General features: G+C 63.2%; 54 protein-coding genes and 1 tRNA gene (1 of these 55 running past the window's edge). 25 read left to right on the top strand and 30 right to left on the bottom strand.

What is annotated here, in order from left to right; genetic code table 11:
• Positions 1-213: 213 nt before the first annotated feature.
• The gene (locus tag F2P45_RS21510) at positions 214-3,009 is read right to left on the bottom strand and encodes a hypothetical protein (protein ID WP_166879804.1); all 2,796 of its coding nucleotides are present in this window, start codon (positions 3,007-3,009) and stop codon (positions 214-216) included.
• 322 nt (positions 3,010-3,331) lie between these two features.
• Between F2P45_RS21510 and F2P45_RS21515 the strand changes: the two genes are divergently transcribed.
• The gene (locus F2P45_RS21515; RefSeq protein WP_166879807.1) at positions 3,332-3,733 is read left to right on the top strand and encodes a hypothetical protein; all 402 of its coding nucleotides are present in this window, start codon (positions 3,332-3,334) and stop codon (positions 3,731-3,733) included.
• Between the two features lie 25 nt (positions 3,734-3,758).
• Positions 3,759-4,148, top strand: a complete 390-nt coding sequence (locus tag F2P45_RS21520; protein WP_166879810.1) for a hypothetical protein — start codon at positions 3,759-3,761, stop codon at positions 4,146-4,148.
• A 104-nt stretch (positions 4,149-4,252) separates the two neighbouring features.
• Here the strand turns inward: F2P45_RS21520 and F2P45_RS21525 are convergent, their stop codons facing one another.
• The 8 genes from F2P45_RS21525 to F2P45_RS21560 form a co-directional block, all read right to left on the bottom strand.
• The gene (locus tag F2P45_RS21525; protein WP_166879813.1) at positions 4,253-4,978 is read right to left on the bottom strand and encodes an ABC transporter ATP-binding protein; all 726 of its coding nucleotides are present in this window, start codon (positions 4,976-4,978) and stop codon (positions 4,253-4,255) included.
• Positions 4,975-5,748, bottom strand: coding sequence for an ABC transporter ATP-binding protein (locus F2P45_RS21530; RefSeq protein ID WP_166879816.1), 774 nt, complete (start codon positions 5,746-5,748; stop codon positions 4,975-4,977). Before F2P45_RS21530 ends, F2P45_RS21525 begins: the two co-directional genes overlap by 4 nt.
• A 21-nt stretch (positions 5,749-5,769) precedes the next feature.
• Complete coding sequence (locus F2P45_RS21535; RefSeq protein WP_166879820.1) at positions 5,770-6,978, bottom strand: ABC transporter permease subunit; 1,209 nt, start codon at positions 6,976-6,978, stop codon at positions 5,770-5,772.
• A gap of 18 nt (positions 6,979-6,996) precedes the next feature.
• Positions 6,997-7,926: a branched-chain amino acid ABC transporter permease gene (locus tag F2P45_RS21540; RefSeq protein ID WP_166879823.1), complete on the bottom strand. Its 930-nt coding sequence runs from the start codon at positions 7,924-7,926 to the stop codon at positions 6,997-6,999.
• Positions 7,927-8,199: 273 nt separating this feature from the next.
• Positions 8,200-9,147, bottom strand: a complete 948-nt coding sequence (ispH, locus tag F2P45_RS21545) for a 4-hydroxy-3-methylbut-2-enyl diphosphate reductase (RefSeq protein WP_187367206.1) — start codon at positions 9,145-9,147, stop codon at positions 8,200-8,202.
• Between the two features lie 187 nt (positions 9,148-9,334).
• On the bottom strand, positions 9,335-9,790 hold the full coding sequence (locus tag F2P45_RS21550; RefSeq protein WP_166879826.1) for an FKBP-type peptidyl-prolyl cis-trans isomerase: 456 nt from the start codon (positions 9,788-9,790) through the stop codon (positions 9,335-9,337).
• A gap of 103 nt (positions 9,791-9,893) precedes the next feature.
• Entirely contained in the window at positions 9,894-11,363 is a 1,470-nt protein-coding gene (locus F2P45_RS21555) for a hypothetical protein (protein WP_166879828.1), read from the bottom strand.
• 114 nt (positions 11,364-11,477) lie between these two features.
• Positions 11,478-12,893: an SH3 domain-containing protein gene (locus F2P45_RS21560; protein ID WP_166879831.1), complete on the bottom strand. Its 1,416-nt coding sequence runs from the start codon at positions 12,891-12,893 to the stop codon at positions 11,478-11,480.
• Positions 12,894-13,092: 199 nt separating this feature from the next.
• Here F2P45_RS21560 and radC point away from each other — a divergent pair, with 199 nt between their 5' ends.
• The 3 genes from radC (at position 13,093) to rpmG (ending at position 14,344) form a co-directional block, all read left to right on the top strand.
• Entirely contained in the window at positions 13,093-13,767 is a 675-nt protein-coding gene (gene radC / locus F2P45_RS21565) for a RadC family protein (RefSeq protein ID WP_166879834.1), read from the top strand.
• 159 nt (positions 13,768-13,926) lie between these two features.
• Positions 13,927-14,163, top strand: a complete 237-nt coding sequence (gene rpmB / locus F2P45_RS21570) for a 50S ribosomal protein L28 (protein ID WP_054264245.1) — start codon at positions 13,927-13,929, stop codon at positions 14,161-14,163.
• 10 nt (positions 14,164-14,173) lie between these two features.
• Positions 14,174-14,344 (top strand): 50S ribosomal protein L33, encoded by a 171-nt coding sequence (rpmG, locus tag F2P45_RS21575; protein ID WP_197422130.1) that lies wholly within the window; start codon positions 14,174-14,176, stop codon positions 14,342-14,344.
• Between the two features lie 95 nt (positions 14,345-14,439).
• Here rpmG and F2P45_RS21580 read toward each other — a convergent pair whose 3' ends face one another.
• From F2P45_RS21580 to F2P45_RS21605, 6 genes are all read right to left on the bottom strand, one after another.
• Positions 14,440-14,940: a low molecular weight protein-tyrosine-phosphatase gene (locus F2P45_RS21580; RefSeq protein WP_166879836.1), complete on the bottom strand. Its 501-nt coding sequence runs from the start codon at positions 14,938-14,940 to the stop codon at positions 14,440-14,442.
• Between the two features lie 83 nt (positions 14,941-15,023).
• Positions 15,024-16,235, bottom strand: coding sequence for a DesA family fatty acid desaturase (locus F2P45_RS21585; protein WP_166879839.1), 1,212 nt, complete (start codon positions 16,233-16,235; stop codon positions 15,024-15,026).
• Positions 16,236-16,346: 111 nt separating this feature from the next.
• Positions 16,347-17,663, bottom strand: coding sequence for a mechanosensitive ion channel family protein (locus tag F2P45_RS21590; protein ID WP_166879841.1), 1,317 nt, complete (start codon positions 17,661-17,663; stop codon positions 16,347-16,349).
• Positions 17,664-17,676: 13 nt separating this feature from the next.
• Positions 17,677-18,999 (bottom strand): RsmB/NOP family class I SAM-dependent RNA methyltransferase, encoded by a 1,323-nt coding sequence (locus F2P45_RS21595; protein ID WP_166879842.1) that lies wholly within the window; start codon positions 18,997-18,999, stop codon positions 17,677-17,679.
• Between the two features lie 12 nt (positions 19,000-19,011).
• Positions 19,012-19,629, bottom strand: a complete 618-nt coding sequence (purN, locus tag F2P45_RS21600) for a phosphoribosylglycinamide formyltransferase (RefSeq protein WP_166879844.1) — start codon at positions 19,627-19,629, stop codon at positions 19,012-19,014.
• A 113-nt stretch (positions 19,630-19,742) separates the two neighbouring features.
• Complete coding sequence (locus F2P45_RS21605) at positions 19,743-20,141, bottom strand: barstar family protein (RefSeq protein WP_166879845.1); 399 nt, start codon at positions 20,139-20,141, stop codon at positions 19,743-19,745.
• Positions 20,142-20,552: 411 nt separating this feature from the next.
• Here F2P45_RS21605 and F2P45_RS21610 point away from each other — a divergent pair, with 411 nt between their 5' ends.
• The 4 genes from F2P45_RS21610 to F2P45_RS21625 all read left to right on the top strand — a co-directional run bounded on the left by F2P45_RS21610 (position 20,553) and on the right by F2P45_RS21625 (position 24,072).
• Positions 20,553-21,086 carry a YMGG-like glycine zipper-containing protein gene (locus F2P45_RS21610; protein WP_166879847.1) on the top strand — a complete coding sequence of 178 codons (534 nt, stop codon included), beginning with the start codon at positions 20,553-20,555 and terminating at the stop codon, positions 21,084-21,086.
• A 212-nt stretch (positions 21,087-21,298) separates the two neighbouring features.
• A complete protein-coding gene (locus F2P45_RS21615; protein ID WP_166879849.1) occupies positions 21,299-22,081 on the top strand; it encodes a spermine/spermidine synthase domain-containing protein in 783 nt (260 codons plus the stop codon).
• A gap of 27 nt (positions 22,082-22,108) precedes the next feature.
• Positions 22,109-23,920 (top strand): type IV pilus assembly ATPase TfpB, encoded by a 1,812-nt coding sequence (gene tfpB / locus F2P45_RS21620; RefSeq protein ID WP_166879851.1) that lies wholly within the window; start codon positions 22,109-22,111, stop codon positions 23,918-23,920.
• Between the two features lie 76 nt (positions 23,921-23,996).
• Positions 23,997-24,072, top strand: a tRNA-Lys gene (locus F2P45_RS21625).
• Between the two features lie 325 nt (positions 24,073-24,397).
• Here F2P45_RS21625 and F2P45_RS21630 read toward each other — a convergent pair.
• The 3 genes from F2P45_RS21630 to F2P45_RS21640 all read right to left on the bottom strand — a co-directional run bounded on the left by F2P45_RS21630 (position 24,398) and on the right by F2P45_RS21640 (position 27,560).
• A complete protein-coding gene (locus tag F2P45_RS21630; RefSeq protein ID WP_166879853.1) occupies positions 24,398-24,751 on the bottom strand; it encodes a hypothetical protein in 354 nt (117 codons plus the stop codon).
• Positions 24,752-24,960: 209 nt separating this feature from the next.
• Entirely contained in the window at positions 24,961-26,577 is a 1,617-nt protein-coding gene (locus F2P45_RS21635) for an alanine/glycine:cation symporter family protein (RefSeq protein ID WP_229505214.1), read from the bottom strand.
• 119 nt (positions 26,578-26,696) lie between these two features.
• The gene (locus tag F2P45_RS21640) at positions 26,697-27,560 is read right to left on the bottom strand and encodes an MBL fold metallo-hydrolase (RefSeq protein WP_166879854.1); all 864 of its coding nucleotides are present in this window, start codon (positions 27,558-27,560) and stop codon (positions 26,697-26,699) included.
• Positions 27,561-27,663: 103 nt separating this feature from the next.
• Between F2P45_RS21640 and F2P45_RS21645 the strand changes: the two genes are divergently transcribed.
• Positions 27,664-28,551 (top strand): LysR family transcriptional regulator, encoded by an 888-nt coding sequence (locus F2P45_RS21645; protein ID WP_166879856.1) that lies wholly within the window; start codon positions 27,664-27,666, stop codon positions 28,549-28,551.
• 88 nt (positions 28,552-28,639) lie between these two features.
• On the opposite strand, the gene F2P45_RS21650 is transcribed toward F2P45_RS21645, so the two are convergent.
• On the bottom strand, positions 28,640-28,954 hold the full coding sequence (locus F2P45_RS21650) for a hypothetical protein (RefSeq protein WP_166879858.1): 315 nt from the start codon (positions 28,952-28,954) through the stop codon (positions 28,640-28,642).
• A 202-nt stretch (positions 28,955-29,156) separates the two neighbouring features.
• On the opposite strand from F2P45_RS21650, the gene F2P45_RS21655 reads away from it, so the two are divergent.
• A complete protein-coding gene (locus F2P45_RS21655; protein WP_166879860.1) occupies positions 29,157-31,466 on the top strand; it encodes a DUF1631 family protein in 2,310 nt (769 codons plus the stop codon).
• Positions 31,467-31,469: 3 nt separating this feature from the next.
• Here F2P45_RS21655 and ypfJ read toward each other — a convergent pair whose 3' ends face one another.
• A complete protein-coding gene (gene ypfJ, locus F2P45_RS21660) occupies positions 31,470-32,360 on the bottom strand; it encodes a KPN_02809 family neutral zinc metallopeptidase (protein WP_166879862.1) in 891 nt (296 codons plus the stop codon).
• Positions 32,361-32,481: 121 nt separating this feature from the next.
• Between ypfJ and F2P45_RS21665 the strand changes: the two genes are divergently transcribed.
• Both F2P45_RS21665 and F2P45_RS21670 read left to right on the top strand, forming a co-directional pair.
• Complete coding sequence (locus F2P45_RS21665; protein WP_166879863.1) at positions 32,482-32,913, top strand: hypothetical protein; 432 nt, start codon at positions 32,482-32,484, stop codon at positions 32,911-32,913.
• Positions 32,914-33,073: 160 nt separating this feature from the next.
• Positions 33,074-33,823 carry a YdcF family protein gene (locus F2P45_RS21670; protein WP_166879865.1) on the top strand — a complete coding sequence of 250 codons (750 nt, stop codon included), beginning with the start codon at positions 33,074-33,076 and terminating at the stop codon, positions 33,821-33,823.
• A gap of 102 nt (positions 33,824-33,925) precedes the next feature.
• Here F2P45_RS21670 and F2P45_RS21675 read toward each other — a convergent pair whose 3' ends face one another.
• From F2P45_RS21675 to F2P45_RS21710, 8 genes are all read right to left on the bottom strand, one after another.
• The gene (locus tag F2P45_RS21675; protein ID WP_166879867.1) at positions 33,926-34,714 is read right to left on the bottom strand and encodes a slipin family protein; all 789 of its coding nucleotides are present in this window, start codon (positions 34,712-34,714) and stop codon (positions 33,926-33,928) included.
• 2 nt (positions 34,715-34,716) lie between these two features.
• Positions 34,717-36,129 carry an NfeD family protein gene (locus F2P45_RS21680; protein WP_370663293.1) on the bottom strand — a complete coding sequence of 471 codons (1,413 nt, stop codon included), beginning with the start codon at positions 36,127-36,129 and terminating at the stop codon, positions 34,717-34,719.
• A 116-nt stretch (positions 36,130-36,245) separates the two neighbouring features.
• The gene (locus F2P45_RS21685; RefSeq protein ID WP_166879870.1) at positions 36,246-37,085 is read right to left on the bottom strand and encodes an HDOD domain-containing protein; all 840 of its coding nucleotides are present in this window, start codon (positions 37,083-37,085) and stop codon (positions 36,246-36,248) included.
• 169 nt (positions 37,086-37,254) lie between these two features.
• Entirely contained in the window at positions 37,255-38,256 is a 1,002-nt protein-coding gene (locus tag F2P45_RS36345; RefSeq protein WP_229505215.1) for a BON domain-containing protein, read from the bottom strand.
• 258 nt (positions 38,257-38,514) lie between these two features.
• The gene (locus tag F2P45_RS21695; protein ID WP_166879872.1) at positions 38,515-39,171 is read right to left on the bottom strand and encodes a hypothetical protein; all 657 of its coding nucleotides are present in this window, start codon (positions 39,169-39,171) and stop codon (positions 38,515-38,517) included.
• Positions 39,164-39,865 carry a hypothetical protein gene (locus F2P45_RS21700; protein WP_166879873.1) on the bottom strand — a complete coding sequence of 234 codons (702 nt, stop codon included), beginning with the start codon at positions 39,863-39,865 and terminating at the stop codon, positions 39,164-39,166. Before F2P45_RS21700 ends, F2P45_RS21695 begins: the two co-directional genes overlap by 8 nt.
• 132 nt (positions 39,866-39,997) lie before the next feature.
• Entirely contained in the window at positions 39,998-41,716 is a 1,719-nt protein-coding gene (locus F2P45_RS21705) for a methyl-accepting chemotaxis protein (RefSeq protein WP_229505216.1), read from the bottom strand.
• 203 nt (positions 41,717-41,919) lie between these two features.
• On the bottom strand, positions 41,920-43,626 hold the full coding sequence (locus tag F2P45_RS21710) for a DUF8614 domain-containing protein (protein ID WP_166879875.1): 1,707 nt from the start codon (positions 43,624-43,626) through the stop codon (positions 41,920-41,922).
• Positions 43,627-43,746: 120 nt separating this feature from the next.
• Between F2P45_RS21710 and F2P45_RS21715 the strand changes: the two genes are divergently transcribed.
• From F2P45_RS21715 to F2P45_RS21765, 11 genes are all read left to right on the top strand, one after another.
• Positions 43,747-43,995, top strand: a complete 249-nt coding sequence (locus F2P45_RS21715; RefSeq protein WP_166879877.1) for a DUF1427 family protein — start codon at positions 43,747-43,749, stop codon at positions 43,993-43,995.
• A complete protein-coding gene (locus tag F2P45_RS21720) occupies positions 43,992-45,839 on the top strand; it encodes an amidohydrolase (protein WP_166879879.1) in 1,848 nt (615 codons plus the stop codon). Before F2P45_RS21715 ends, F2P45_RS21720 begins: the two co-directional genes overlap by 4 nt.
• Positions 45,840-45,873: 34 nt before the next feature.
• The gene (locus F2P45_RS21725) at positions 45,874-46,557 is read left to right on the top strand and encodes a hydrolase (protein ID WP_166879881.1); all 684 of its coding nucleotides are present in this window, start codon (positions 45,874-45,876) and stop codon (positions 46,555-46,557) included.
• 66 nt (positions 46,558-46,623) lie between these two features.
• Entirely contained in the window at positions 46,624-47,586 is a 963-nt protein-coding gene (locus tag F2P45_RS21730; RefSeq protein ID WP_166879883.1) for an alpha/beta fold hydrolase, read from the top strand.
• Positions 47,583-48,269: a YoaK family protein gene (locus tag F2P45_RS21735; RefSeq protein ID WP_166879885.1), complete on the top strand. Its 687-nt coding sequence runs from the start codon at positions 47,583-47,585 to the stop codon at positions 48,267-48,269. The genes F2P45_RS21730 and F2P45_RS21735 overlap by 4 nt, the downstream gene beginning before the upstream one ends.
• Entirely contained in the window at positions 48,266-48,823 is a 558-nt protein-coding gene (locus F2P45_RS21740; protein ID WP_166879886.1) for a TMEM175 family protein, read from the top strand. Before F2P45_RS21735 ends, F2P45_RS21740 begins: the two co-directional genes overlap by 4 nt.
• Before the next feature lie 84 nt (positions 48,824-48,907).
• On the top strand, positions 48,908-51,961 hold the full coding sequence (locus tag F2P45_RS21745) for a sensor histidine kinase (protein ID WP_166879888.1): 3,054 nt from the start codon (positions 48,908-48,910) through the stop codon (positions 51,959-51,961).
• Complete coding sequence (locus F2P45_RS21750) at positions 51,958-52,590, top strand: response regulator (RefSeq protein ID WP_166879889.1); 633 nt, start codon at positions 51,958-51,960, stop codon at positions 52,588-52,590. The genes F2P45_RS21745 and F2P45_RS21750 overlap by 4 nt, the downstream gene beginning before the upstream one ends.
• Positions 52,591-52,703: 113 nt before the next feature.
• On the top strand, positions 52,704-53,129 hold the full coding sequence (locus tag F2P45_RS21755; RefSeq protein ID WP_166879891.1) for a hypothetical protein: 426 nt from the start codon (positions 52,704-52,706) through the stop codon (positions 53,127-53,129).
• Positions 53,130-53,217: 88 nt separating this feature from the next.
• Entirely contained in the window at positions 53,218-53,646 is a 429-nt protein-coding gene (locus F2P45_RS21760) for a helix-turn-helix domain-containing protein (RefSeq protein WP_166879892.1), read from the top strand.
• A gap of 125 nt (positions 53,647-53,771) precedes the next feature.
• On the top strand, positions 53,772-54,572 hold the full coding sequence (locus tag F2P45_RS21765) for a CPBP family intramembrane glutamic endopeptidase (protein ID WP_166879894.1): 801 nt from the start codon (positions 53,772-53,774) through the stop codon (positions 54,570-54,572).
• A gap of 334 nt (positions 54,573-54,906) precedes the next feature.
• On the opposite strand, the gene F2P45_RS21770 is transcribed toward F2P45_RS21765, so the two are convergent.
• Complete coding sequence (locus tag F2P45_RS21770; protein WP_166879895.1) at positions 54,907-55,506, bottom strand: short chain dehydrogenase; 600 nt, start codon at positions 55,504-55,506, stop codon at positions 54,907-54,909.
• 105 nt (positions 55,507-55,611) lie between these two features.
• Here F2P45_RS21770 and F2P45_RS21775 point away from each other — a divergent pair, with 105 nt between their 5' ends.
• Entirely contained in the window at positions 55,612-56,496 is an 885-nt protein-coding gene (locus F2P45_RS21775; RefSeq protein WP_166879897.1) for a LysR family transcriptional regulator, read from the top strand.
• A gap of 32 nt (positions 56,497-56,528) precedes the next feature.
• Here F2P45_RS21775 and F2P45_RS21780 read toward each other — a convergent pair whose 3' ends face one another.
• Positions 56,529-56,951: the 3' portion of an efflux transporter outer membrane subunit gene (locus F2P45_RS21780; protein ID WP_370663294.1), read on the bottom strand. 1,017 nt of this gene lie beyond the right edge of the window; 423 of the gene's 1,440 nt are visible here — the last part of the coding sequence; its start codon lies beyond the right edge, outside the window — the gene reads right to left on this strand; the stop codon is at positions 56,529-56,531.

Here is a 56,951-nt window from a genome sequence, read left to right on the forward strand (position 1 = left end):
GCCGCTATACCCTGCCCCGTTCAATTGGGTAGGGCGCCTATTGCCCACAATAGGATAATTCGAACCGAGCGGCGTCGAGAGCGACAATTCGGAATTGCGGATGACGTTTATGAAACATCCAGGCTAGAAGAAGGCCGCTGCACCGCGCGATCCTGCGTTTGCCTGGCGCCCATCCAGGCAGCTCCGGAAATGAGGAGACCGTACTATTTTGCGTTACCTGGAAAGTTGAAGCAGACCAGCTGGGTCGACAATACCTTTTGCAGTACTCAACAGGTTTCTGGCGACAAGTGCTTGTGTGACTTTGTTACGATAGAAGATTGCCTGCCTTAGACTGGCGGGCTGTTCGAGGTTTCCCTGTTCCAGTTGTTTTGGATTCGGGAGTCGAACATGGAAACCGTCAAATTGCACCGCAACCCCCGTTCCCGCACGTTTATCCGCAGAGTCGTCAACAGGGCAGCCCTCGTACGCCGCGCCTTTTCCGGCCTCCGCTGGCGTGGCGATACGCCGGAAGCTCCAGTTGGCGCTCAGACTTGGCTTTGACGGCTGGAGCAAATTGTTCAGGCGCTCTGCGAAAGCACCACTTCCCCGGCAAGCGGCCGGTTCCAGCAGCCCCTTCCAGCCAATTTCGTAATTGACTACAGGTAGCTTGCCGTATCTTTGACGGAGTGACTTGCGTAGCCCAAGCAGAACCACGTTACGCGCAAGGGATGAATTCGCCTTCATCGCGTTCAGCGCGCCGACAATGAAGGCCCGCTTTTCCGCTTTCATATCAGGCCCGGGGTCTTTTACAAAGAGTGCGTTGCTTTCGGTGTCGTAGAGAACTTCCGTCACCAAATAAGCGGTATGGTCTCCAAAGATGACAGACTGCTGGATCAGCCAGTTCAAACTGAAGCGATCGATCGCCTTCAACAGATGGAGACCCTTTTGCTGATCGAGACTCGACCTTCCCCTTTTGCTGAGCTGTCCACGCATCAATGTGTCGATGTCGTCGCTATTCATAAAATCAAAGTCGGTTTCCCCGTTCTGCTTATGGAGCAGATCGGCCATGTCGCTCATCAACAAGCCGAGTTCGATGGTTTTCGGTGCCATCGGCCCGATCAGAGTAGGCGCCAAGATATTAGGCAACCTGTTTGCATCCGGTCTTCCCGTCGAACTATCGTATTGCGGACATGCGAGCCGTAGCAGAGGGGGAAGCGCATCGACCGGACCTGCTGTGCAGTCATCCGATGCGAAAGCGGAGTGAGACGTTAGTTCCAGATTTTCAGTATGGTTGGCGAATGTGGCTGGCAGCGCGAATCGCCCCAATTGCGACAGCATTCTATCCCGGGGCATGGCGGCGATCACAAAATTTCGTGTCTCAGTAAATATTTGCCTTGCCGTGTCGGCATACATTCTGGCGTTACCCAACTGCGCAGTATCCGTACTAGGCAGCGACAGGCTGAACACGCTAAAGTCAATGATCGACGACGGCCATTGGTCGGGATCGCTCCAATGCGTAAAGTGTTTTTTTGCCTCTGTATAGCACGTTGCCAGATTGTCGCGCTCGTTGACGCTCAGAAGCGTTTTCAAATCATAAGCCGATTTGATGACGGGATATCCGAGTAGAGGAACCAGCACGTTATCGCATGACTCCCATTTTTCCCGGATAATCTTGCGTGATAGCTCCTGGCTCAGATAGATTTGATCTTCGATCCGGCGAAATCCGGCATCCATGGCCTGCCGGAGCTCCATGACATCTTGTCTCAGAGCGATGGTCTCCTTTAAGGTTTCTTCTTGCAGCTTTTTAATCTCATCGAGTTTGAGATTCACTTTCGCGAACTGCTCGCCGAGATATTTCATCATTTCAGCATGCCGCGTGGCGCCTGCGTCGGGCTTGCCACCGCCGAACATAGACACAACTGCGGACGCGGCCGAGAGATAATCGCCCGAAACGAACGCCACCGCGGCGCCCGCAATTTGCTGACCTTTGACCATGGCATCGACTACCTTCGGATCGACTCCGAGATCGGAAGCAATGCCAGCCAGCTGGCCTAACTGTCTGCCGCGCAAACTGAGCTCGCCTACCAGTGCATCACGCCGGATCTCTTTTGTCAGGACCGCGATCAACTTGTCCTTGTCCGCGCCGACGATGTCTTTGAAAAGACCGGAATTCACCGCGCTCAGCTTTTGCTGGGGCGTCCAGGACATTGAACTGACTTCAATCAGACCGCGTATCGATGCCGTGTTGGCTGAAACATCGCCCTGAAGAGACTGTATGCCTTTGCGCAGGTCCACAGTAATGTCCCGCAACTCAACCAGGGACTTGCTGGTGTCGACCGCGATCCTTTTCAGGTCTTCCACGGCTTTGACGGTGTTGCCAAGGCCCTGCTTCAGCTCCTTGACGGAATCTTTTACTTCTCCAACTTGAAGAAACACTGCCGCAGTACCTTGCCCGATAAAGTCCCGCGCCGACGCTTCAAGCGCTATCTGAGCGCCCGGCACGTCGGCGAGTGCCTCCGACAGGGTCTGGTTGCCGCTCTGCAAAGTACGGCTGAATTTCACAAACTCATCAGCCGACATGCTCGCCAATTGCTGCGGAGATACTTGTTGATCGTCCAGAAATTTCTTCAACACCTTTACCGACTGTGCTTCGGCACTTTTGATGACGGTGTCGGCGATAAATTTGCCTTGCTCATTTGCTGCCCACGCGCCTGCTGCTGCGACAACCTTGGTAATCGGCTCGGGAGATACGGCGGCATACGTCGTTAGCGCGGCAGCAACCATATTTGCATTGGCGGAAGTGACGGCGCCAGCGGCACGGGCTGTCAGGATTTGATGTTCAAGCTTGTTGGCCAGCTCGACGTACTGATTGCCATTGCCAGGCTCTGGCGTTTTCGCTGTGACAACGACCAGGCTGACCACGGACTTTCCGAAGTCCAGAACTGCCGGGGTGAGTTCGGCCGCGTCGGCATGCGAGGAGAAGACAGCTCCGCTAAGGGCAGCAAGCAAAATATTTTGTTTTGACAACATGTTACCTCCATCTGGATGATGAAGCAGTTGCTTGAATAATGGAAACTCTTAAAAACCTAGTGCCGAACGCTAAATTATAGTAGATTCATAAAAAAAACAAGTTGCTGATACATTGTTTCGATTTTATGAAAATCAATTGGTTATGTGCACTATTTTTTTTGAGCAAGGAGAAATTGTGAAACCATCGATAAGGATATTAACGCTTCTCTTGCTTGCTGTTACTGGCTGGCCAGCGGCAGGGCTTGCGCAATTGCCCAGTTGGCTGAGAGGCGCGACGATGACCGAGGGATAAGCGCCCCCTTCGATTGATAGCGGACACATCTTGGAGGCATTGATTCGTGGAGGAAATCCTGTGCAGCAAGCAGTCAGATTTGACAATGAAACTACTTATTACGAATGGCGAATTGTCAATCCCGCCGACAACCGTGTATTGGTGAAAGTAGGTGGCGAGGTTTTTCAATATGTGGACTTGATGAGGACAGATACCGCGCTCTTGCTATTGCGGTCGGTCGTTCGTGGGGTAGACCAACGAAAGGAAAATCTATTGCAAGAGATAGGGGCGCAGAGAATTCTTATCGAGCAACAAAATCAAGATTTGCAAGCGACAAAAGCGAATTTGACGAATTCTTTGAATGCAATAGAAGAATTACGATTCAGAATACGAGACATAGAATGCAAAGCAGCGACTCAAGCTGATGCGGCCTGCTTGGATCCTAAAAAATGAAAATTTTTGAAATATTGGAAACATAATGAAAAATACTAGAAGAATACTTTTTATCTCGATCTTTCAATTGTTTATCGTTTCCGAGGTGGTCGCGGATGCTCATGCGCCATTAGCTCCACCAACGATTTTCACCGTAAATTACATTGTTGCGGATGAAATATTTCAAGGGCCATGTATCCATACCGAATTTGGATGCCATCCCCCAACACCCATCATCCTGAAACCTGAGATAAAACGGCTAGAAAGTATCGACGGGAAATATGTTGTGGAAATGCACGCAAAACTTTCTCAGGTAGAGCAAAGGCTCAATTCTACCAATCAAGCTCTAGAAGCGAGTAACGTCATCATCAATGATCTGAGAGAGCGGCTCAAAGCGATGGAATGCAAAAACAACAATTCCCCGCCGCCCTGCTAAGATTGCGCCTGACTACAGAGCTGGGTAGCGGCCAAGCGCGGCCAGCGTGCTGAGCCGATGTGCCGTCTCCGCTAACCGGAGAATACCGCGCACGCCGCCTTTCCTTACTCCTCGCCCAGGTAGGCCGCCTTCACGCGCGGATCGTGCAGCATGTCCTGCGCATTGCCGCCCATGATGATCGCGCCCGAATCCATCACATAGCCGCGGTTGGCCGCTTCCAGCGCCAGTTTGGCGTTCTGCTCCACCAGCAGCACCGTGATCCCCTGCTTGTGCACATCGCGGATGACTTCGAAAATCTTTTCCACCATGATCGGCGCCAGGCCCATCGACGGCTCGTCCAGCAGCAACAGGTTCGGATGGCTCATCAGCGCGCGCGCCATCGCCAGCATCTGCTGCTCGCCCCCCGACAAGGTACCCGCCATCTGCGCCGCGCGTTCTTTCAAGCGCGGAAACACCGTGAACCATTTTTCCACATCGGCATCGATCCCGGCCTTGTCGTTGCGCGTGTAGGCGCCCATCAGCAGGTTTTCGAGGATCGACATGCGCGTGAACACGCCGCGCCCTTCCGGCACCATGGCCAGTTTCCGCTGCACCAGCTCGAACGACTTGCTGCCCTTGAGCGAGGCGCCCATGTAGCTGATCGTGCCCTCGACCTTGCAATCGGGCAGGGTGCCGGTGATGGCTTTCAGGGTGGTGGTCTTGCCGGCGCCGTTGGCGCCGATCAGGGTCACCAGTTCGCCCTTGTTCACTTCCAGGTCGATGCCCTTGACGGCCTTGATGCCGCCGTAGGCCACCTTCAAGCCCTGGATCTTCAGAATGTTGTCGCTCATGCGTGAGCACCTCCCAGGTAGGCTTCGATCACTGCCGGATTTTTCTGTATGTCGGCCGGTAAGCCTTCCGCGATGGGTTTGCCGTATTCGAGCACGGTGATGCGGTCGCACAGTCCCATCATCAATTTGACGTCGTGTTCGATCAGCAGCACGGTCTTGCCTTCGTTCTTGATCTTGATGAGCAACTCGCGCAGCGCCAGTTTTTCGGTCGCGTTCATGCCGGCGGCCGGTTCGTCGAGCGCCAGCAGTTGCGGCTCGGTCGCCAGCGCGCGCGCAATTTCCAGGCGGCGCTGGTCGCCGTACGACAGGAATTTGGCGGTGCGCTTGGCAAACGCGCCGATGCCCACAAAATCGAGCAATTCCTGCGCGCGCGCGCGGATCGCCGCTTCTTCCAGGCGCGCCGCCTTGTGCCGGAATACCGCGCCGAACACGCCCTGGTGGGTGCGCACATGGCAGCCGACCATCACGTTTTCGAGCGCCGTCATCTCGCCGAACAGGCGGATGTTCTGGAAGGTGCGGGCAATCCCCGCCTTGGCCACCAGGTGCGGCGCGGACGGCGAATACGGTTTGCCGGCCAGCTCGAAGGTGCCGGTATCGGGCTGGTACAGCCCGGTGATGACGTTGAAGAAGGTGGTCTTGCCGGCGCCGTTCGGGCCGATCAGGCCGTAAATCTGCCCGCGCATGATCTTGATGCCGACGTTGGTCAGCGCTTGCAAACCACCGAAGCGCTTGTTCACGCCGTCGATCTGGAGAATGACTTGTTCGCTCATCTGGATATCCTCACGCGGCCATTACGCCGGCAACTCGCCGTTCTTGTTGGTCTCGGCGGCATCTGGCCGGTCTTCGTGCTTGGGCGACGGCCACAGGCCGGCCGGACGGTTGAGCATGATCAATACCATCGCCAGGCCATACAGCAGCTGGCGCAGCACTTCGGCTTCGATCAGGACCTTGCCGAACAAGGTCATCTGCAAGGGTTCCACCACGTGGCGCAGCACTTCGGGCAAGGCCGCGAGCAGGATGCCGCCCATGATCACGCCCGGAATATGGCCGATACCGCCCAGCACCACCATCGCCAGCACGGCAATCGATTCGGTCAGCGAGAACGATTCCGGCGACACGAAGCCCTGGAACGAGGCAAACATGGCGCCGGCCACGCCGCCGAACGAGGCGCCCATGGTGAACGCGAGCAGCTTGACGTTGCGGGTGTTGATGCCCATGGCCTTGGCCGCGATTTCATCTTCGCGGATCGCGACCCAGGCGCGCCCCAGGCGCGAGTGCTGCAGGCGCGAGGTGATGAACACGATGGCGATGCACAGGAACAGGAACAGGAAGTAGTAAGCGTTCACTGACGGCATGCCGTAGCTGCCGATGAAGACGGTCGCTTTCGAGCCCGGCTCGCCGGCCAGCGAGACCCCGAAAATGCGGATCGGATCGATCAGGTTGATGCCCTGCGGACCATTCGTGAAGTTGATCGGTTCGTTCAGGTTGTTCATGAAAATGCGGATGATCTCGCCGAAACCCAGGGTCACGATGGCCAGGTAGTCGCCGCGCAGCTTGAGCGTCGGCGCGCCCAGCAGGGCGCCGAAGAAGCCGGCCGTGGCCGCCGCCAGCGGCACGATCAGCCAGACCGACAGGTGGATCCCGCTCTCCCTGATTTCCGGCCCCATGATCGCGACCAGCCATTCCCCGAACACCGGATACTGGTTGACGACCGATTCGAGCAGCGCGGCAAATTGCGGCGAGGCCAGGAGGCCGGTCATGTAGGCGCCCACGGCGAAGAAGGCGATGTAGCCGAGGTCGAGCAGGCCGGCGAAGCCAACCACGATGTTCAATCCCAGCGCCAGCATGATGTACAGCAGGGCCATGTCGATGATGCGCACCCACGAGTTGCCGAACTGCTGGGCAACGAAGGGAAAGATCAGCAAGGTCAGCAGCAGTGCCACCGTGCTGATGCGGGCCTGGCGCGGGTGGGTTTCGAAGTTGAATGAGAGCAGAGCCATGATGTTCCTTTTCTGTGCTCAGGCACGGTCGGCGACGCGCTCGCCCATGATGCCGGATGGCCGGATCGTGAGCACGATGATCAGCACGACAAAGGCGAAAATATCCTGGTAGTGGCTGCCCAAAAAGCCGCCGGTGGCCGCGCCGATGTAGCCGGCGCCGAGCGCTTCGATCAGGCCGAGCAGAATGCCGCCGATCATGGCGCCGTAGATATTGCCGATGCCGCCCAGCACCGCCGCCGAGAAGGCTTTCAGGCCGGGCAGGAAACCCATCGCAAATTGAATCGAGGAATAGTTGGCGCCCCACATCACGCCGGCCACCGCGGCCAGCGCCGCGCCGATGGCAAACGTGGCCACGATGACTTTGTTCGAGTCGACCCCCATCAAGCCGGCCACGCGCGGATTTTCGGCGGTGGCGCGCATGGCGCGGCCCATCTTGGTTTTTTCGACCAGCAGCACCAGCGCGCCCATCGACATGCCCGCCAGCGCCAGCAACAGCACCTGGGTTTGGGAAATCACGGCGCCGCCGATATGGATCGGTTCGCTCGACAGCAGTTGCGGGAAGGACAGCGGGCTGCGGCCCCAGATCATCATCGAGAACGTGGTGAGCAGGGTCGAAATGCCGATCGCGGTGATCAGCGGGGCCAGGCGGGGAGCGTTGCGCAGGCGCCGGTAGGCGACCCGTTCGATGAGGACATTGACGATCATGCACACCGGAATGGCACCGAGGATGGCAATCGCCAGGTTCACATAACCGGGCAGGCCGGGCGCGACGATCTCGAGTCCCTTGAGGATCGACAAGCCAACCATGGCGCCGATCATCAGCACATCGCCGTGGGCGAAGTTAATCAGGTTGAGCACCCCATACACCATGGTGTAACCGAGCGCGACCAAGGCATACATGCTGCCGAGCACAAGGCCGTTGATAATTTGTTGGATGAAGGTATCCATGATGACCCCGTTTCAATTCGATCTAACAAAAACGGCACCCGGAGCCCCCCCCGTAGTGCCGCTCATGGCCAAGTCCGACAAGCTGCCCGCCGTCCCTGGCCACGGAACCGGCGGTTTTTCATGTCTTTGCTGCACCTTGCGCCATCAGAACGAACATGACGTCCCGATGACAAAACATCCGAGCGTCAACATCATAACGAGGTTTGGAAAAAACTAATATCGGAAAATCACACGTGTTCCGAATTTAATTTTGACAAACGGCCATGCTTTGGGTTATGCAACCCCGGCCTTGATACCGTCGAGTCCCTTGGGCAAGGGGAAGGTCACATGCTCTTCCACGCCGTCGAGCGCGCGCACGCTGCGGGCGCCGAGTTCCTTGAGGCGGTCGATGACGGCCTGGACCAGCACTTCCGGCGCCGAGGCCCCGGCCGTGACGCCGATGCGCAGCTTGCCGACCAGCCATTGCGGATCGATCTGGGAGGCGTTGTCGACCATGTAGGCCGGCGTGCCCTTCTTTTCCGCCACTTCGCGCAGGCGGTTCGAGTTCGAACTGTTGGGGCTGCCGACCACGATCACCACTTCCACCTGGGGCGCCATGAACTTGACCGCTTCCTGGCGGTTGGTGGTGGCGTAGCAGATGTCGCCCTTCTTCGGCTCGATGATGTTCGGGAACTTTTCCTTGAGCGCGGCGATGATGTCGGCCGTGTCGTCCACCGACAAGGTGGTTTGCGACACGTAGGCCAGCTGGTCGGGGGTCTTCACTTGCAAGGTGGCCACGTCGGCCACGGTTTCGACCAGGTGCATGCCCTCTTCGGTCTGGCCCATGGTGCCTTCGACTTCGGGATGGCCGTCGTGGCCGATCATGACGATTTCGCAGCCCTGGCGCCGCATCTTGGCAACCTCGACGTGTACCTTGGTCACCAGCGGACAGGTGGCGTCGAAAATGGTCAGCCCGCGCGCTTCGGCTTCGGCGCGCACCGCTTTCGACACACCGTGGGCGGAAAACACCAGGGTGTTGCCGGGCGGGACATCGTCGAGTTCCTCGATGAAGATCGCGCCCTTGTTGCGCAAGTCTTCCACCACGTAGGCGTTGTGCACGATTTCGTGGCGCACGTAGATGGGCGCGCCGAATTGTTGCAGGGCGCGCTCGACGATTTCGATTGCGCGGTCGACGCCGGCGCAAAAACCGCGCGGCTGGGCCAGGAGAATTTCGCTGTCCATGATGAGCCTCTGTATTATTTATACAACATTTGTTTATGCAACGCTAGGAGGACCTCGAAAAACCGTAGCGAGCGGTGCAAGTTTCGTCCGAGAAGCGCAGCCGTACGAAGGTACGGTGAGCATCGCAGGACTTTCGTGTCCCGGGCGAAAATTGCGCCGCGCAGTAGGTTTGTCGAGGTCCTCACAATTAAAGTACCGAAATCAGACGTACTTCGAATTGCAGCGACTGGCCAGCCAGCGGATGGTTGAAGTCGAAGGTCACCGCGTCCTCGCCGAACTGGCGCAGCACGCCGGCAAAGCGGCCGCCGCCCGGTGCGGCGAAATCGACCAGGTCGCCCACTTGATAGTCGGCGCCGGGGGCGGAGTTCTCGTCCAGGGTGGCGCGCGAGACATCGCGCACCAGCTCCGGGTTGCGCTCACCGAACGCTTGCGCCGGGGCCAGCTGGAAGGTCTGGTGCGTGCCTTCCGGCAAGCCCATCAGGCAGGTTTCGAGGAAAGGCGCGAGCTGGCCGCTGCCCATCATCAGGGTGGCCGGGTTGCCGGCAAAGGTCGTGATCAGATCGGTGCCGTCTTGCGTGGCCAGGCGGTAATGCAGGGTCAGGTAGGCCGATTCGGTGACGACGGCGGGGGTGGTAGTGGACATGGTCGGTATCGAGGCGTGCAAAGCACCATTGTAAGCCACCGGGAGCCGGACAGCCTCGCCCGTCCGCATTTTGATGGCGGACAAGCGGGCCGGCCGTGCCCGCTCAGCAGCCGCAGCCGTAACTGAAGCTGTCGTTGCCGAGCACTTTCCAGGCGCCGTTGATATTGACCAGCATGAGGCGATACCAGCGGTCGTCGGTAATGGTTACAGCGCCCAGGTCGCCATCCGCCTTGCCTTGCCCTTCCCACACGGCCAGGTCGGCCATGCCGTCGGCGTCGAGATCGAAGTACAAATGCGTTCCGCCAATGAAGCCGGTACGGGCACGGTCGAGCTTGACCGTGGTTTTGCGGACGGCGGCCGGGCCGGGCGCCAGCGCCAGCGCCAGCGTTGTGTAAAACGCAAACAGGCCGGCGGTGGGCCTGGCGTCGATTTTTTTCTTGTCCTCAACGTCGCCGCCGGCGCTGCGCCACAGAGCGGCATCGGCGTCGCCAAAGGTGAAGCCGTAGGTCCAGTCCCAGCACATGGGCGCATCCTCGTCCCAGAAGCGCACGGTCTTGCGCAGCACGCTCGCTTCGCTGTGCAGGCGGCCGTCGCGCATCAACTGCACGCGTTGTACCGGGCGCACCAGTGCATCGGTGCGGCTGCGCATATCGTAAAGTCCCTGCATATGCACGCTCTCGTCATCGGGCTCGGCGCCGGGCGTGGGCGTCGAGTCCGTCCGGCGCGCGGCGACCGTTTGCTGGTAGACGATGCCGAAGCGGCCGCTGGCCTGTTCGGCCGACGCGCCCGGCGGCGCAATCTGCGCCTCGCTGCGGAACAGCGACGGCCCGACCCGGGAAAATTCCAGCGCGTCCACAACAGCGAGCAGGCGGCGTTCGCCAACGCTGTCGCCGGTGTTGTGCAGGGTGCCCCATAAACCGAGCGCATCGCGCATGTTCACCATGATCTGCTGCGCCCGTTCCGCGCGCGCCTGCAGTGCCTGGCTATCGGTCTTGCCCTGCAAGGCCAGGCGGCGGGTCTGCTTGCTCATTTGCCCGTGTTGCACGGCCTGGCGCTTGAGGTCGGCCCAGTCCACGTAGGGCGCGGGCCTGGGACCGTGGATTCCCAGCGCCAGGTCGGCTTTCATCTTCTCCAGCGCCTCGTTGCGCGGATACGGCGTCGGATTCGGACTATCGGGATAGCGCTCGACGAGATTGCGTGCGTACTCTTCCAGATTGCTCCAGCTCGGTTCAGGCCAGAACACGCGCAGCGCATGGTCGTATGGAAACGGGTCGCTCTCGATACGCCGCACGCCGACCACATCGGCCGGGATCACCGGCTTATCGTCAAGAACGCTGCATGCCACATAGCCGTGCCCGGCGTCAGTCTCTACTGCGCAAAAACCGTCCAGCTCGTAAAGGCCGACCAGATTGACCATGGTGCCGCGCAGCAGGGCCGCGCCGAACTTGCCGTGGCCCGGTTGCGAGCGCGCGCGCACATCGTCAGCGTTGACCCAGCGCTGCAATGGCGCGGCGGGCAAAGCTTGGGCGCCCCCCGCCAGCAGCAAGATGCCCAGCAGGGCGAGTGTGCGCATGAGCGCTCCTTATTCAATGATGTGCCGGACCCGACAGCGGAGGACGGCGTCTTTACAGCATCATTGTAATTGCTTTTGGTTAATTATAGGTGGCAAAGGGAAAACCACCGCCTTTCAGCAGCCGTAGCTGAAATAGTCGCTGCCGAGTACTTTCCAGGCGCCATTGATATTGACCAGCACCAGCCGGTACCAGCGGTCGTCGGTGGCGGTGGTGGGCCGCACGATATCGCCCGGCCCCTTGCCCTCCCCTTCCCACACGGCCAGGTCGGCAATGCCGTCGGCGTTCAGGTCGTAGTAGAGATGGGTGCCTTTGACAAAACCGGTGCGGGCGCGCTCGAGCGTCATGCGCGCCTCGCTGACCCTGGCCGGGCCGGGCGCCTGGTCGAGCGTGGTGTAGAAGGCGAACAGGCTGCCGGGCGGCTGGGTGTTCTCTTTCTTGTTGGCAGCGGCAAGGTGTCCGAAGAAGCGCCACGGGCCGGCATCGGCGGCGCCGTAGGCGAAACCGGGAACCCAGCCCTTGCATTCGGGTGCGTCGGCATCGCCCCACAAGGTCTCGGTCTTGCGGATCAGGCTCGGCTGGACGCGCAGGGTGCCGTCGCGATCGAGCTGGACCCGGTGCACGGGGCGCACCAGGGCATCGGTACGGTTGAGCATATCGTACAAGCCGGGCGACGCTTCGCCGGGCGACGCGTCGCCCGGGGACTCGTCGTCTTCGCTCACCTGGGCGGGCTTGGGACGCGGCTTGACCAGCTGCCGGAACTTGATGCCGAAGCGCCCGCCCGCCTGTTCGGCGCTGCTGGACGGCGGCGCCACCTGGGCTTCGCTGCGGAACAGCGACGGCGTCACCGCGCTGAACTCCAGCGCGCCGATCACGCCGGACAGACGGCGCCGGCCGGCCGCGTCGTCGCTGTTGTACAGTTCGTTGGGCGCCAGTCCGACTTTCTCGCGCAGGTCGGCGGCCATTTCCCACGCTTGTTTCGCACCGGCTTTGTCCTGCGCGCGCAGGCGCAGCGCCGTGCGTTTGAGCTCGGCCCAGTCGGCGAACGGCGCGGGTTTGGCGGCGTGCATGCCCAGGGCCAGGTGCGCCTTCATTTTTTCCAGCGCCTCGCTGCGCGGGAACGGCCCCTGTTGCTTGATGCGCAGGTTGCGATCCCGGAGCGATTGCGCGTAGCGCTCCAGGTTGCTCCAGTCCGGTTGCAGCCAGAACGCGCGCTCCGGATCCGGTTCTTGCGGACGCGGCTTTCCCTGCGCATCGACGGCAATGACCGGCGCGCGCATCAGGTAGCGGCAGGCGGTATAGCCGGCCATGCCGTCGGCGGTGCGGATTGCGCAGTAGCCGACCGCGCTTTCCTCGCGCACCAGGGTGACCACGCTGTTGCGCGGCAGGCGGGCCACGGCGGCGGCGTCGGACTGCGGCCCGGCGCGCAGGATGACGTCGCCGCCGTCGACCCAGCGCTGCGCCGGTGCGGCGGGCGCGGCCTGGACTATGGGGATCAGCAGGGCCATTCCTGCCAGGGCGATCATGCGCATGCAAGCATCCATCGATTTCAAAATGCACTCCAGGTTCCCGCCGATTGTCATGGCGGGATCAGTAAGGCGCGCCTCGGCACGCCGATAATGGGGTGTCGTGCTGCGATCCGGCCAGCCGGCTGACAAGCCAATGTCCGCGTTGATCGTCGTTCGCCCGAGGCTCACCATGTTGCAAGTTTAACCTTGAATTGGAGGCGCGATGGGAATCAAGGATTGGCCCGAACAGCAGCGTCCGCGCGAGCGGCTCATCAGCGAAGGGGCGTCGGCCTTGTCCGATCCGGAATTGCTGGCCGTATTCCTGCGCGTGGGCGTGCGCGGCAAAAGCGCGGTCGAACTGGGACACGAGCTGCTGCTGCGCTTCGGGTCGATCAACGGCCTGTTCGGCGCCAGCCTGATCCAGTTGTCGACGGTGCACGGCCTGGGGCCGGCCAAGTTCGCGCAACTGCAGGCCGTGATGGAACTGGCCCAGCGCGCCATCGGCGAGCGGCTCGAGAGCGGCGAACTATTGAACTCGCCGGAAGCGGTGCGCCAATACCTGCGCATGCAACTGGGCCGGCAGCCGCACGAATCCTTCCTGGTGCTGTTCCTGGATGTGAAAAACCGCCTGATCGCCTGCGAAGAAATGTTCCGCGGCACCCTGACCCACACCAGCGTGCATCCTCGCGAGGTGGTCAAGGCGGCACTGGCGCGCAACGCGGCCAGTATCTTGCTGGCGCACAACCACCCATCCGGGACGCCCGACCCCAGCGAGGCCGACCTGCTGCTGACCCGTTCGCTGGTACAAGCCCTGGCGCTGATCGATGTGCGCGTGCTCGATCACTTTGTTGTCGCCGGTCCGCATGTGCACTCGTTCGCCGAGCACGGACAGATGTAAACAGGGTGGCCGTCGCCCTGCACGGATTTGCCGGCGCCCCATATTGTTAAATTTATTCGATAACAAGACACAATTGTTTTTCACAAGTCGTTGATTTAACTTCGCTTTTCACGCTATACTCTTGTTTTTCCAATTTTGGATATATTCAAGGAGTGCGCTATGGCACGTGTTTGCCAAGTAACTGGCAAGGGCCCGATGGTTGGTAACAACGTCTCCCACGCTAACAACAAAACGAAGCGTCGTTTTTTGCCTAACCTGCAAAATCGTCGTATTTTTGTGGAATCGGAAAACCGCTGGGTCTCCCTGCGCCTGTCCAACGCCGGTCTGCGCGTAATCGACAAAGTCGGCATCGATGCCGTGCTGGTCGACATGCGTGCCCGTGGCGAAAAAGTTTAATTAGGGAGCTATCATGGCAAAAACTGGCCGCGACAAAATCAAGCTGGAATCGACCGCAGGTACGGGTCACTTCTACACCACCGATAAAAACAAGCGCACGATGCCTGCTAAAATGGAGATCATGAAGTTCGATCCTAAAGCACGCAAGCACGTGATGTACAAAGAAACCAAGATCAAGTAATCCGCGATCCCGATTTCAGTACCAGAAGAGCCGCCACGCAAGTGCGCGGCTCTTTTGTTTCGTCCGGCTCTTTTGTTTCGTCCGGCTTTTTTGCTTTATGTGGCGCCGCGTAGCGCGTCGATCCGTGCGCGCAGGCTGGCCACCAGGCCGTCGGCGGCGTCGTCGATATAGTCGAGGACCAGTTCGAAACCATCGATATCGCCGCCGTACGGATCGGGCACCACGTCCGAGTCCGAGCGGGTGGCGAACTGCATCAGCAGGCCGATTTTATGGTGGTACTGCGGCGGGCAGGCGCTTTTGAGCATGGCGATGTTCTGGCGGTCCATGCCATAGATATGGTCGAAGTTCTCGAAATCGGCCAGGGTGATCTGGCGCGCGCGCTGGGCGCTCAGGTCGATGCCGCGGCGGGCGGCGTGATCGCTCGAACGCGGGTCGGGCGCATGGCCGATCCGGTAATTCGAGGTGGCGGCCGAATCGATCAGCAGGAACGGGTCCAGGCCGGCCGCGCTGGCGCGGCTGCGGAACACGCCCTCGGCGGTGGGCGAGCGGCAGTAATTGGCCATGCAGACGAACAGGATGGCGATTTTCTTGGTCATGATGAATCCGTTAAGGTAAAAAAGCCGTCATCCCTGCGCGGGAATGACGGCTTTCATATGAAAAGCTGAGAAAACGTCGTCGGCTATGCGTAGCTGCGCAGGCGCATTGAGAATTCCTGCAGCGACTTGATGCCGGACGCTTCGGCGCGGGCGCACCAGTCCTGCAACTGCTGCAGCAACTGGTCGCGCGTGAAGTGCGAGCGTTCCCAGATCGCGCCCAGCTCCACGCGCATCTGGTGCATCGTTTCCAGCGCTTTGCTGTGCTGGAACAACTCGATCAATTGCTGCTTCTGCGGATCTTCCAGCTTGCCCGGCTCGCGCTGCAACAGCTTGCGCGACGATTTCAGGAAACGCTTTTCCAGCTCGGCCTTGTGCTTCAGATGCTCGAATTCGTCATGCCAGGCCTGCTTGACCGATTTGGCGTATTTCGCCATCACGTCATAGCGGTTGGCGATCACCGACTGCAAGGTCTCCAGGTCGGCCACCGTCTTGCCCGGTTCAAACACCGGCTTCGGCGCCACTTTCTTGACCTTGGCCAGGCCCAGGGTTTCCAGCACGCGGATATAGAACCAGCCAATATCGAATTCGTACCATTTCGACGACAGCTTGGCCGAGGTGGCAAAGGTGTGGTGATTGTTATGCAGCTCTTCGCCGCCGATCAGAATGCCGAACGGGATGATGTTGGTGGCCGCGTCCGAGCAATCGTAATTGCGATAGCCCCAATAATGGCCGATGCCGTTGATGATGCCGGCCGCGGTAATCGGAATCCATGCCATCTGGATCGCCCAGATGGTCACGCCAATCACGCCGAACAGGGCAAAATTGATGACCAGCAGCGCTGCGACGCCCTGCCAGCTGTAACGGGTATACACATGACGCTCGATCCAGTCGGTCGGCGTGCCGTGTCCGTACTTTTCCATCGTTTCGAGGTTTTTCGACTCGGCGCGATACAGCTCGGCGCCTTCGAACAAGACTTTGCGGATGCCGCGCGTGACCGGGCTGTGCGGATCTTCGGCGGTATCGCATTTGGCGTGGTGCTTGCGGTGGATCGCGGCCCATTCCTTGGTTACCTGGCCGGTGGTGAGCCACAGCCAGAAACGGAAGAAGTGACTTGGAATCGCATGCAGGTCCAGCGCGCGGTGCGCCTGGTGGCGGTGTAAATAGATGGTGACGCTGGCAATCGTGATATGCGTGACGATCAGCGTGTAAATCACGACTTCCCAGCCGGACAGGCCAATCAAACCCGTCGACATAAAATCGAGCACAGCATTCATGGTGGTGCTAAACAAATTCATTCCCGCTCCAAATTGGTAGACGTTGGTATCTCGACCATGCCACATGGCAACGTTCGAGTGAGCCATTTTACGACGATACCGTACCGCACGGTACGATTGTCACCAATGATTTCAACTTGGCCGAGAAATTCCAGCAAGCACGGCCACCATCTGGGCGTCCAGCGCGCGAGTGTCGCGCGAAGGAGACGCCAGCGTGATCTGGCCCGACTGCACCAGGGCGTAAATCTTCTTGTTGACTTCGGAAATCACGCCACCACGGCCGTTTTCCGGGTCGCTGATCCAGAAGCCCACTTCCAGGTCGAAGCCGTCGACGCCGAACTTGGAGAGCGAGACTCCCGGCGCCGGATCGGCCAGCACCCGCTCGACCCCGTGCGGCTGCTGTTCGAGCAGGGGCATGATCACCGCCAGGTCGCTGTCGTAGGCCACGCTGAGGGTGGTCGCCACCCGGATCGAGCGGTGCGACAAGGATTGATTCTGCACCGGGCCGGAGATGAGCATTTCGTTCGGCAATACGGTTTCCACCCCATCGAGCCCTTGCAGGATAGTGTAGCGGGTATTGATATGGGTCACCTTGCCGGTGTATTTGTCGACCGAGATCATGTCGCCGATGGCCAGGCTGCGTTCGAGCAAGATGACGAAGCCCGACACATAGTTACTGGCGATTTTCTGCATACCCAGGCCGAGGCCGACGCCGAGCGCGCCGCCGAACACCGACAGCACGGTCAGGTCGATGCCGACCAGGGTCAGACTGCCGAGCACCGCAATAATGATCAGCACCGCGCGGCTCATGCGTCCGATCACGGCGCGCGAGGAAGTGTGAATGCCCTGCACGCCCATCAGGCGCTCTTCCAGCGCGGCGCCGACCCACAGCGCCAGCATCAAGAGGATCACGACCGAGACGATGGCCTGCAAAATCGAGGCCAGCGACACCCTGTTCTTGCCGAACGGCAGCTCGGTATCGTCGAGGAATTTGAACACATCCGGCCAGAGCCCGGCGATGTACAAGGCCACGGCCAGCCAGACCAGCATGGCGAAGATTTTCTCGAAAGTAAGAATGGCGGCGCCGACCGGACCGTGGCGCGCGAACACGCGCCGCATCAGGTAGAACGCCAGGCGGATCACCGCCAGCGAGGCGAACAGCGGCAGCGCCAGGCGCAGCAGGTGCACATTGTAGCGTTCCGCCACGAACAGCAATTTGGCGATGGCGAGAAACCCGACCACCGCCAGCGGACTTAGCACGTAGGAAAAACTTTCCACGCCTATCTGCACCACCCCGCTTCCGGAGCGGCCGCGCAGCCAGGCGCGCCGGATCGCGTAGCCGAGCCCCCATCCAAGTACGATACACACCGCAATGGCCCCAGCCTGGTACAGGAAGCTGGGTTTGTCGAAATCGTCGATCAGGTCGGACAGCACGTTCGATAAGGGCATGGGCTAGTCGGTGTTATTCGTCGGCGTCGGCGTCGGCGTCGGCTTCGTCAGCCGGCTTGTCTTTCGGTGGCTTCGGGGCCATTGGCTTGCGTTCCAGTACGGCGGCGAAGAAGCCGTCGGTATGGTGCTTGTGCGGCAACAGCTTGAGGTAGTCGCCCATCTCCAGGTCGATCTTTTGCTCAGCGAGCACTTTGCTCATCGGCACCAGATCGAACTCCGGATGCGCGGCCAGGAATTGCTCGACGATAAAGTCGTTCTCTTCGTCCAGCAGGCTGCACGTTGCGTACACCAGGCGTCCGCCGCCCTTGAGCAGGCGCGCCGCGCCGTCCAGGATCGAGGCTTGCTTTTCCTGCATTTCGGCGACGGCTTCGACTTTCTGGCGCCATTTCACGTCCGGATTGCGGCGCAGGGTACCCAGGCCCGAGCATGGGGCGTCGACCAGCACGCGGTCGATCTTGCCGGCCAGGCGCTTGATCTTGGCATCGCGTTCGTGCGCGATCTGGACCGGATGCACGTTCGACAGGCCGCTGCGCGCCAGGCGCGGCTTGAGCTTGGCGAGGCGCTTTTCCGAGATATCGAAAGCGTACAGACGGCCCGTGTTGCGCATCAGCGCGCCCAGTGCCAGGGTCTTGCCGCCCGCGCCGGCGCAGAAATCGACCACCATCTCGCCGCGCTTGGCGCCGACGATCTGGCTCAATACCTGGCTGCCCTCGTCCTGCACCTCGATCGCGCCGCTCTTGAACAGCGGCAGGTTTTGCAGGGTCGGCTTCTTGAGCACGCGCAGGCCGAGCGGTGCGTACGGCATCGGCATCGCCTCGATCGGCGCTTCGGCCAGGCCGGCGACGACGTCATCGCGCGTGGCCTTGATCGAATTGACGCGCAGGTCGAGCGGCGCCGGCTGGTTCAGGGCGTGCGCCAGGGCCAAGGTTTCGGCTTCGCCGTACTGGGCCACGAACTTGTCGAACAGCCACTTCGGCAGGTTCGAGCGCATTTGCGGCGGCATCAGGTTACGGTCGATCTGGGCGATACGGTTGAGGAATTCGGTTTCTTCTTCGGTCAGGCCGCCCAGCGAATCGACGCCCACCGCTTCGGCCAGGCCGAGGATGGTCAGGCGGCGCATGGTCGGGCTGGAGGTCGCTTCGGCGAAGTCGGTGAAGAACGATTTGTTGCGCAGGATGGCGTAAATGCCTTCCGCCACGGCGCCGCGCTCGCGCGAGCCCAGGCGTGGGTGGTCTTTGAAGTAGCGCGACAGGGTGGTGTCGGCAGGCGCCGAAAAACGCAAGATCTCGCGCAATACTTCTTCTGTATTGGCGAGAATCGCTGGTGGCAATCTCATGGTATTCCTTGGTTAATTATTTGTTTTATCGGCGATGCGAACGTCGCCGTTGTCGATGCTGAGCCGGTCCTCGACGAACAGGCGGATCGCGCGCGGGTACAGCGTGTGTTCCTGCACCAGCACGCGCGCGGCCAGTGTGTCCGGGGTATCGCCCGGCAAGACGTCGACTTCCGCCTTGAGCACGGCCGGGCCGTGATCGAGTTCGGCGGTGACGAAATGCACCGTGGCGCCGTGCCTGGCCACGCCGGCGTCGAGCGCCTGCTGGTGGGTATGCAGGCCCGGAAACAGCGGCAGCAGCGAGGGGTGAATATTGAGCATGCGCCCGTCATAATGGGCCACAAAGCCTGGCGTGAGGATGCGCATGAAGCCGGCCAGCACCACCAGGTCGGGCGCGAAGCCGTCAATGGTTTCTTGCAGGGCGGCATCGAACGCTTCGCGCGTGGCGAATTCCTTGTTGGCGACCACGGCGGTCGGAATGCCGTGTTTCTGGGCAAATTCGAGGCCTTTGGCGTCCGCCTTGTTGCTGATGACGGCCGCGATACGCGCCGGCCACTGCTCTTCCCGAGCAGCATGGACGACGGCTTCCATGTTGCTGCCGCGCCCGGAAATGAGGATCACAATGTTTTTCATAGCGCGCATTGTACCCTGAGCGGCTGGCCGAACCAATAAACCGGGATGCAATTGTTGCAGCGCAGCACGGATGGCGTGTGCGGATCCAGGGCCCGGCGGGTGCCGCCAGCGCCTTATTCGAAGGAGTAGAACACCCGGAACGGCACTTTTTTCTCGGCCCAGTAGTCGGCGGCGTCGCGGAACACGTCGAGCAGGGTTTCGCGCGCTTCCTTGTCGAATTTCTGCGTATTTGGCAATTGTTCGAGGACCACGATAAAGCCCGGCTGGTTGCCGGCTTTATGGATGGTATCGGTCAGGCATTCGCCCAGGGCGTCGAAATTCTTGCCGCAAGGCTTGGGAAAATAGAAATTTTCGGCGATGCGTCCGCACACCTGCTGTTTGGTCAGCGTATCGGCGCAATGCGCGTACAGGAAATGCTGTCCCAGCCGGACTGCTTCTTCTTGCAGTTCCACGACACGGAAAGCACGGATGGACTGCACAAGATTGGGCGGCACTGTAATCAACAAACTCATTTTTCCCTCAAGTCGTCCTGGTGTGGTCGGGTGCGTTTCAGTTCTATTGTTGCCGATGCGTCGCGCTTACCGGGGAAAACGCCGATCTCCTGCTACCGTTGCCACCCGCCAATATACCCCCTAATCGTATAAGGGTAACGTTTTGTGGTTACTGAATCAACCCGAATGTGATTTGAACCACAATATTTGTAATAAATCAGAGCAATTTCTGTAGAAAGACTCTAATTTCGCGGATCAAGGCGGCAAGAGCGCCCCATTCTGCGACCTGCTACCGGAGGTATTCTCCGCTGTTACAAATTGTTGCCATGCGGATTTCAAAATCGGGGCTGACAGGACTACCATGTATTCGTGGTTCTCAGGCTTGGAACTCAGAGCCCTCTTACATTGTCTTACCCTACAACGAGGTATCCCATGAAAATGCACACCAAACTGATCGTGACAGCCCTGGGCATTTGCGCCCTGCCGTTTGCCCAGGCGACCGACTTCGCCGACTACGGGCGCGTGATCCGCGTCCAGCCGCGGGTCGAGCAGATCCGCCAGCCGCGCGAGGAATGCAAGACCGAGTACGTGCAAGTGCCGGTACAACAGCAGCCGCAGCAGCGTAGCGCGGGCGGCGCCATCATCGGCGGCATCGCCGGTGCCTTGCTGGGCAACCAGGTCGGCGGCGGCAGCGGCCGCGCGGCGGCCACGGCGGCCGGCGCGATCGCCGGCGCGGTGGTGGGCGACCGGGTCGACAACAACGGCCGCCCGGTACAGGCCCAGCAGCAGTACATGCAGGAACAGGCGGTGCGCCAGTGCCGCATGGTCGATGCGTACGAGTCGCGCACGACCGGCTACGATGTCACCTACGACTACCGCGGCCAGACGTACACCAGCCTGATGGACCGCGACCCGGGCCAGCGCATCCGCTTGCGCGTGTCGGTGGAGCCGGAGCGGGGGCAGTAATTTGCGGCGCTTCAACAATTCTCAAGCTTGTTAGCACCATTACTCTAAAAGCCGTCTTTCCCGCCAAGGGGGCCGCCCAGGCCGGGAAAGACGGTTTTGGGGGTAGCGGTTCACGCAACCGATGTAGATCGGCCACCAATCTGATCACCCCGCATTTAGCTTGCACTCAAGTAAGCCATCCACCGATAATGGGCGATCGAATCAGGCGTCCTATGCTCATCAAACGAAAATCCATCGAACAGGCCGAATCCTCGCGCCGTCCCGCCCGTAAGCCCAAGTTTGCGCCAGTTACCCTTTCCGAACAGGATGGCGTGCGTTATCTGCATTTCGGCACCGAATGGGTGCAGGGCGCCATGCGCATCCGCAAGCCCGACTGGCCAGAGCTCGAATACGCCCAGCAGATGATGGCCTGGATGCTGTTCATCGAGGCCCCGCGCGCCATCGCCCAGCTCGGCCTGGGCACGGCCACCCTGACCAAATACTGCTACAAGACCTTCCCCGAGGCATTGGTGACGGCGGTTGAACTGAACCCGTCCGTCATCGCCATCTGCGCCTCGATGTTCAAGATGCCGCCCGAGGACGAGCGCCTGCGCGTGCTGGAAATGGATGCGCTCGACTTCGTCAACGATCCCGCCAACGCCGACGCCTTCGACGTGCTGCAATGCGACCTGTACGACGCCACCGCGCGCGGTCCGGTGCTCGACACGCCCGAGTTCTACCAGGCCTGCAACGCCTGCCTGCGCGACGGCGGCATCATGAGCGTCAACCTGTTCGGCGACCATCCCAGCTTCGCGCGCAATATCAAGGCGATGAAATTCGCCTTCGCCCATGTGATCTGCCTGCCGGAAGTCCACGACGGCAATGTGGTCGCCCTGTGCTTCAAACAGCGCCCGGCGATCGACCCCGAGGCACTCGCCGCGCGCGCCGCGCAGATCGTGGCGGCCACCAAGCTGCCGGCCAAATCCTGGGTCAAGGGCTTGCTGGCACCCAAGTAAGTGCCCACTGCCATCGGAGACAACGGATTGAACGCAGAACATAAAGAAGCCAGTGCGCCGCCCAGGCGGACCACCCCCAAGTCGCTCGACCTGCAGGCGATTTTTTCGTGGCTGCTGGCCGACGGCATCGTGGAAAAGGTCAACGTCAAGGCCAATTTCGCGCAGGCCCAGGGCATCCTTAAAACGGCGGTGGGCTCCATGCATCCGCTCTCGGCCGTGGCACAGTGCAAGCTGGTCTCGGCCATCGCCCCGCAGCGCCTGCTCACGCTCGACGTGCTCACCGAATGGGCGGCGGGCAAGGTCAGGCTGCCCTTCATCCGCATCGACCCGCTCAAGATCGACTTCACCAAGGTGGCCGATGTGATGACCGCAAGCTATGCCGCGCGCTTCAACATCCTGCCTATCGAACTGAGCGGCACCACCCTGGTGGTGGCCACCGCCGAGCCGTTCTCGGTCGAGTGGGAAGCCGAGATCACCAAGGTATCGCGGCGCAAGATCGAGCTGGTGATCGCCAATCCGCTGGAAATCTCGCAATATATTTCGCAGTTCTTCAGCCTGGCCAAGTCGATCAAGGACGCCAACAAGTCCAAGGGCCAGGATCTGGCGCTGCGCAACAATTTCGAACAGCTGGTCGAACTGGGCAAGTCGAACAAGCTCGACGCCAACGACCAGCACGTGGTCAACATCGTCGACTGGCTGTGGCAATACGCCTTCGAGCAGCGCGCGTCCGATATCCACCTCGAACCGAAGCGCGAGATTGCCTCGGTGCGTTTCCGCATCGATGGCGTGCTGCACCAGGTCTACCAGGTGCCGGCGGTGGTGATGATCGCCATGACGGCGCGCATCAAGCTGCTCGGGCGCATGGATGTGATCGAAAAGCGCCGCCCGCAGGACGGCCGCATCAAGACCCGCACCAGCGGCGGCCAGGAAGTCGAGCTGCGCCTGTCGACCATGCCGACCGCCTTCGGCGAAAAACTGGTGATGCGGATCTTCGATCCGGAAGTGGTGGTCAAGACCTTGCCCGAGCTCGGCTTCCCGGCGGACGACGCGGCGCGCTGGGACGGGCTGACCACGCGCCCGCACGGCATCATCCTGGTGACCGGCCCGACCGGCTCGGGCAAGACCACCACCCTGTACACCACGCTCAAGGCACTGGCCACCACCGAAGTGAATGTGTGCACGGTGGAAGACCCGATCGAGATGGTCGAGCCCTCGTTCAACCAGATGCAGGTGCAGCCCGGCGTCGACCTCGGCTTTTCCGATGGGGTGCGGGCGCTGATGCGGCAAGACCCCGACATCATCATGGTGGGCGAGATCCGCGACCTGGCCACGGCCGAAATGGCGATTCAGGCGGCCCTGACCGGCCACCTGGTGCTGTCGACACTGCACACCAACGATGCGCCCTCGGCCGTGATGCGCCTGCTGGAACTGGGGGTGCCGCATTACCTGCTGGAAGCGACGCTGATCGGCATCATGGCGCAGCGCCTGGTGCGTACCCTGTGCCCGCTGTGCAAGGCGCCCGGGGGCGAGCTCAACGACGACGTATGGGAAAGCATCGGCGGCTCCTGGAACATTCCCAAGCCGGCCGTGGTGTACCGGCCGATCGGCTGTCCGGAATGCCGCCAGACGGGCTTTCGCGGCCGCACCGGGCTGTACGAGTTGCTGACGGTGACGGAAGGCTTTACCGGCATGATCGGCAAGCAGACCGACCTGGCGGCCTTGCGCAAGCAGAGCGTCGACGACGGCATGAAACCGCTGCGCATCGCCGGCGCGTACAAGATCATGGAAGGGGTGACGACGGCCGAGGAAGTGCTCAAGGTCACCGCCAAGCTGACCTGAACAAGGCCACAACAACATCTGTTGCAAAACTTCCTAGCGGAAATCGAAATCGCCAGCTATAATATTGCCTCTTTCGGGGTCGTTAGCTCAGCTGGTAGAGCAGCGGACTTTTAATCCGTTGGTCGCAGGTTCGAATCCCGCACGGCCTACCAAGATGCAAGAAAAAAGCCCACGAACGCAAGTTCGTGGGCTTTTTTTGTCTGGCACTCATGCGTCCACGACCTATTGGCAAGAATGGGCTATGAAACAGGTTTTATTCATGTCAGTGGCTTGATGTTGGCTTTGACATCAACTTTTAATCTTTTTGCCACCTCCACGTATTTTTTCGGCAACAGACTTTCCAGTACCAGACTGACGCCGGCAAGAGTACGCCCATGCCGGGCGCGCATAAAAAAGCCAACCTTGCGGTTGGCTTTGGCTTTGAAGCTGCGTTGGAAAACTTGTCGCGGCGCGAAATGGATGCGCCTGCCCCGTCGTCTATTTGTTTTGAAAATACAGAACGATCAGGCCGAACGGTGCGACGAACACTGCAATCCCCAAGACAATCGACAGCACCAACAGATTCCAGAGCACCAGCGCCATGACGTTCACGTAGTAGGTGCCGTCACCGCGGAGCAAACCGAACACGCTGGAAACGAAGTACCGCGCGTAGGGATAAAGCACGACATTCCCGATCATCAGGGCATACAGCGGCCACAGAATCCCGAATTCGCCTTTTTTTGCGAACATGAAGTTGAAGATGATCGCCGTGGGAATCAGCGCATAGATAAACTGCCGGATGTAATAGGCGGGCTGCAAGCCGAAAAACGTTCTTGAAATAATGGGGTGCATTGAAAACTCCGAATAATGATCTGGTCGCTGCGCCCCATCATGGCGATGGCTTGCCAACGGGCTTGCTACCTGGCGGAGTGTTGCATGTCTGCCATGCCGCCGTCAATCTTCCTGTTGCTACCAGGGTAGCTCAAGACCAACGGGGCAACAACGCCCCATTGCTCCGCTACAGCGGCAATCCGGCTGACCATCGCGGCCGCTCCTGGCTTCTATTTTTTCGCCGCCGCTGCGCGCTTTTCCCAGAAGCTGGCGTTCTTGATCCCCAGCTTGATCGGATCGAAGGTGATCGGGCCACCGGCCTTTAACTGGGCTTCGTAATCGCGCAGGCACAGCATGGTCGGTTTGGCCATGAAGAAAATGATCAGGATGCCGATGATGTTAATCCACGCCATGATGCCAACGCCGATATCGCCGAGATTCCAGATATAGCCCGCGCTGTTGATCGTGCCGTAAGTCACCATCGCCATGATCACCAATTTCACCATGACCAATGGCACGCCGCGTTTGAAAAAGCGGTTCAGGTAGGCGATATTGGTTTCGGCAATATAGTAGTAAGCGATAATCGTCGTGAACGCGAAAAAGAACAGCGCCACGCCGACAAACATCGGACCGAAGCCGCCGAAAGCCGACTGCAAGGCCATTTGGGTAAATGCCGCCGAGCCTATTTCGGTGCTGGCCGGCAGGTTTTGCACGATAAACTGGCCATCGGGCAGCGTCCCCTGGACGTTGTACTGATTGGTTATCAGGATCATCAAGGCGGTGGCGGTGCAGACCAGCAGGGTATCGACGTAAATCGAAAACGCCTGCACCAGCCCCTGCTGAGCCGGGTGTTCGGTTTCCGCCGCGGCTGCCGCATGGGTTCCCGTCCCCTGCCCGGCTTCGTTGGAATAGACACCGCGCTTCACGCCCCAGCCGATGGCGGCGCCAAAACCGGCTTGCGCCGTAAATGCATCCGAAAAAATCAGGCTGAAGACGCCGGGCAACTTCTCGATGTTGATCCCGACAACGACCAGCGCCAGCAAGATATAGCCGAACGCCATGAACGGCACGACGTATTCGGTAAATTGCGCAATGCGCTTGATGCCGCCGAAAATGATCACCGCCAGCAGCGCCAGGATGGCGCCCAGGCCAATCAGTTTATGCGTGCCAACCTGGCCCAGAACGGTATCGACCATGTTGCCGTTGCCGAAAACCTGGGTCACGGCATTGCCGACGGCATTCGCTTGCACGCCGGGCAGGAAGATGCCGCAGGCGATCACGGAAGATATGGCAAAGGCGATGCCCAGCCAGCGCCAGCCCAGGCAACGTTCGAAGAAATAGGCCGAGCCGCCGCGATACTGGCCGTCCTCTTCCACTTTATAGAGTTGGCCCAGGGTGGACTCGGCATACCCCGTGCTGGCGCCGAGGAAAGCCACGACCCACATCCAGAACACCGCACCGGGGCCGCCGAAACCGATGGCCGCCGCGACACCGGCGATATTGCCCACGCCGACCCGGCCGGAGAGCGATACCGCGAGGGCCTGGAATGAGGAAATGCCCGAATCGGTGTCCTTGCGCTTGAACAGCAGGCGCAGCATCTCCCTGACTTGCCGGACCTGGACAAAGCGCGTCTGGATCGAGTAAAACAAACCAGCACCGAGGCAAAGGTAAATCAATCCCTTGCTCCAGATGATGCCATTGAGTTCGTTGATAAAAACTTCCACCTGAACCTCTTCTCGTATGTGTGAATCTTGACCCGTGCGTTGTCGGCACGGGAGCGTCAATGACAACCGGGAGGGAAAGCAATGTCGCCGCCAGCCTCGAACCATCGTCGAGAAAGGCGGCATCCGGACCTGCGGATTTGCATTCTAAGTGATTAGTGCTCAGAAAGACACGCTTTGGAAAATTTCGCCCAATCATTCACTCAAGGCCGTGATCCTCATGATTCACGCTACGAAGGCGGTGCTTACCAGCTCATCTCGCCCTTGCTGACCTTGGCGCCGATATCGAGGGCCAGGCCCGGCGGCGCGTCGGGATAGGCGCTCTTCATGCGCGCGATCAGCTCGGTGCTGTTGGCCGTGGCGGCCAGGCTTGTCTCGTAACGCTTGAGGTAGCCCTGGGTGTAGGCGATGCTGCTCTGGTCCAGTTGCGTGCCCGCCTTCATGTGCCCGGGAATGACGACAGCCGGTTTCAGCGCGGCCATCTCGTCGAGCTGGGCGCTCCACGCGCTGCGCTGCGCCGCCGTTGGCGCATCCGCCATCCACAAATGCAGGTTGCCGAACACGCCGATGGTGCCGGTCACGGTCTTGATCGACGGAATCCACACATACGGACGATGGGCCAGCGCGCCCTGCGTGCCGCGCACTTCGACCGCCTGGCCATCGATGCTCAGCGTCATGCTCTGCAAGGCCGTCGGCAAGGCGGTCGCCGCCGGCGCGTTCACGCCCATTTTGGGGCCCCAGAAGGCCACCTTTGCCGCCATTTTTTCCTTGATTTTCTCGATCACTTGCGGCGTGGCGACCACTTGCGCCTTGGGAAAAATCTGCTTGAGCGTGTCCACACCGAAGTAGTAATCCGGATCGGCCTGGCTGACCAGGATGGTGGTGAGCTGCTTGCCGCTGTCGAGCACGTTGGCGGCGATGCGCAGCGCGTCGGCGCGGGTGAAGCCGGCATCGATCACCATGGCCTCCGTCTCGCCATAGATCAGCGTGGAATTGACGTTGAAGCTGGCGCCGTCGGCGTTGTAGACCTTGGTTTGCAGGGCGGGCGCGGCCAGCGCATTGGTAAAGACCAGGGTCAGGGCGGCAGCGATGGCGGTGGTGCGGAACATAGTGACTCCAATAAAGATGTTGTACGGAAGCGGCCAGTGTAATCACGTCGCCCACGCCGATAAACGGGTTAAACTGCGCATGACTGTTTCATGGATCGGACAAATGGATCGAATCACCGCAATGCGCGTCTTCGTGGAGGTGGCAACCAGCGGCAGCTTCAGCGCCAGCGCGGACAAGCTCGACATGTCGCGGGCGATGGTCACGCGCTACGTGTCGGAAATGGAAAAGTGGCTGGGCACGCGCCTGTTGCAGCGCACCACGCGGCGCGTCACGCTCACCGATGCCGGCGAGAACTGCTTGCGGCGCAGCCAGCAGATGCTGTCGCTGAGCGAGCACATGGAAGAAGAGACCGCCAGCGGCGGCGCGCTGCGCGGACAGTTGCGCGTCACCTGCAGCATGTCGTTCGGGCACGCGCAACTGGCGCAGGCGCTCACCCGTTTCCTGGAGCGCCATCCGGGCCTGCATATCGACCTCAATCTGAACGAAGGCGCGCTCAATCTGGTCGAAGCGCGCATCGACCTGGCCATTCGCATCAGCAGCGAACCGTCGCCCCTGCTCATTGCGCGCCCGCTGGCGCAGTGCGACTCGCTGCTGGTGGCCGCGCCCGCCTATCTGGCCGCGCGCGGCACGCCGGCCGCGCCGCGCGAGCTGGAAAGCCACCGCTGCCTCAGCCATGCCAACGTGGGGCGCAACATCTGGTCGTTTGCACGCGATGGGGAGTCGATCCAGGTCGACGTGCTCAGCTATTTCAGCGCGAATGACGCCACTGCCCTGCTAGCCTCGGCGCTGGGCGGCGGCGGCATCGCCATGCTGCCGACCTACCTGGTCAATCCGATGGTCGCCAGCGGCGCCTTGCAGCAGGTGCTGCCCGCGTGGCGCATGCCGGCCCTGACGATTTATGCGATTTACCCGTCGCGCCGGCAATTGTCGCCATCGGTGCGGGCACTACTGGATTTTCTTGTCGAGCACTTTGCCGTCCTGCCGTGGTGAGGCCGGCGCTTGACGGTGGCTGGAGCGCGGCTCCGGGCCAGAGGGGTCGTCCCGGCACCCATGCCAGGCACCGGAAAACAACGCTTTCTTATCCTTCGAGATCGGTGGGAATCCCGAATTCGTCGTGATTCCCGCGCCGCAAGCCCGGTTTGGTGAGTACGCGCAAGGACACGCTGATGTGGACCGAGTTGTCTGCCAGATACTCCGCAGCCCCGACCGTCCCCAGCATGGCTTGCAAAATGATACCGACCTCGACTTTTTGCGCGGTGAGCGTATCGCCGCGCCCGATCACGCGCAAGGGGCGTACCGGGGCCGCCAGGGCCGTGGCGACGGCAATCGGATCGTTACTGGCCGGAACAGTTCTGTTCAGGACCGCATCATCGAGTTCAGCGAAAATTTTCATTCTGGGGATACTAAGGTTGATCTTACATGTGGTCGGTTCGCCAACACGCATAGACAGAGGTCGCGAACAAGCATTGTATCTGATACATCTTCATTAAATAAATGCAACTGAACAGTGCATTCAAGCCAACTATGTTGCTCTAATGCGCTATCATGGCTTTCAGACATCCGGATCCGCTCATCCATTTGAGCACAAAAACGCCATGCAAATACCAAAAAGAGTGTTCCAACTTGCGAAACAGCCCGCACTGTCGGGTTTTCGCGTCCTCGCGTCCAAAACCATCGCCGAGGCCGGCGCCACCATGGACAAGGCCCTGCAAGGCAAGGGCACGGCCGACCTGCGCCTGATGACCAATGCCCGCTACGTCCTGCGCCAGAACGCCGCCCTGTTACAGGAACGCATGGAGCATCACTTCGCCAGCTACCTCGAACGCGCCATGGACACCATGTACATGGACACCCGCGCCAGCATCGACGACATCAGCGCCGACAACCTGACCCTGATCGAGGACGATGTGGTCACGCGGCAAATCGAAATCGAGCGCCTGGTGATGCGCCTGCGCGACGCCGACCAGCCCAGCCTCGGGCGCCTGAACCTGATGATTGCGCAGTTGCATGGCGACGGCGACGTGCGCGAGCGCGAAAATCCCTTCCGTCCGTACCTGCTGGCGCGCTCGCTGCACGAAGCGCTGCGCCAGTGCGTCATGGACGAGGTGCAGTCGAAAGTGCTGTTCGACACTTTGTCGCTGGCGATGGTACATTGCCTGCAAGGATACTACGTTGCAATAGAAGAAGTGTTCGAATCGCGAGGAATTTCGACCAAATTGAGCGCGCGCCCGACCGCGCTCACGCGCGCCCAGCGCGACCGGCTCGCCTGGCAAAAGGCGGCGGAACAGCTGATCGCCCACGGTCCCGCCAGCGCGCGCGCTGTTGCGCCGGCGGCACACCCGTCCACCCCGCCAGCGCAGCAAAAACAAGCCCGCATGATTCCCGAATTACAACGCCTGATGCAGCAGCAACGGAAGGCGCCGGCGCTGCACGGCAGTTCCCTGTCCCAGCAGCCGCTGCCAGACTTGCAGGACATGGTCTGGAACGTCTTCAACCAGCCGAAAGCGGCGCGCCCGCCGCGCCACGCCCATGCGCCGGCCATGGCGGGCGATGCCGGCAGCGGGCCTAGCGCCCTGGAAGCGCAACTGAAACAATTGCAGCAGGCGCGTCCGGCCCAGGCCGGCGGGCGGGCCAGCCGCGAGGCGCCCGCCCCGCTCGACCTGCGCGCCAGGCTGGCCGATGCCGCCAGCAGCGAGCCGGAGCGGGTCACGATCGACCTGGTCAGCCTGCTGTTCGAATCCATCGTGCACGACGAGCAATTACCGGAAGGCGTGCGCGGACAGCTCGGCCGCCTGCACGTGCCTTTCTTGCGCGCCGCCATGCAGGAACCGTCGATGCTGCACGACGCCCAGCACCCGGCGCGCCGCCTGCTCGACCGGATCGGCACCGTGGCGACCGGCATCACGCCCGAGATGGCCTGCTATCCCGCACTGGAAAACCAGATCGATACGGTGCTCGACAACGTGCTGGAGCGGTTCGATACCGACATGACCGCGTTTGCCGACGGCCAGCGCCAGCTCGACCAGTTCGTGTCGGCGCTGCTGCCGCGCAGCGACCTGGGCCTGGCGCGCTGCATCGACACCCTCGGCACGCTCGAAGCGGCCAGCGCGCGCCACAGCGATGCCGCGACCGCCCTGGCGCCCTTGCTCGATCCGCTCGACCTCGACCCGCGCATCGGCAACTTCATTACCGATATCTGGAGCCGGGTGCTGGCGCATCCCGCCAGCGAGGCGAGCGCCAGCCAGGCGATGCTGGCCGAGCTGATCTGGAGTTCGCAGGAAAAAACCACGCTGGAAGACCGCGCGGTGATGGTCAGCATGCTGCCCGGCATGGTCAAACGGGTGCGCGAAGGGCTGGCCGCGGCCGGCATGGGCCAGGAAGCGGCCAAGGCCGCGCTCGACCAGCTGGTGATGGTGCACATGGATGTGCTGGGCCAGCGCCAGCCGCCCTCCGCCCGCCCCGCCACCCTGGCCCAGCTGCGCGCCCATTTCGCCGCCTTCGACGGCGTGCCGCAAGCGGGCCGGGACGCGGTCAGCATCGGCCACGACCAGCTCGAAGCGGCGCTGGCGCAGCGCGGCATCCGGGCCGATCTGTACACCGATCCGGGCAAGAGTGCGGCGCCGGCCGCCGCCGAACAGGAATGGCTGGGCATGGCGCTGCCGGGCGCCGGCTTCGAAATCGCCCTCGACGGGCGCTACGTGCCGGCACGCCTGAATGCGGTCAGCCCGCGCGGTAGCCTGTACCTGTTCTCGGTGAAAGGCCAGGCCGCGCCCGCCACCTTCACCCGCGACGCCCTGCTGGCGGCGATGCAGGATGAAACCTTGCGCACGGTGGAGCACGCGCCCGTGTTCGAGCGCGCGGTCGAGTCGCTGATGGCTGGCGCCGAAGCGCTCAGCAACGCCTGAGCTTTACAGCTGGCGCGCGGCGAAGGTATCGCACTGCGCTACCTGGCCGTTGTCGAGGCCGCGCTTAAACCAGCGCGCGCGCTGTTCCGAGCTGCCGTGGGTAAATGAATCCGGCACCACATGGCCTTGCGACTGGCGCTGCAAGGCATCGTCGCCGATTGCCGTTGCCGCTTTCAGTGCGGCGTCGACATCGCCCTGCTCCAGGATCGCGCGCGACTGGTTGGCGTGGAACGCCCAGACCCCGGCGAAACAGTCGGCCTGCAATTCCAGGCGCACCGACATCGCGTTCGCCTGTTTTTCGGTGCCGCGCTGACGCGCCTCGTCGACCTTGTCGGTCAGGCCCATCGCATGCTGCACATGATGGCCGATTTCGTGGGCAATCACGTACGCCTGGGCAAACTCGCCCTCGACCTTGAAGCGCTCTTCCATCAGCTGGAAGAAGCTCATGTCCAGATACACCTTGCGGTCGGCCGGGCAATAGAAAGGCCCGGTCGCGCTGCTGCCGGCCCCGCAAGCGGTCTGGGTGCGGCCCGAATACAGTTGCAGCGCCGGCTTCTGGTAGGTGCCGCCCTGCTCGCGGAACAACTTGGTCCACACGTCCTCGGTATCGGCCAGCACCACGCGCACGAACTTCGAGCCGCGGTCGTTGGCCGGCACGCCCGGCGCCTGGCCCTGCTGTTGCTGCACCGGCGCCTGCGCGCCACTGCCGCCGCTCATGATGCTCAGGATGGTCATCGGGTTGACCCCGAAAATCCAGCCGCCGACCAGGGCGATGACGATCGAGCCGATGCCGATCGAGCGTCCGCCGAAGCCAAAACCGCCTCCGCCTCCGCCGCCGCCCGAACCGCGCACATCTTCCACGTTGTCGCTTTCGCGATTACCTTCCCATTTCATGTTCTGCTCCACAATGCATTTTGTTAATCTTATAATGACTTTACGCTGAAAGCCAATTTCCTGGCGCACACAGCGATGTTAACTGTTCGCCTTGCGCGACAACCTGCCCCGCCCGAGACCCATGACCGAGCCGTCCGCCCACTTCCTCCTTGCCGCCGCCGCCCTCAGCGCCGCTGCGGCCGCCCTGCACATTGCCTGCATCGCCGGCGGACCCGACTGGTACCGCGCGCTCGGCGCGGGCGAGCCGATGGCCCGCATGGCCGCGTCCGGCTCCTGGTATCCCGCCACCGTCACAGGCGCCATCAGCGCCGTGCTGCTGGTGTGGGCCGCGTATGCGCTGGCCGGCGCCGGCGTGCTGCCGCGCTTGCCATGGATGCGCGCCATCCTGTGCGCAATTACCGCCGTGTATGTGGCGCGCGGCCTGGCCTTTGTGCCGATGATGTTCTTGATGCCCGGCCGCAGCCTGGTGTTCTGGGGCTGGAGCTCGGCCATCTGCATGGGCATCGGCATCGTGCACGTGCTCGGTGTACGCCAGGCCTGGGCGTCGCTGTGAGCAAGCGCCGGCGTGCGCCGCGCCTGGGTGCGCGTACCCGCCCGGCGCCAGTGCCGGGTGTCGCCATGAGGGAGCGGTCGCCTGCGCTTGCCATGGCCGTGGCAAGCGCCGGCATGCCGGCGCCAGCGATGAACCGCGTCTTGCCGCGCGCGCGGCGGCCATGATCGACATCCTGGTGCGCGTGCTGCTCATGCCACCGATGAGCCTGATCGTGCTGATCCTGGCCGGCTACGCGCTGCGGCGGCGCTGGCCGCGCTGCGGGCGCGCCGTCAGCCGGCTGGGACTGGCCGCCCTGCTGGTGCTGTCGACCAACGCCGGCTCGCTGCTGCTGGTGCGTCCGCTCGAACAACTGACCGCGCCGCTGGCCGACGCCGGCGCCAGCGGCGCCCAGGCCATCGTGGTGCTGGCGGCCGGCAACGTGCATGCCGCGCCCGAGTACGGCGGCGCCGACATTCCCGACGACATCGCCCTGCTGCGCCTGCGCTACGCGGCGCGCCTGCAACACGCCACCAATCTGCCGCTGCTGGTCAGCGGCGGCAATGGCGAGCCCGACAAAGGCATTCCGCCCAAGGCCGTCACCATGGCGCGCGCCCTGCGCGAGGATTTCCGCACGCCGGTGGCCTGGACCGAAGAGCGCTCGGCCGACACCAGCCAGAACGCCCGCTACAGCGCCGCCCTGCTCAAGGCGGCCGGGGTGCGGCGCGTGCTGCTGGTCACGCACGCCATGCACATGCCGCGCGCCGAGCGCGCCTTCCGCGCCGCCGGCCTCGACGTCGTGCCGGCGCCGACCATGTTCTATTCGCGCAGCAGGCTGACGCCGCTGATGTTCGTGCCCGGCTGGAGCGGCATGTTCCGCTCATATTACGCCACCCACGAATGGATCGGCCTGGCGTGGCAGCGCCTGCATTGACCGGCTCGGCTCGGCCCGGCTCGGCCCCGCACGCGCGCTGGCCGGCCCGGACCACGCACGCCTTGCCTGACCGTCCGACTGGCTCGCTGGCGCGGCGGCGTCTCAGCCGGCGGCCGGACTGTCGCGGCCGCGGTCGAGCAGCCCGCCCAGCATCTCTAGCGGCAGCGGAAACACAATCGTCGTGCTCTTGTCGCTGGCCAGGGTGCCCAGGGTTTGCAGGTAGCGCAGCTGCATCGCGCCCTGCTGCCGCGCCAGCACGTTGGCCGCCTGCATCAGCTTTTCGGACGCCTGCAATTCGCCTTCCGCGTGGATGACCTTGGCGCGCCGCTCGCGTTCCGCTTCCGCCTGGCGGGCGATGGCGCGCACCATCGATTCATCCAGGTCGACGTGCTTGATTTCGACGTTGGCCACCTTGATGCCCCAGGCGTCGGTCTGGGCGTCGAGCACCTGCTGGATATCGATGTTGAGCCGTTCGCGCTCGGCCAGCATGTCGTCGAGCTCATGCTTGCCGAGCACCGAGCGCAGGGTCGTCTGCGCCAGCTGGCTGGTCGCTTCCATGAAGTTGGCGACCTGGATGATGGCGCGCTCGGGATCGATCACGCGGAAGTACAGCACGGCATTGACCTTGACCGAGACATTGTCGCGCGAGATCACATCCTGCTTGGGCACGTCGAGCACGATGGTGCGCAGGTCGACCCGCACCATTTGCTGCAGCACGGGAATGAGCAGGATCAGCCCCGGCCCCTTGACCGACCAGAAGCGCCCCAGCTGGAACACCACGCCCCGCTCGTACTCGCGCAAGATGCGCACCGACATCGCCAGCAGCATCAGCAAGAGGAACAGCAGGAAAAACACCAGCGTGCGGATACCGAACCCGAGACCATCGTCCATCGTTACTCTCCTTTGTTGATGTGATTGAGATTGGCATGATCGGCGCGATCATGGTCGACAGGGACGACCTCCAGCCGCGCCCCCTTGCGCGCCAGCACCCGCACCGCCTGCCCGGGCCGTAGCGCAACGCCGCTGTCGACGCGCCAGGTTTCGCCGTTGACGTCGGCCCAGGTGTCGTCGCCGCTGGTGCCGATGACTTCGGCAAGGCTGCCGACCAGCGCGTTCGGTCCGCCCGCCACGGCACGCCGGCGCGTCCGCAACGCCACCGCGCCCATGCCCGCCACCAGCAGCGCGCTCGCGATGGCCAGCGGCACCACCAGCGCGACCGGCATGCCGTAGCCGGGCAGGTCGGTGTCGACCAGGATCAGGGCGCCGGCCACGAAGGCGGCAATGCCGCCCAGCCCGAGCACGCCAAAGCTGGGCAGGAAGGCTTCGCCCACCATGAAGGCCAGGCCCAGCAGGATCAGCCCGAGTCCCGCGTAGTTGAGCGGCAACAGATGCAGGCCGTACAGCCCCAGCAGCAGGCACAGGGCGCCCACCACGCCGGGTGCGACCGCGCCGGGACTCATGAATTCAAACAGCAGGCCGTACAAGCCGATGCTCATCAGGATCAGCGCGACCGCCGGTTCGGAAATCACCCCCAGCAGCCGGTTGCGCCAGTCGGGACGGTCGGCGTGCAGCGGCGCCCCGCGCGTGCGCAGGGTCGGCGTTCGCGCGTCCGGCCGGTCCAGTTTGACCCGGCGGCCATCGACCAGGTCCAGCAGCGCCGGTATGTCGCTGGCGACATAGTCGATCACGCCGCTCTTGAGCGCGGCGTCGTTGGGCAGGCTGAGTCCCTCGCGCACCGAGCGCTCGGCCCAGTCCGCATTGCGTCCGCGCAGTTCAGCCAGCGCACGGATGGACGCGGCGGCGTCGTTGACCTGCTTGCGGCCCACCGGCGTGCCGGACTGCGCCTCCCGCGTGCCAGCGCCGCCTTCGGCGGGCCCGCCCAGCTGCACCGGCGTGGCCGCGCCCAGGTTGGTGCCGGGGGCCATGGCGGCGATGTGGCTGGCCATCAGGATGAAGGTGCCGGCGCTGGCCGCGCGCGCGCCCGACGGCGCCACGTAGACCGCCACCGGCACCCGGGATGCCAGGATAGCCTTGACGACCGTGCGCATCGAGGTCTCCAGCCCGCCCGGCGTGTCGAGTTCGATGATCACCAGTTGATGGCCGTTTTGCGCGGCGCGGGCCATGCCGCGCGCGAGGTAATCCGCACTGGCCGGGCCGATGGCGCCATCGACCGTCAGCACCGTCACCGGCGCCAGCGCGGCGGCGGACGGCGTCCACAGCAGGAGAAAGAGAAAGGTGGCGCACGCGATCAGCGGGCGCAGCAAGGCCAGCGGCCCAGGACCGGCAACAGCCAACCAAGCATGCACAATGCGTCTCATCGCTCCCCCGGCATGGGACTGGTGTCCCGCCTTGCCTGGGGTTAGAAGCCGCGCACGCGCTTTGGTTCCGGGGATTTAGAGAAGAAGCGTCTTAAACCCGCAGGTCAGACCAGCAGTGCCGCGCTCATCGATTTGACTTCGTCGGCGGACTCGTCAAGGATGGATTGCAGGGTATCGTTGTCGATGACAAAGTCGAGCACCGAATCGGCGTGGTCCGGCAACGGCTCTTCGTTCACGCCCAGCGGCGAGCGCACGGGCGCGAACTGATTGGCCAGCAACAGGGTATCGAGCAAGGTGCTCGGCGGCATGGTGAGCCAGCCATCGCGCAGGGCCAGGATGGCCTGGGTGACGGTGTCGGGAATCGCCAGCTTTTTCAGCACTTCGCGGCTGACGACTTCCTCGCACAATTCCGCCCATTTTTCGGGATCGTCATCGAGCAGGCCCGGAAATTCATCGGCGCGCGAGAGCAGGTAAAACCCGCCCACCTCGTGCACGATGGCGGCGAACATGGCGGTATCGGGATTGACAAACGTCACCCGCCGCGCCAGCACCTGGGCCAGCGCCGCCACGTGGGCGGTATGTTCCCACAGCTGCTCGGCCTTGGCGCGCAGCGCCGGGTCGACGATGCGGCTGCCGAACTGGCGCACCACAAGGCTGGCGACCAGGGTCTGCAAGCTGCGGTAGCCCACCCGCATGACGGCCGCGCGCACATTCGTGATCGGGGTGTCGCCATTGCGGTTGAAAGCGGCCGAGTTGGCCAGCGCGACGGTGCGCGCGGCCAGTTGCGGCTCGCCCAGCACCAGCTTGATGGCGTCTTCAATATGACAATCGGGATTGTCGAGTGCAAGTTGCAGGCGCAAGGCGGCGTTCACGCTGGTCGGGAGAGTGATCTCCCCGCGTGCGGCTTGCGCGGCAATATATCCAAAGGCTTCTAGTCTGTTCACAGGAAAATTATACAGTGGGGCGGGTCCGACGCGATGGATTGCAGAAACAAAGCCCCGCGCAGTGCAGCAATGCAACACAATCGCATCGTCGCATCGTCACACCGCGCGGGGCCGCTGTTTTCCGCCGGCCGGCCCGCTGTGCGCGGGTCCGGCCCCGGTAGCGCTTGGCTTACTTGACCTTGATCGCGCTCTTGACCGAGGTAACGCCATCGACGCTCTTGGCCAGGCGCACGGCTTTCTCGGCATCGGCCTTGGAATCGACGAAGCCGCTCAGCATGACCACGCCTTTTTCGGTCTCGACGTGGATCGCCATCGATTTCAGTTCCGGCTCCTTGAAGATGTCGGCTTTGACCTTGGTGGTGATCACGGAGTCGGCCACGACAGCACCGGTCTTTTCGGCGGCACGGTCCATTTTAGGCGCCATGGTATCGGCGGCGCGCTCGGTTTTGTCGGCCATGGTATCGATCGCGCGTTCGGTCTTGGCAGCCAGCGTGGCGCCGGCGGCGCGGGTTTTTTCGGCGGCGTTCTCGACTGCGTTGGCGGTGCGCTGGCCGGCCGTGTCGGCAGCCATTTCGGTACGGTTGGCGACAGCGCCGGCGGTGGTGGCGGTGCGCTTGTTGTTATCGACCAGGCAGCCGGTGTTCGGGCTGCCCGCCACCTGGGCGCATTTGTCCACGGCGGCCGCTTTGGTGGCGTCGTTGGTGGTGGTGCGGGTGACCGGGCTCATGGTATCGGTGGTGCCGGCGCTGGCGACCTGCATGTTGCGGTCCGCCTTGACGTCGGCCAGCGCAGCGGTGTGGACTGCGCGCGCATTGCTCATGCAGCTGTCTTTTTCGGCGCCGCTGGCGTCGGCGCATTTGACCTTGGCCAGCGAGTAATCGGCATTGGCCAGTTCGGTGCGGGCCTTGGTGCGGCCTTTGAGGGTGTTGTTGTAATCGGTCAGGGCTGCCAGGTCGGCGCGCGCGCGCACGACTTTCGCTTCTTCGGTGCACACTTTGCGCGCGTTACCGCTCATGTCCTTGCACTGCGCAGTGGCGAGCTTGTAGTCGGCGTCGGCCTGTTGCGTCATCGTGCGGTAAGTCGCGGTATCGGGCTTGGTCTCGGCGGCATAAGCGCCGGCGAAAGCGGCGCTGAGGGCGGTGGCAAGCAATGTGGCGACGATAGGTTTCATGATGAGGTCCCTTTAAATGTATGGTTGTTGGTAGACGGATTTAACATCCTAACCACTCGCAACATCTGTGCGACAACGTACATACGGAAGCAAAAGGGCGATCGATATCGGTTTAATCACTCATCTGCTTGGGAACAAGCAACATCTGGGCGACAACGTACATACGGAAGCAAAAGGGCGATCGATATCGGTTTAATCACTCATCTGCTTGGGAACAAGCAACATCTGGGCGACCACGTACATACGGAAGCCAAAGGACTATCGATATCTGTTTAATCGCTCATCAGCCTGCGCAAAGAGATTCTCGTTGGCATCTTGTGGCCCTTCGGCAATGGCGCGTTCAAGCAGGGCGACCGTGTCGTGCTTGGGCTCGCGAAACCGGGTGCGCACGCGCAGCATTTCATTGACCAGCGCCGTGTAGCGTTCGGGATGGTAGCGCGCGATCCAGGCCACGGCGGTCATGTCGGCATAGGCTTCCTCGGTGCGCACGCGGCGCGCGAACCAGTCGCGCACCGGCCCGATCCAGGCCACCACCGGCAGCAGTTTTTCGTTGTGCGGATAGCCGTTCAGGCGGCGGTGGCAGTGGCCGACTTCATGCATCGCCGCGCCGGCCAGAAACGTGTCGAGCAGTTCGGGGGCAATCATCGAACTGAGCTTGTCGGCCGTTGGATTATTGCTGGCCGAAACGATCAGGGTGCAGCGGCCGTTCTCGCTGGCCAGCCCGACCGGCGTATGGCCCGGCAAACCGTTGCCATCGACAATTTCCAGCGCGATCGGCATGCCCTGTGCGCGGCCGTAGGCCACCGCTTCGGTGGCGGCGGCGATCCACTGGGCTTCGGTGGCCGGGGCGGCGGTCGCCGCCGGGCCGGCCAGCGCCAGCAGCGCCGGCAACAAGGCCATGCGCAGCTTATTCATCGTTGAGCAATCCGGCTTGCCACATCGTCACGGCGTCGTCGAACGGCGTGGCGCCACGGCCGAAACCGTCGGCGTTCTTCGCCAGCCGTACCCAGGTGCGGGTATCGTGGCCGCTGCGCTCGGCCGGCACCGCATCGCGCAGGCTCGACAGCCAGGCGTACACGCGGCCATACTCGGCCGGATGCTGGCGCCGCACCCACGACAGGGCGACCAGGTCGGCGAAGCCTTCTTCGCGGCGCATCTCGCGCATGGCTTTCGATTCGGCCAGCAAGGTGAGGTCGTGCGCCTGCTCGTCGCCGGTTTCGACGAAGCCGGCCGGCAGGGCATGCCACACGCCCTGCACGTAACGCCAGCAATGACCGATTTCGTGGGCCGCCATGGTTTCGATCAGCAAGGTGCGCTCGGCTTCCGGCACGGTCTTGAGAATGTTTTCGGCGTCGGGGTTGCCGCGCATCGACAGCACCAGCTTGCAGCGGCCGTCGACAAAGCCCATCGCGAGCGGCACATCGCCGGGACGGGCTTTTGGTTGCACGGTGATATCAATTGGCAAGTTGATACGTTGCGAATACGCCAACACGGGAGCGGCGGCGTTCAGCCAGCGCGTTTCCAGCTCGGTCAGGGCTGCGCCAGCAGTGGCGGCAGCGGGAATCAGGGTGATGCCGGCGAGCAGGGCGGTCAAAAGGTGCTTGAACATGGCGTTTCCTCAGGAGGTCTATAGGTGCCTAAGAGCAATAATATAGACCTCTGGAACGCTTGGGGAGAAATATCTTTCCTTGTGGAAAATTCTCAACATGGCGCCATGTCAAGCTAGCGCTAGCGCAAACAATCAGAACCTTTCCCACTCGTCAGCAACAGTTTTCTCGGTGGCAATCTTGCGTTGCGGCGCGGCCGGGGTGCGCGCCAGCGCCCTGCCCTTCACAGCCGGTTTGGCCGCCAACGGCGTCTTCACCCGAACCGGCGCCGCGGTGCGCACGCTGCCTTCGGCCAGCACGAACACGCCCACCACCTCGGTCAGCGAGGCCGCCTCGTCATTGAGCGAGGACGCCGCCGCCGCCGCCTGCTCGACCAGCGCGGCGTTCTGCTGGGTTGCCTGGTCCATCTGTCCGATCGCCAGGTTCACCTGCTCGATGCCGGCCGTCTGTTCCTGGCTGGCCAGGCTGATTTCGGCCATGATATCGGTGACCCGCTTCACGCTGGAGACGATCTCCTGCATCGTGCTGCCGGCCTCGTCCACCAGACGCGCACCGGCGTCGACCCGTTCGACCGAATTGCCAATCAGGGTCTTGATCTCTTGCGCCGCCGCCGCCGAGCGCTGCGCCAGGTTGCGCACTTCCGAGGCCACCACCGCGAAACCACGGCCCTGCTCGCCCGCACGGGCCGCTTCCACCGCCGCGTTCAGGGCCAGGATATTGGTCTGGAAAGCAATGCTGTCGATCACGCCGATGATGTCGACGATCTTTTTCGACGATTCGTTGATCGACGCCATCGTGTCGACCACCTGCGACACCACCGCGCCGCCCTTGACCGCCACCTCCGAGGCCGACAGCGCCAGCACATTCGCCTGGCGCGCATTGTCGGCATTCTGGCGCACGGTGCTGGTCAGCTCTTCCATCGACGACGCGGTTTCTTCCAGGGTGCCGGCCTGGCTTTCGGTGCGCGCCGACAAATCCAGATTGCCGGCCGCAATTTCGGACGAGGCAGTCGTGATGGTGGCCGTGCCGGCCCGTACCTGGGCCACGATGGCGACCAGGCTGTCGCGCATGCCTTTCATGGCGAACAGCAGGCTGCTGTTGTCGCCGCTCACGGTGTCGATCTGGACCGCCAGGTTGCCGGCGGCAATGCTGGTCACCACATTGGCCGCGTAATCAGGCTGCCCGCCAAGCTGGCGCAGCAAGCCGCGGCTGATATACCAGGCCGCCACCGAACCGACCGCGACGGCAATCGCGCACAGCACCGTCATCCACAGCAGGAAGGAACTGGCCAGGTGCGAGGCATTGTCGGCCTGCACCCCGGTCATCTTTTCTTCCAGGTCGATCAGGCGGTTGATGCTGGCCAGCCAGCCCACGAACGCCGGGGCCGCCTGCTTGGCCAGCAGCTCGTTGGCCTCGGGCAGCTTGTCGGCCAGGCGCAGCGCGATCACGTTGGCGATCAGCGGCATGGTTTTGTTTTCGCTGTCCTTGATGCCGGCCAGCGCGGATTTTTCCTCGGCGGTGGCATGCGGATTCTCGACCAGCGCGTCGAGCGGCGCGGCCGAGCGCGCATAGTTGTCGGCCAGTTGCTTGATCAGGTCCAGATGCGGCTGGGCGCCCGCGGCGTCGGCGGCCAGCACCACATCGCGCAGCGCAATGGCGCGGTCATGCACGCTGCCGCGAAAATTGATCGCATAGCGCTGCTTGACGTTATTGACCTTGTTAATCTGATTCAGGCTCGCTTCGATGCTGCCGACGCGCGAAATCGCCATCGCCGACAGCACCACGATCAGCAAAAAGACGCCCCCAAAACCCACCGCCAGGCGGCGTCCGATGCTCATTCCAGAAGTATTCATGTCTCGCCCGCGAAAGTTAAATAAGTGCCATGTGGCAACACTCATAAACTCTAGCACGGGCTGAAGCCCGCACAGCGGCTGGCATTGAAATCAGTGCAACCGAGCCCTTCAGAACCCGCCAAACAGGCTTATATCACGCAAATCCGTGGTTTTCCTGTCTGTACAAAATGCGCCGCTATTGGCATTTGCGCCACGGCGCGGTCCTATCTGGCGCGCGTCAGTGCCGCTGCCGTGGTGAATGCGGGACGAATATCGTTCGGCACCGCTTTCATCTTGTCGAGCGCCTTTTGCACGTCCGGACGAATCACCACGTACTTCGCCATCATCTCCTTGGCGCGCGCATAATCGCCGGTCGCCTCGATGGTCAGAAATTCGCGGTTCAAATCGATCACCGCCGGCTTGATCTTCTTGAAATCCACCGAAAACGTGCCGTCGCCGTGCGACACGAAGCCGCCTTTGTCGAGCAGGTAATTGAGCTGGATCGCCATGCCGCGCGCGTGCGAATCGGTCAGCCCGAAATGCAGCGTGCGAAATGCCGACGCCAGGAAGGTGTTATACAGCTTGCGCTCGGCCAGCGCGCCCTGCCCCAGCGTGTCTTTCAGCTGCCCTTTGTCCATCATGTACGCCAGCGCCCACAGGCCCGCCATATCGGCCTTGGCTTCCTCGATGGTCGAATACGCGTCTTTCAGGTCCTGGCGCGGGGTCGATGGCTTGCCGTCCTGGACGGTCGCGTGCGGTCCCAGCCCGTGCGTGATTTCGTGCGCCAGGATATGCGTGAAGAAGGAATCGAAATCGAGGTCCTTTTGCGCATCCGGACGCAGTACCAGCCTGGTGATCGGCGTGAGCGTCGATGTGAACTTCGCTTCCTGGATATTTTTCAGCATCACGCGCTTGGAACCACGGGCACTGATAATGCGCTCGTCGTTCGGCAGGTTATAGGCGGCCGTCTGCACGCCCATATTGCCGTCGCCGGCGCCATACACCTGATTGACCACCACCATCGGCGCCAGCGCACCGACTTTCGGATTGCGGTACTGCTTGTCGAGCGGGAGGTTGTCTTCCAGTTCCTGCATGTGCTTGCTGAAGAAATCGAGCTTGCGGGTTTCTTTCTCGTCGCGGATATTCACGTACGCTTCGAACGCCGCCTTGTAGCCGAACAGTTCATCGTTATACGTTTCATACGGGCCGATGGTGACATCGACCGGCGAGTCGAGATCCATCCACGCGAAATCGGACGCCAGGTAATCGTTCGACAAGAACGCATCGGCGCGCAGGGCCAGGAATTTCTTGAGCGAGGCGTTGTCGGTCAAGGCCGCCGCGTCGCGCAGCAATGTGGCCAGCTTTTCCAGTTCGGCCTTGTATTCCTCGGCATAGCTCACCGTCTTGAATGTGCCTTCGGCGCCATGGCCGATGGTGGTGAAGAACCACTGGGCCTGTTCCTTGTCTTTTGGCGCGAGTGCGTTCATCCACGCTTCGAGCGAGGCCTTGGTCGCGCCCTCGGGGTAGAAATTCGCGCCTTCCGGTTTCTTGGCCGGAATGCTGATGCCGGCGTAAGTGGCCGGCATGAAGGATTGATGACCGTCGAGGATGGACCACGGGCCTTTGTTCAGCCAAAAATAGTCCAGGCGCGCCTTGCCGAGGGCGCTCTTGTCTTTTTTGAGCGCGCTCCACAGGGCTTCATTGTGCGCCCAGCGCTGGCGCAGCTGCAAGGTGTCGATGATATTGGCCGCTTCGATCAGTTTGACGATGGCGGCTTTGTCGCCCTTGGACAGCGCCGCCGTATCGGCGCGCAGGTCGACCGGGGCATAGCGCTTGGCCATCTGCTTCAGTTGCGCCACATTGGCGGGTTGCTCGGCGGCGTGAGCGGCGCCGGCCAGCAGCAGGAGGACGGGAAGTAGGAATTTTTTCATGGGCCTTGAGAGCAATAGTTGGCAAAAACAGCATCCTGATTCTATCCCTCCTGCGCCCCGCCTTCCATACTCGTTTCGACAGGACCGCTATCCGGCCCTGCGAATGTGAAGGAGTAAGCAATGTATCTGATGTCGATCGGAGCCGGCGTGCTGGTAGGGATCATCTACGCGCTGATCAACGTGCGTTCGCCCGCGCCGCCAGCCATCGCACTGCTGGGCCTGCTGGGAATGCTGATCGGCGAACAGATGGTCCCCATCGCCAAGCGCGTCATCGCCGGCGAACCTTTAAGCATCACGTGGTTCAAAAGCGAATGCGCCCCAAAAATCACCGGCCTGCAAGCCCCGGCCACCGACAAGGAAAATGCATGAGCGCCTCCCTGATCCTCATCAACGGCCGCTTCCACACCACCGACCGCGCCAACCCGATCGTCAACGCGGTCGCCATCGCCGACGAACGCTTCCTGGAAGTGGGCGCCGTCGACGACGTGATGCGCCACCGCGGCCCGGCGACCCAGGTCATCGACCTGGCCGGACGCACCGTCATTCCGGGCCTGAACGACTCGCACATGCACCTCATTCGCGGTGGCCTGAACTACAACCTCGAACTGCGCTGGGAAGGCGTGCCCTCGCTGGCCGACGCCATGCGCATGCTGCGCGAACAGGCCGAGCGCACGCCGTCGCCGCAATGGGTGCGCGTGGTCGGCGGCTGGTCAGAATTTCAATTCGCCGAAAAGCGCATGCCGACCATCGAGGAACTCAACGCCGCCGCCCCCGACACCCCGGTCTTCGTGCTGCACCTGTACGACCGCGCCCTGCTCAACCAGGCCGCGCTGCGGGCGGTCGGCTACACCCGCGACACCCCCAACCCGCCCGGCGGCGAGATCGTGCGCGACGCCGCCGGCAACCCGACCGGCATGCTGATCGCCCGTCCCAACGCGATGATCCTGTACGCCACGCTGGCCAAAGGGCCTGCGCTGCCGCTCGAACACCAGGTCAACTCCACGCGCCAGTTCATGCGCGAACTCAATCGCCTGGGCGTGACCAGCGTGATCGACGCCGGCGGCGGCTTCCAGAACTTCCCCGACGATTACGCCATCGTCGACCAGCTCGCGCGCGACAAGCAGCTCACCGTGCGCATCGCCTACAACCTGTTCACGCAAAACAAGGGCGCCGAACTGCAGGACTTCCAGGCCTGGACCAGCATGATCAAGCCGGGCGACGGCAGCGACTACTACCGCCATAACGGCGCCGGCGAGATGCTGGTGTTCTCGGCCGCCGACTTCGAAGACTTCCTCGAACCGCGTCCCGAACTGGCCGCCGGCATGGAAGACGAACTCGAAAAAGTCGTGCGCCACCTGGTCGAACAGCGCTGGCCGTTCCGCCTGCACGCCACCTACGACGAATCGATTTCGCGCATGCTCGACGTGTTCGAAAAGGTCAACCGCGAGATCCCCTTCGACGGCCTGCGCTGGATGTTCGACCACGCCGAAACCATCACCCCGCGCAATATCGACCGTGTACGCGCGCTCGGCGGCGGCATCGCCATCCAGCACCGCATGGCCTTCCAGGGCGAGTATTTCGTCGAGCGCTACGGCGCCGAAGCGGCCCGCCACACGCCGCCGATCGCGCGCATGTTAGAGGCCGGCGTGCCGGTCGGCGCCGGCACCGACGCCACCCGCGTGGCCAGCTACAACCCGTGGACGGCGCTGTACTGGCTGGTGTCCGGGCGCACCGTCGGCGGCTTGCGCCTGTACGGCGCCGACCAGCAGATGCCGCGCGCCACCGCGCTCGAACTGTGGACCTCGGGCAGCGCCTGGTTCTCCAGCGAGCAGCATCGGAAGGGCCGCATCAAGGCGGGCCAGCTGGCCGATCTGGCGGTCCTGTCGGGCGACTATTTCAGCGTGGCGGAAGATGACATCAAGGCGCTCGAATCGGTGCTCACCGTCGTCGGCGGCAACGTGGTGTACGGCGCGGGCGGCTTTGCCCCGCTGGCGCCGCCCGCCATTCCGGTGCTGCCCGACTGGTCGCCCGTGAAAGCCTACGGCGGCCATTACCGGCCCGTGGCAAACACCCGCAGCGCGCTGCCGCACCTGTGCGCCGGATCGTGCGGCGTGCATGGCCACGCGCACGGCATCGCCCGCAAGTCGGCCATCCCGGTCAGCAGCCACACCGGCTTCTGGGGCGCGCTCGGCTGCAGCTGCTTCGCGTTCTGACCAGCCCCATTTTTCAACCCAAGGAGTGCATTGCATGAATCCGAAACTCGACGTCCTGACCCCGCAAAACTCGCAACTGATCTTCATCGACCACCAGCCGCAGATGGCCTTCGGCGTGCAGTCGATCGACCGCCAGGTCCTCAAGAACAACACGGTGGCGCTGGCCAAGGCCGCCAAAGCCTTCAACATCCCGACCGTGATCACCACCGTCGAAACGCAGGCGTTTTCGGGCCACACCTACCCGGAACTGCTGGACGTGTTCCCTGGCCAGAAAATCCTCGAGCGCAGCTCGATGAATTCGTGGGACGACCAGAAAGTGCGCGATGCGCTCAAAGCGAGCGGCCGCAAAAAGGTCATCGTGGCCGGCCTGTGGACGGAAGTGTGCAACAACAGCTTCGCGCTGTGCGCCATGGCCGAAGGCGATTACGAGATCTACATGGTGGCCGATGCATCGGGCGGCACCTCGAAGGAAGCGCACGACTACGCCATGCAGCGCATGATCCAGGCCGGCGTGGTGCCGGTGACCTGGCAGCAGGTCATGCTGGAGTGGCAGCGCGACTGGGCGCACCGCGAAACCTACGACGCCGTGATGGCGATCGTGCGCGAACACTCGGGCGCCTACGGCATGGGCGTCGACTACGCCTACACGATGGTGCACAAGGCGGCTGAACGCACCACGGGCGAGCACGAAGTGCTAGCGCCGGTGCCGGCCAAGTAATCCCATCATCGCCGCCGCTCCCGCCCATGCGCGCGCGGCGGCGCTAACGACAACAAGAAAGCAACCATGTCCACAAACGACAACCCGAAAACCCTCTCCCGCCGCGCGGCCATCACCGCCGGTGCCTCCCTGGCCGCCGCCATCCCGCTGGCCGCCATCAGCTCCGGCGCCCAGGCCGCACCGGCCGCCGCCATCAAGCGCAGCGCCAGCACCATCACCACCAAAGACGGCGTCGAACTCTATTACAAGGACTGGGGCAGCGGCCAACCGGTCGTGTTCTGCCACGGCTGGCCGTTGAACAGCGACAGCTGGGAATCGCAGATGTTCCACCTAGCGAACAACGGTTTCCGCGTCATCGCCCACGACCGCCGTGGCCACGGCCGTTCCAGCCAGCCCTGGACCGGCAACGACATGGACCACTACGCCGACGACCTGGCCCAGGTCATCGAAGCGCTGGACCTGAAAAACGCCATCCTGATCGGCTTTTCGACCGGCGGCGGCGAAGTGGCCCGCTACGTCGGCCGCCACGGCACCAGTCGCGTCGCCAAACTCGGCCTCATCTCCGCCGTGCCGCCGCTGATGCTCAAAACCGCCGACAACCCGGGCGGCCTGCCGATCGAGGTCTTCGACGGCATCCGCGCGGCCTCGGTCAAGGACCGCTCGCAGTTCTACCTGGACCTGGCCTCCGGCCCGTTCTACGGCTTCAACCGCCCCGGCGCCAAAACCTCGCAGGGCCTGATCAACGCCTGGTGGATGCAGGGCATGATGGCCGGCCACAAGAACACCTACGACTCGATCAAGGCGTTCTCGGAAACCGACTTCCGCGCCGACCTGAAAAAATTCGACAAGCCGACCCTGGTCATCCACGGCGCCGACGACCAGATCGTGCCGATCGACGCCGCCGGCAAGGCCTCGGCCGCCATCGTCAAGCACGCCAAGCTGATTATCTATCCTGGCGCCCCGCACGGACTGACCGACACCCACAAGGACCAGGTCAACGCCGACATTCTCGCTTTCGCCACATCGTGACCCCCGACCAGCGCAACCGCCTCCGCAGCATCGACATGGGCTTCCTGGCGGGCTATGTGGACACCCTGGGCTTCGTCGCCCTGTTTGGCTTGTTCACCGCCCATGTCACCGGTAACTTCGTGCTGATCGGGGTTGCGCTGGCCGACACCTCCAAGGCCTCAATCCTGCTCAAGTTCCTGGCCTTCCCCGCCTTCATCGCGGGCATCGCCATGGCGCGCCTGCTGATCCTGGCCTGCGACAAGCGCCGGTGGCCGGCCCTGAAACTGGCCCTGCTGCTGCAAGTGGTCCTGCTGGCCGGCTTCATGCTGGCCGGGATGGCCGCCGCGCCCATCGGCGACACCGCTTCCACCCTGGCCATGGCGGCGGGCCTCCTGGGCACCGCCGCCATGGGCGCGCACAGCGCCAGCAGCCGCCTGCTGCTGGCCCAACTGGCGCCCACCTCGATGATGACCGGGAACGTGACCCAGGTCGTCATCGACAGCATCGACGTGCTGCGCGGCGCCGGCGACGCCGCCACCAGCGCGCGCTGCGGCAAATTCTTCTGGCCCCTGCTCGCTTTTGCCATCGGCGCCATCGCCGCCGCCTTTGCCTTCATGGCGTTCGGCTTCATCGCCCTGTCAATCCCGATCGCGATTCTGTGCGCCGACATGGCGCTGCCCGAGCCAGGCAAGGGAACCGCATGAACAAGGTGCGCCTGGAAGCCTTCAGCGATGGCGTGATCGCCATCATCATCACCATCATGGTGCTGGAACTGAAAACCCCGCACGGCCCGGCGCCGCACGACCTGGCGCCGGTGCTGCCGGTGATGCTGCGCTACCTGCTCAGCTTCATCTACGTGGGCATCTACTGGATCAACCACCACTACCTGTTCGACAAGGTGCGGAAGGTCGACGGCGTGGCCATGTGGGCCAACCTGCACCTGCTGTTCTGGATTTCGCTGATTCCTTTTGTGACCGCGTGGGCCGGCGAACATCCGTTCGATTCGGTTCCGGTGGCCATGTACGGCGTGGTGCTGCTGATGTGCTCCATCGGCTTTGTGGTACTGGACGAGGTGCTGCGGCGGCGCGGCGCCATGCACGCCGGCCCCGCGCGTCCGAGCTGGATGGAACGCAAGAACCTGGCCTCGATGCTGCTGTATGCGCTGGCGATCCCGCTCGCGCTGTGGTACGCGCCGGCTGGCTCCGCCGTGCATGTGATCGTCGCCATGCTCTGGCTGCGCCCGCGCGCGCCAGCTTGAGCCGATGGCGCCGGTGGTATCATCGCGCGCCATGAACAGCGGCTTGCCGAGCGCTGACCGCCCGGCGCACAGGACCAACATCGTATGACACCGCACTCCATGTTCAGCACATCCTTGCGGCGCCTGGCCGCCCTGGTGCTGGCGAGCGCCTTGGGCGCCGCCGCGCAGGCGCAGGTGCGCTCGCTCGACCAGCTGGAGCACCGGCGCTGGGTTGCGGCCGACGGCGGCCCGAGCCAGGTCGGCGCCATGGCCCAGACGCGCGACGGCTACCTGTGGCTCGGCACCAATGAATCCCTGTTCCGCTTCGACGGCGTGCGTTTCGTGCGCTACGAAGCGCCCGGCCTGAACACGCCGGGTATCGTCGCCTCGCTGCTGGCCGTGGACGACGAACTGTGGGTCGGCCTGCGCTTCGGCGGCGTGCGCGTGATCGGCCCGGGCGGCATGCGCGAACACCCGCCCGGTCCCAACCTGCCCGAGGGCGCCATCTACAGCCTCGCGCGCGACAGCGCCAGGGCGATCTGGGTCGCCGCCGACGATGGCCTGGCGCGTTACGACGGCAGCCACTGGGAACGGATCGGCTCCGGCTGGGGCTTCCCCGGCAAGAAGGCGCGCGCGGTGTTCGTCGACGGCGGCGGCACGCTGTGGGCCGCCAACGAAAACCGCCTCCTGTACCTGCCCAAGGGCGAACGCCGTTTCGTCGACAGCGGCCTGGCGGTGGACTGGGCCGGCCAGATCGCGCAGGCGCGCGACGGCGCCATCTGGCTCACGGAGCGCTACAGCGGCAAGATCCATCGCGTGCTGCTGTTCGATGGCCACCTGACCACCGGCACCATCGCCATCGACACACCGGCCATCGGCCTGCTGTTCGACCGCGGCGGCGGCCTGTGGATCGGCACCACCGGCAACGGCGTGCAGTACGTCGACAATCCACGCAGCATGGGCGCCATCAAGACGCGCACCACGTTTTCGGCGCGCGATGGCCTCAGTTCGGACTTCATCTGGAAGATGCTGGAAGACGCCGAAGGCAACCTCTGGGTCGGCAGCAACGCAGGCCTGGACCGCTTCCGCCAGCGCGCCCTGATGCCCGCCGGTTTTCCGGCCGGTTCGCTCAACTTCGCGCTGGTCGCCGGCAACGACGGCAGCCTGTGGGCCGGTCCCAGCAACCGCCCGGCCATGCGCCTGATGAACGGCGCCGCCGCGGTGCTGGACATGCCGGCGCCGGTGTCGTGCGCCATGCGCGATCTTGATGGCACCATCTGGATGGGCGGCCCGTCCGGCATCTGGCGCTCGCGCGGTGCGCGCCTGGAAAAATTCGCCGACCTGCCGCCGGCCGCGCTGGCCGAATCATCGGTGCGGGCAATGGCGCGCGACGCCAGCGGCGACCTGTGGGTCTCGTTCAACCGGCTTGGCCTGTTCCGCCTGCGCGACGGCGTGTGGATCGCCACGCCGCCGCCCTCGCCGTCGGCCAACCAGCGCATGCCGGTGTCCGCCTCGGCCGACGCCAGCGGGCGGCTGTGGTTCGGCTACCGCGACAACCTGCTGGTCACCCGCGACGGCGATGGCGAAAAACGCTGGGGCGAAGCGGACGGCATGAACATCGGCCACGTCATCGCCATCACCCATCACGGCCAGCGCACCTGGGTCGGCGGCCAGCGCGGCATCGGCTACATCGACGGCCAGCGCTACCAGGCATTGCGCCTGCCCGACAACGGCCTGTTCGCCAACATCTACGCCATCATCGTGGTGCCGGCCAAGGACGGGCGCGGCGACGACCTGTGGGTGCACTCGCGCTCGGGCATCTTCCAGCTGACCGCCGCCGAAATGGCGCGCGCGTATGCCGATGCGAGCTACCGCATCGGCTACCGCTCGTACGATCTGATGGGCGGGCTGGCCAACGACCCGTACCAGGTGCTGCCGCTGCCGACGGCGGTGCGCAGCCGCGACGGGCGGCTGTGGTTCTCGACCAGCAGCGGCGTGGCCTGGATCGATCCGGACCGGCCCCACCCGGAGCAGGCCGGCCCCAGGGTGCTGATCGAGTCGGTCCATGTGGACGGCGTGCTTGCGGCCGGCGGCGCGCCTGCCACCCTGGCCGCCGGCACCCAGCGCATCGCGATCGACTACACGGCACTGAGCCTGTCCGCGCCCGAGCGCCTGAACTTCCGCTACCGGCTCGATGGCTACGACTCCGGCTGGCAGGATGCGGGACGCCAGCGCCAGGCCGTCTACACCGGCCTCGGTGCGGGCAAATACCGCTTCCGCGTGGTGGCGCATAACCAGGATGGGCTGCCCAGCACGCGCGAAGCCGTGTTCGAATTCCGCATTGCGCCGGCGCTGTACCGCCAGCCGCTGTTCTTGCTGCTGGCAGGCTCGCTCGGCTTCGGCGCCTTGTGGATGCTGTACCGGATCAACATGCGGCGCGCCGCCGCGCGCCTGTGCGAACGCATCGAGGAGCGCCACAGCGAACGCGAACGCATCGCGCGCGACCTGCACGACACCTTGCTGCAAGGCGTGCACGGACTGATTTTGCGCTTCCAGGCGATCGTCTACACCATCCCGGCCGGCAGTCCGGCGCGCCACAGCCTGGAAGATGCGCTCGACCGCGCCGACCAGGTGCTGATCGAAGGCCGCGACCGGGTGCGCGACCTGCGCATCGGCGCGGTCGACCTGAGCGAACTGCACGACGCCTTGCACAAGCTGGGCACGGAACTCGAACAAAAAGGCGGCGCGCGCTTTGCGCTGACGGTGCGCGGCACGCCGGCGCAATTGCGTCCGCTGGTGCGCGACGAGGTGTACCAGGTCGGGCACGAGGCGATCGTCAACGCTTTCCGCCACGCGCATGCGCAGCACGTGACGGTCGAAGTCGACTACGGCGCGCGCCTGTTCCGCATGACGGTCGGCGACGATGGCCTGGGCATCGACGCAAGCTACAGGACGCCGCAGGGACGCCCGGACCACTGGGGCTTGCGCGGCATGCACGAGCGGGTGGCGCGCATCGGCGCCCAACTGGTGATCGACAGCGATCCGGCGCGCGGCAGCGCGATCCGGCTCGACATCAAGGCGCAACTGGCCTACCGGCGCGCGCCGCGCCGCCTGTTCGCATGGCTGCGTACAAAAAACCATAAAAGGGGAGAACAATGAATCCTGAAACGCCACCCATCCGGGTGCTGGTGTGCGACGACCATCCGATGATGCGCGAAGGGATTGCCGCCGTCATCGCCAGTCAGCCCGACATGTGCCTGGCCGGCGAAGCGGGCGACGGGCGCGAGGCGGTGACGCAGTACCGCGCGCTGCAGCCGGATGTGGCGCTGATCGACATCCAGATGCCCGACATGAACGGCATCGAAGCGATCCAGGCGATCCGCGCCGAATTCGCGCAGGCGCGCATCGCGGTGCTGACCACCTACCGGGGCGACGCGCGCGCGCTGCAAGCGATCCGCTCCGGCGCGCAGGCCTACCTGCTCAAGAGCGCCCTGCGCAAGGAGCTGACCGAGGCGATCCGCGCGCTGGCGGCGGGCAAGCGCTATTTTCCGGCGGAGATCGCGGCCGAACTGGCCAACCACCTGGGCCAGGAACGCCTGACCCCGCGCGAAGTGCAGGTGCTGCAACTGATCGCGCGGGGACACAGCAACAAGCAGGTGGCGGGCGAACTGGCGCTGTCGGAAGATACCGTCAAGGGGCACCTGCGCAATATCATGGACAAGCTGGGGGCGAACAACCGCACGCACGCGGTGACGATTGCGATCGAACGCGGATTTATCGGTTTGTAGATTGACGGGGTTGACGATCAAAGAAGCGTAGTATGAGGAACTGGTGACAAAAACAGCAACTTTACTTCATTGACAATCAATCCGCGCGACGGCGCGCTTAGCTGGCAGGAATCATGATGAATTTTCGACGCTTCACCAGATCGCGCTGGGGTTCGGTTTTCTCGTCCATCGTCGTGTTTGCCGCCGCTTTTGTGATCGGCATGGCGCTGCTGGGCCTCGTTTCGCTTTCCTGGCCGGGCTGGAATACGATCCTGAAATCAGGATGCCTGTTCGCCCTTTTTGGCACCTGTTTTGGATCGATCGTCGCGCTCGACAGCAGATCATCCATGGCTGCCGGGGACTACCCGCTTGTTCGCACCTTGTTGTGTGGCGCGTTCGCCGCTGCCGCTGTTTTGGTTGCGCAGGCGTGGCCACCGGCGGCGATCAGCCACGCGTGGCTGGCCGGCGGCGCCGTCATCGGCGACGTGCTCGGATGGATCGGCTGGACCTGGGCGAAATACATCAGCTTCCAGCTCGCACCAACACTTTTGGGGGGGTAGGCAGTCACCCGGGCGGCCCTGTTCGCGCAAGCTGGCTTCACGCATCATCGTCGCTGACGCAAGATCGTCAGCCACCCTGGAGCGAACCATGCAAGCGACCCTGATTTCCCCCTCATCGAAGGCCGCGCCGGCGCGCTACCGCCGCCAGGCGCCGCCGCTGCCGCTGCCGTCGCCGGATGAGGGCAAGGGCGCCCTCGCCGCCTGGCAGGTGCGCCAGCTGACCGCGCATATCGACGCCAACCTGTGCGCCACCCTGCGCACCACGCATCTGGCCGCCACGGTGGGCCTGAGCGTGAGCCACTTCTCGCGCGCGTTCAAGAACGCGGTCGGGGTGCCGCCGCGCCTGTACGTGCTGCGGCGCCGGGTGGCGGCGGCGTGCGAGGCCATGCTCTCCGGCGACGAACCGCTGACCCACATCGCCCACGCCCATGGCTTTTGCGACCAGTCGCATTTTTCGCGCGCCTTCCAGATGCTGATCGGGATGGGGCCGCAGGCATGGCGCCGCAGCCAGCGCTGAACATTTTTTCGCCCGTAACCGGCGATCAGGAACATGGTTCTTTTCGGCCAGCCAGGCCATCTGGGATAATGTGCGCCGGCGTCGCATGGCGACACTCTCCGATCTCACTGGCAGGCAGAAAACGTATGAAGCATTTGCACCGATTGCACCGATTGCACCTGACCGCGCCGCGGGCCTTGGCGGCGCTGGCCGTGTGGCTGCTACTGACCTTGGGCGGGCCGTGGCTCCAGTCCGGCATGGGCCAGCAATCGCTGGCCGCTGCGGCCGGCGGCGGCATCGGCGTGGGGTGGCTGCTGGCTGCGGTTTTTGCCGCCATCGTCGCCCTGACCTCGCGCGACCGCCGCGCCGCCGGCCTGTTCGCGCCTGCGCCGATGCGCTCGGCGCGGCTGGTGTGGTTGCCGTTGCTGTATGCGCTCCTGATGCTGCTGGTGGCCTGGGCCGACGGCTGGCCGGCGCGCGGCGTGCTGCTGGTCGTCGCCTGCAATACGGCGCTGGTGGCGCTGTCGGAAGAACTGATGTTCCGCGCCGTCCTGTTGCAGGGCTTCCTGGACCGCTTTGCGATCTGGCCGGCCCTGTTCCTGTCCTCCGCCGTGTTCGGCGCGGTGCATGCGGTCAACGGCTTCGCCAGCGGCGACGCCGACGCCGCGCTGGTGCAGTCGGTGTCTGCCTTTTTGCAGGGCCTGGCCTACACCGCCATCCGCCTGCGCACGCGCTCGATCTGGCCGATGGTATTGGTACATGGACTGTGGGACTTTTCGCTGATGTCGTCGATGCTGTCGGCCACCTCGGGCGGCGAGAACTCGGTGCTGCCGTATGCCGCGCTGTTCGCCGTGCTACCCATGTGCCTGTATGGCTTGTATCTGATGCGCGCCGTGCGTGGTCACGCCATGCCGGGCATGGCGGCGCCGCTGTCCGCACCTGCTTGATCCGGCTTAAGCAGCCAGGCTGCCTGAATCGATGCCCGACATACCTGCCCACAGGTGGGGCAGGTGATTCTTCCAGCATCTAATCGTCGGCGACTTGCGGGTACTGCAACGGCTCGATGTCCCACATGCCCCCTTCCCGCTTTCTCCACGTCAGCTGGCCGAGCAATTCTCCTTCCGCATCGTACAGCGGAATATTCGCCGGCGCGCTGATACCGGGGCCGGACCCGTTGTAACTGCCAATATGCATAGTAACTAGGGAGCATACGATGTCTTTTGGCGGATAGGATGACGCGCCATTATCCGCCTTGCGACGAGCGCCAACAAGCGGGCCGCCCTACCACACCCGGTAAACCTGCCCCGTCTGCGCGCCTTCCACGCTGCGGCTGTAGGCCAGCGCCACGCGGCTGGCCGATGTGGCCTCGAAGCCATAAAAATACGGCCCATACGCATCGAGCGATTCTTCCAGCACCGTCGGGCTGATGGCGTTGATGCGCAATCCGCGCGGCAGCTCGATCGCCGCGCCGCGCACGAACCCTTCGACCGCGCTGTTGACCATGCTTGCCGAGGCGCCAAAGCGGATCGGCTGCTCGGCCACGATGCCGCTGACCAGGGTGATCGATCCGCCGTCGTTCAAGCACTCCGCCGCCACCTGCGCCACATTCACCTGCCCCATCAATTTGCCGGCGATGCCGACCTGGAACTGCTCCGGCCCCAAGTCAGCGAGTGCGCCGAAATGCACCGCGCCGGCCGCCACCACGACCGCATCGACCTTGCCGACTTGCTCGAACAGGCGGCGCACCTGCGCGATATCGCGGATATCGGCGCGCACGTCGCCGCTGCTGGCGCCCACGCTCACGATCTCGTGGCGCACGGCCAGATGGGAAGAAACTGCTTTGCCAATAGTGCCGCTGGCCCCGATGACGACGATTTTCATAGTGACTCCATATATGAACGATTGGGAGATAACAGTATCGCGCCGTTAGCAATGAAGATAAATGGACTAAGATGACGGATATTGCTCACTCACGATTCGGAATCAATGGACAAGCTGCGCAGCATGGAGATTTTTACGGCGGTGGTGGACGACGGCAGTTTCACCGCGGCCGCCGCGCGTTTCGACATGTCGGCGGTGATGGTTGGCAAGCACATCCGCTTCCTGGAAGAGCGCCTGGGCGCGCGCCTGATCGCCCGCACCACGCGGCGCCAGAGCCTGACCGAAATCGGCGAACAATATGTGGAGCAGTGCCGCAGCATCCTGGCGCAGGTGCGCGATGCCGAATCGGGCGCGGAGGCGATGCGCCTGGCCCCGCGCGGGCGGCTGCGCATCAGTGCCCCGGTCACTTTTGGGAGCGAGTCGCTGTCGCCGCTGCTGCCGGGCTACCTGGCGCGGTATCCCGACGTGAGCCTCGACCTCGAATTGAACGACCGCCTGGTCGATGTGGTGGACGATGGCTACGACGCGGTGATCCGCATCGGCGAACTCGATGACTCGGGCATGATCGCGCGCCGGCTACGCCCCTACCGCATGCTGATCTGCGCTTCGCCCGACTACCTTGCGCGCCACGGCACGCCGCGCGTGCCGGCCGATCTGGCGCGGCACGAATGCCTGGACTTCATGCACTGGAAAAGACTGGTGCGCTGGCGCCTGGACCACGACGACGGCGGCGCGCCGGCGCGGGCCAGCCGCTTGCGCTCGAACAACGGGCAGGCGCTGAAACAGGCGGCATTGGCGGGCTTCGGGATCGTGATGCAGGCGGAGGTGATGCTGGCGCAGGAAGTGGCGGCGGGCCGGCTGGTGTCGCTGCTCGAGGCGCACATTCCGCCGGCGCGCACCATGCACGTGCTGTATCCGCCCGACCGCCAGGCCACGCCGAAACTGACGACGTTCATCGATTTTCTGCTGGAGCACTTCGGCCCGCAGTAGTGCGCAGTAGTGCGCACCGCTGCCGGTACAACTCAGCGCGACGCCTGGGCGCTGGTCGCCTCGGCCGCTTGCTGGGTCCAGCCGCCGCCGAGCGAACGCGCCACGGCCACGCTGGCCAGCAGGCGCTGGGTGCGGATCTGCGCGGCCGCGCGGTCGGCGTTGAGTGAACTGCGCTGGGCGTCGGTCACGTCCAGATAGGTCGACAGGCCACGCTCGTAGCGCGCCTGCGCCACCAGATAAGCACGCGCAGCGGCCTGCTGCGACTGGGCCTGCACTTCGCCCTGGCGCTGGCGCTGCTGCACGTCCGACAGCGCATCTTCGACTTCGCGCAGGGCCGTCAACAGTTTGCTTTCGTGATTGGCGCGCGCTTCGGCGTAACGCGCCTGCGACATCGCCAGGTTGGCCTTGTTGCGGCCGCCATCGAAAATCGGCAGCGACAAGGCCAGCGGGCCAAT

This window comes from Massilia mucilaginosa (genome assembly GCF_011682145.1).
GTDB classification, from domain to species: domain Bacteria; phylum Pseudomonadota; class Gammaproteobacteria; order Burkholderiales; family Burkholderiaceae_D; genus Telluria_A; species Telluria_A mucilaginosa.

Coding starts and splice junctions, on each gene's coding strand:
- F2P45_RS21535 (WP_166879820.1), bottom strand. CDS start 6,978: ATGGCTCTGCTCTCATTCAACTTCGAAACCCACCCGCGCCAGGCCCGC.
- F2P45_RS21560 (WP_166879831.1), bottom strand. CDS start 12,893: ATGCGCATGATCGCCCTGGCAGGAATGGCCCTGCTGATCCCCATAGTC.
- F2P45_RS21695 (WP_166879872.1), bottom strand. CDS start 39,171: ATGAATAAGCTGCGCATGGCCTTGTTGCCGGCGCTGCTGGCGCTGGCC.
- rpmB (WP_054264245.1), top strand. CDS start 13,927: ATGGCACGTGTTTGCCAAGTAACTGGCAAGGGCCCGATGGTTGGTAAC.
- F2P45_RS21585 (WP_166879839.1), bottom strand. CDS start 16,235: ATGAATTTGTTTAGCACCACCATGAATGCTGTGCTCGATTTTATGTCG.
- F2P45_RS21530 (WP_166879816.1), bottom strand. CDS start 5,748: ATGAGCGAACAAGTCATTCTCCAGATCGACGGCGTGAACAAGCGCTTC.
- F2P45_RS21750 (WP_166879889.1), top strand. CDS start 51,958: ATGAATCCTGAAACGCCACCCATCCGGGTGCTGGTGTGCGACGACCAT.
- F2P45_RS21765 (WP_166879894.1), top strand. CDS start 53,772: ATGAAGCATTTGCACCGATTGCACCGATTGCACCTGACCGCGCCGCGG.
- F2P45_RS21675 (WP_166879867.1), bottom strand. CDS start 34,714: ATGGACGATGGTCTCGGGTTCGGTATCCGCACGCTGGTGTTTTTCCTG.
- F2P45_RS21550 (WP_166879826.1), bottom strand. CDS start 9,790: ATGTCCACTACCACCCCCGCCGTCGTCACCGAATCGGCCTACCTGACC.
- F2P45_RS21525 (WP_166879813.1), bottom strand. CDS start 4,978: ATGAGCGACAACATTCTGAAGATCCAGGGCTTGAAGGTGGCCTACGGC.
- F2P45_RS21540 (WP_166879823.1), bottom strand. CDS start 7,926: ATGGATACCTTCATCCAACAAATTATCAACGGCCTTGTGCTCGGCAGC.
- F2P45_RS21715 (WP_166879877.1), top strand. CDS start 43,747: ATGTATCTGATGTCGATCGGAGCCGGCGTGCTGGTAGGGATCATCTAC.
- F2P45_RS21710 (WP_166879875.1), bottom strand. CDS start 43,626: ATGAAAAAATTCCTACTTCCCGTCCTCCTGCTGCTGGCCGGCGCCGCT.
- F2P45_RS21605 (WP_166879845.1), bottom strand. CDS start 20,141: ATGAGTTTGTTGATTACAGTGCCGCCCAATCTTGTGCAGTCCATCCGT.
- ypfJ (WP_166879862.1), bottom strand. CDS start 32,360: ATGAAATGGGAAGGTAATCGCGAAAGCGACAACGTGGAAGATGTGCGC.
- F2P45_RS21745 (WP_166879888.1), top strand. CDS start 48,908: ATGACACCGCACTCCATGTTCAGCACATCCTTGCGGCGCCTGGCCGCC.
- F2P45_RS21590 (WP_166879841.1), bottom strand. CDS start 17,663: ATGCCCTTATCGAACGTGCTGTCCGACCTGATCGACGATTTCGACAAA.
- F2P45_RS21555 (WP_166879828.1), bottom strand. CDS start 11,363: ATGCGCACACTCGCCCTGCTGGGCATCTTGCTGCTGGCGGGGGGCGCC.
- F2P45_RS21700 (WP_166879873.1), bottom strand. CDS start 39,865: ATGTTCAAGCACCTTTTGACCGCCCTGCTCGCCGGCATCACCCTGATT.
- F2P45_RS21510 (WP_166879804.1), bottom strand. CDS start 3,009: ATGTTGTCAAAACAAAATATTTTGCTTGCTGCCCTTAGCGGAGCTGTC.
- F2P45_RS21740 (WP_166879886.1), top strand. CDS start 48,266: ATGAACAAGGTGCGCCTGGAAGCCTTCAGCGATGGCGTGATCGCCATC.
- F2P45_RS21650 (WP_166879858.1), bottom strand. CDS start 28,954: ATGAAAATTTTCGCTGAACTCGATGATGCGGTCCTGAACAGAACTGTT.
- F2P45_RS21635 (WP_229505214.1), bottom strand. CDS start 26,577: ATGCCGCCTTTCTCGACGATGGTTCGAGGCTGGCGGCGACATTGCTTT.
- F2P45_RS21670 (WP_166879865.1), top strand. CDS start 33,074: ATGATCGACATCCTGGTGCGCGTGCTGCTCATGCCACCGATGAGCCTG.
- F2P45_RS21610 (WP_166879847.1), top strand. CDS start 20,553: ATGAAAATGCACACCAAACTGATCGTGACAGCCCTGGGCATTTGCGCC.
- F2P45_RS21730 (WP_166879883.1), top strand. CDS start 46,624: ATGTCCACAAACGACAACCCGAAAACCCTCTCCCGCCGCGCGGCCATC.
- F2P45_RS21640 (WP_166879854.1), bottom strand. CDS start 27,560: ATGTTCCGCACCACCGCCATCGCTGCCGCCCTGACCCTGGTCTTTACC.
- F2P45_RS21760 (WP_166879892.1), top strand. CDS start 53,218: ATGCAAGCGACCCTGATTTCCCCCTCATCGAAGGCCGCGCCGGCGCGC.
- ispH (WP_187367206.1), bottom strand. CDS start 9,147: ATGGACAGCGAAATTCTCCTGGCCCAGCCGCGCGGTTTTTGCGCCGGC.
- F2P45_RS21770 (WP_166879895.1), bottom strand. CDS start 55,506: ATGAAAATCGTCGTCATCGGGGCCAGCGGCACTATTGGCAAAGCAGTT.
- purN (WP_166879844.1), bottom strand. CDS start 19,629: ATGAAAAACATTGTGATCCTCATTTCCGGGCGCGGCAGCAACATGGAA.
- radC (WP_166879834.1), top strand. CDS start 13,093: ATGGGAATCAAGGATTGGCCCGAACAGCAGCGTCCGCGCGAGCGGCTC.
- F2P45_RS21595 (WP_166879842.1), bottom strand. CDS start 18,999: ATGAGATTGCCACCAGCGATTCTCGCCAATACAGAAGAAGTATTGCGC.
- F2P45_RS21705 (WP_229505216.1), bottom strand. CDS start 41,716: ATGAATACTTCTGGAATGAGCATCGGACGCCGCCTGGCGGTGGGTTTT.
- F2P45_RS21665 (WP_166879863.1), top strand. CDS start 32,482: ATGACCGAGCCGTCCGCCCACTTCCTCCTTGCCGCCGCCGCCCTCAGC.
- F2P45_RS21720 (WP_166879879.1), top strand. CDS start 43,992: ATGAGCGCCTCCCTGATCCTCATCAACGGCCGCTTCCACACCACCGAC.
- F2P45_RS21725 (WP_166879881.1), top strand. CDS start 45,874: ATGAATCCGAAACTCGACGTCCTGACCCCGCAAAACTCGCAACTGATC.
- F2P45_RS21630 (WP_166879853.1), bottom strand. CDS start 24,751: ATGCACCCCATTATTTCAAGAACGTTTTTCGGCTTGCAGCCCGCCTAT.
- F2P45_RS21520 (WP_166879810.1), top strand. CDS start 3,759: ATGAAAAATACTAGAAGAATACTTTTTATCTCGATCTTTCAATTGTTT.
- F2P45_RS21615 (WP_166879849.1), top strand. CDS start 21,299: ATGCTCATCAAACGAAAATCCATCGAACAGGCCGAATCCTCGCGCCGT.
- F2P45_RS21580 (WP_166879836.1), bottom strand. CDS start 14,940: ATGACCAAGAAAATCGCCATCCTGTTCGTCTGCATGGCCAATTACTGC.
- F2P45_RS21775 (WP_166879897.1), top strand. CDS start 55,612: ATGGACAAGCTGCGCAGCATGGAGATTTTTACGGCGGTGGTGGACGAC.
- F2P45_RS21755 (WP_166879891.1), top strand. CDS start 52,704: ATGATGAATTTTCGACGCTTCACCAGATCGCGCTGGGGTTCGGTTTTC.
- F2P45_RS21655 (WP_166879860.1), top strand. CDS start 29,157: ATGCAAATACCAAAAAGAGTGTTCCAACTTGCGAAACAGCCCGCACTG.
- F2P45_RS21645 (WP_166879856.1), top strand. CDS start 27,664: ATGGATCGAATCACCGCAATGCGCGTCTTCGTGGAGGTGGCAACCAGC.
- F2P45_RS36345 (WP_229505215.1), bottom strand. CDS start 38,256: ATGAAACCTATCGTCGCCACATTGCTTGCCACCGCCCTCAGCGCCGCT.